We start from the raw sequence: 56,324 nt of genomic DNA, 5'->3' as shown, positions 1-56,324 counted from the left end.
CAGGTCGTTAACTGGTCCTATATCCTTTTATTTACACTGATTGGCAGCTACTATATGTCAAAAGCGATCGACAGCATGAAGATCCATGCGCGGGTATTCTTCGAAATGTTTCTCGTATTTTTCCTTTTTTCGGTGCTGATATTCCTGTTGGTTCCCGGTTCAGGTATGCCAATGGTATACTTCGTGGCCATACCGCTTTCGTACTTATTCAGTCACTATTTCATTAAATGTGAAAGGAACTGGATTAACGAACTGTTCCTGGATGTGTTCCTGCTGCTGTTTATCTGGCAGAGAATAATGTAGTTTGAAATCGTTTGAAATCGTTTGAAATCGTTTGAAATCGTTGACTCATTTTAAACTTCTTTTTCAAACTCTTCTTCAAACTCTTTCAAACCTCTTTTTCAAACAGCGAAGCGATCAAACAGCGAAGCGATCAAACGGATTTAAAGCTTTTTCACGTACGACATAATCCCCACGCCCTTCCCGGCTTTGCCTTCCTTGAAGGAAATAAACACATGGTAAACGCCGGTTTTCTGGCATTTAAAATCGAAGGAAGGGTAATCCTTCCCTGTTGCTGAAATAAAAGTGGATCCCAGCAGGGTATTCAGATCAAAAAGCTGAAGAACGGCATCTCCTTCAGAATCAGGTGCTGTGCAAATTGAAAAACGATATACAATGCTTTTATTGAGCAGAAGGGCAAAACGGGCAGTCTGGGGTGCTCCGCCGGGTGCGCTGGCATCTAAATTCACGACAAAATCCTTCAGATACATGACATCACCGGCATTGCCTGCGCATTGGGCTGTAAGCTGCGAGATATCCTGTGATTTCAGAAAAGCACAGCCCAGGAATGTAAATGCGACCAATAGCGTGACAAACTTCTTCATATCTATAAACTTATAAGCTGGTTACGAACTTGTTCAGTAGTATTAATGATGTTGGTCAGAAGTTCAGGTGAAATTTCAACAATGCTCTCATCACCACCTACAATCGTAAGCATTCCGTCAACTTCAACCATTTTAGGTTCACCCTTCTTGGTATAGATGGTAACCGAATTAAACAGGTTCTTAAGCTGGCCAAGCTGTTCAACTAATTGAGCATATTGCTTGTCTTTCGTGTATTTATCAAGAATGAGCAGAAGCTGATCGAGAGTAAGTTTCTGTTCACCGATTCTTTCTGACAGCGCTTTGTTAGGCGTTGCCTTATAAACCTGCGTTCCCAGGTAAAGACCTTCGATCCATACACCGGTAACCATAAGGGCGCTCAGGTTGGTACGGTTATTTGAATGGAGGTATTTATCCATCTGGTTAAAACTATGAACGGATATATACATCAGCGAATCAAGGTTCTTACTGTTGGTTGCCAGCCTTTTCAATGTACTGAAATCAAAGAACTGTCCTACCTTAATGGCATCGGAAAGAGTTTTGATAGCCGACAGATAGTCGACAACAGCCGATGTTTTGTTGTACATGTTCAGATAACCGAGGTCAGCCGCATAAATGCCAAGGTTGAGCGACTGCTGAAAGGAGGTTGTGAGATCCCCAACCCTTTCGGTAGTGGATATGTATTTATTCGAATAGGGCACTCCCAGGTCCTTTATCATAGCCGCCATTTCAACAGGTGAGGATATGTTCTGAACGATATCCTGCATAACTTCTTCGGATATCTCAACTCCGGCGTTTAATACCGAATCAGGGATTTCACCGGAAACGTTATCACTTTTGCCACCCGATTTACATGATCCGGCCAGGAAGGCCAGGATTATCAATATAGACGTGACTGATTTGGGCATAGCACTAAAATGTTTATTTAATAAAATCGGTTAATAGACGTATATTTTCTTTGTTGATCAGAAAATCAACTTTTCTTCTTGAAACGTTCACTGAAATTAATAAGTTTCAATAACCACTCATAATATAATGCAACATATAGAATAATTGTCAACAACCAAATGAAAACCATGTTATACCAGTAGGTGTCATAGGTTTTTCCCAAAAATGGTTTTTCAGGCGAGTAAAAGTGAGTCCGTAAGGTAAATATGTCTTTTACATAGGGCTCCTGGTAGATAGGATCGTAATGCTGAACAAGGCGGTGATCGTATTCAAGAATTTTATTTTTTTCAAATACTTTACGCACGATATCTGACACCCCTTCATTATTGTAATCATCCCTTAGTTTATCCCAGGCGTCGGGGTCTTTATCAAGGAAGAAATTGAAATAGTTATCCTTTTGCTTGCTGACGCGTTCAAACCGTTTGCCATAATAGGTATCAAGCGCATTGAAATAGGCGGATAACTCTTCCGATGTCTGCGCATCGAATTTGCCGGGTACAAGGCTTTCCGGGTGTGCGAATGGTTTTACATCAGTGTTTGTCAGCGCTTCCCTTGTCACCTCATTGGCAATCACCAGCAGATCACCGGCCGACATGGAAATCGTACGGGTATTATTCAGTTCGTTATTGATTCGCTCAAGCCGTTCGGTTAATTCAGGAAGCCAGTATACCTTTTTGAAATCACTGTGACTTTCTTCTTTTTCTATATTGTACAGCTTATCTTTCATGAACCTGTTGTCCTTGAACTGATGCACCATCAGGGCTTCATACGACCATTTGGTTACCATGAATTCAGCCAACACGGGCGTTTTATCCACCCGGCTTAAGTTGCGGTTCAGTTTGTCAAAACTAAACATGGCTCCGCTCAGTATCATCATGGGAATCATCACAAGCGGGATGAGGATGTAAATGGTTACGGCTGAATTAAAGGAGGCTGAAATATTCAATCCAAGGATATTCGCAAATGCGGCGGTCGAGAAAAGCGAAAACCAATATACAAAAGACATATCACGGATACCCAGGATGGAATTCGCTACAAATACAAAGAGTAAGGCCTGGATTGCCGAAATGGTAAAAAGTATGATTACTTTTGAAATGAGGTAACTCGACCGGCTAAGGTTCAGGAATCGCTCACGCTTCAGGATTTTACGATCGCGGAATATTTCTTCGGCACTTACTGTTAGTCCAAGGAAAAGGGCTACAATCAAAGCCATGAAAATATAAATCGGAATATTTTCATTCACTCTGAATATATAATGCTTTGAATTAGGATCTTCAATATACCGGATAATATAGGACAGAATGAATCCCAGGACAGGTGCTTCAAGCAGGCTCAGTGCCACATATTGTGTATTGCTGATCTTTGAAAAGAAATCCCTTGTGGTGTAGATCTTCAATTGCCTGAACCATCCGGGGATTCTTAAATTCACAGGAGGTGAATCCTCACCGGCTTTAAGTTCGCTGTAAGGGATCAGATCTTTATAATGATCATGCCATTGTTCGGGTGTTACCTTCCGGTTATCGGTATAATTACCGAATTCGTCCACCACCCGTGCTTCAATGATGTTGAAGATCAGTTCGGGATTCACATTTCCGCACGACTGGCATTCACCCACATCGCTGTTGATCTGTGCATCAAGGCGTTTGAAATACATCACACCTTCAACCGGGTTACCGTAGTAAATCAGGTAACCGCCTGTATCCAGGATGATCATCTTGTCAAACATCTTATAAATTTCAGAAGAAGGCTGATGGATAACGACAAAGATCAACTTTCCCTTTAGTGCCAGTTCCCTCAGCAGGTCCATTACGTTTTCCGAATCACGCGATGAGAGTCCCGATGTGGGTTCATCCACAAACAGGATTGCCGGCTCACGGATCAATTCAAGGGCAATGTTCAGTCGTTTCCGCTGGCCGCCACTGATTGTCTTTTTAAGCGGAGATCCTACCTTAAGGTCTTTGCGGTCAAACAGGCCCAGGTTTTGCAGCGTTTTGTTTACAAGGGCATCAATTTCCTCATCGGTTTTGTCTTTGAAACAAAGTTTGGCATTGTAATACAAATTTTCATAAACTGTGAGTTCCTCAATCAGGAGGTCATCCTGTGGAACCAGTCCGATAACGCCTTCGAGCTTGCTGCGTTCTGTATGAAGGTTAATGTTATTGATCAGCACTTCTCCTTTTGAAGGGGCTTCCACTCCGCATAACACGTTAAGGAGGGTTGTTTTTCCGGCCCCGCTGGCACCCATAATGCCAATGAGACGTCCATGAGTTTCAGAGAAGTTAATATCTTTTATACCAATGTTTCCATTGGTAAACCTGTATTCTATGTCACGGGCAATATACGATATCTGGCTGGCAACAGTGTCGGCCATAAAATGTGCCACCACATCACTGTAATAAACCGGTGCGCTTTTGGGTAATTTGACTGTGCTGCCGTTGGCAAAGAGGTAAATCCTGTCGGTGCGGATGGGTAATCCGTTCAGGAACAGATCTTCATCGCCGTCATATTTCAAAAAATAAAGATCAACGCTATTGATTTTAAGAACAAAGATGTCACCATGGAGATTCTTTGTTTTTAAAATCTTGGCGGAATTAGGAGGGTTTTCATTCCGGTCGTTAATGACCAGCATGTTGGGATTATCGAGCTGGTGGATTTCGTTGCTGATTACAAAGGATTCAATGGAGGTAAATTCTTCCTTATCCACTTTAAATACTTCAGCAACCGTATTAATGATCTGCATTCGCTGATCAGTGAATTTCCGGTCGGCGTTAACAATTTCGAATAACCTGACAAGAACAACAACTTTTTGTTTCTGGGTAAGGGTTTTATTAATTTTCTTGCATAAGCCCAGTATTCTTACCGAGTCTTTAACAGAGGTAAGTTTACGGGTTGTCTTTTCTTCCTTTTCTTCCTTTTCTTCTTCCTCACCTTCTGACTTTTCAAGGCCGCTATATTGCCTGAAAAGTAAAAAGTACTCTTTTACCTTTTCATCATTTAGCTGCTGTTGCAGGAATGTACGGACATACTCCATCTGGGTAGTCTCAACACCTTCATCCTGTTTTGCAATAATTGCAAACAGTTGCATCAGCGCTTTGAGAATCTCTTCACTCATTCAGATAGGCTTTGAAAAATGAAAATGCGAGGGGTCAGCCTTTATTAATAGGGAACCTGTTCGAAGGGTACGTCAACAATATCGGAATATTCTTCACCGGCTTCAGCCATATCCTCATCGTCTTCGGGGTAGTGCCATTTAATAAGGACTTCCTGGCCTTTTTCGTGCATTTCCTCGAGCTTCATAAGAATATCGAGCAATAATTTGGAGGATGCCGTATTGAAATAGGTTAATTTGAAATTGAAAACAGTTTTGCTGTTCGGGTTTTCAGCATATTCATTGAGCCAGTTGAGAACAGGCTCGTAGAAAGCGCTTACATCTTCGGGTAATGAGCGGCCGCTGATCTCAAAGATTTCATTATCGGCGTCCAGCATTATTTTAGGAGTGTCTTCAGTACCTTGAATTTTGATCGTTTCCATATGTTTAATAAATTTTTTTAGATTTCAGATCTTGAAATAGTGGAAGTCAGCAGGAAAAATGAGGTGTCATCGGAAATGGGCAGGAAATGGTATTCCAGTTCCTTATTTGTTTTTCTTTTGATATCGATAAATCCAAGACCGGCACCACCTTTTTCCGAAAGGCGTCCTTCTTTCATCTGCTTTTTATATAATTCCTTGAGCTCCTCTTTATCCATCCGGTTAATATTTTCAAGCAGTTCGGTAAGATACTCGATTTTGTCATTTTCAACAGCGTTGCCGGTTGTGACTGAGTATTCATTTTCACCTTTGCTTACAAGGAAAATTCCTCTTCCTGAGAACAGGTAATCATTGGAAGTAAAATCATCAGCATGTTTACTGATATTCTGAAGGCATTCTACCATTACATGGAAAACCTTGCGCTGAACTGAATTCGGCTCATCTTCCTTTGACATGTTGGATTCGGTGAGAGATGTAAATGCCTTGGTGATCTGGTGTGTAATTTCACCTTCATACACTAAGGTGATCTCATGGGCTTTCATCGATTTGTAAAACTCATAAACAAACTCCAGAAAACCTTTCACATCTTTTTTGTTGTCCATTGTTGTTTGGTTTAATATACAATATTACTAAAATTCAATTCCAATCAGTAAAACATCATCTATTTGTTTTCCATCCCCCCTCCAGCGTTCAAAGTCCTCCGAAAACAGCCCGCTGTATTTTTCAATCGGCAAATATTTGTTTTCAAGGATCAGGTCACGGATTCTTTTCGGCGAATACTTCTTTTCTTCTGGTCCGCCAAGCTGGTCGGGAAGTCCGTCGGAGAAGAAAAAGAACTTATCGCCGCGTTTGAATTTAATCGAGTAGTTGGTGAATTTCTCTTCTTCTTTTTTCCTGTGAGGGATACCTCCGATTGCTTTCCTGTCGCCTTTGTATTCAAGCAGTTCTCCGTCCCTGAGTTGGTAAAGCGGCCTGTGAGCACCGGCAAACTGCAGTTCTTTATCCTTATGATTTATTTTGCAGAATGCAATATCCATTCCATCGCGGGCTTCCGCTTCTTCAGTATCCTGTTTGAGGGTTTTACGGACTCCGAAATGGAGTAAATCGCAGACATCTGCTGCTGTCATGCTCCTGTCATGGTCAACAATATTATTCAGCAGGAAGTAGCCGACAAACGACAGCAGGGCACCCGGCACACCGTGGCCCGTGCAATCCACGACGGCTATGTATATCTCATCACCTCTCTGGAAGAACCATGGGAAGTCGCCGCTGACCACATCCCTGGGTTTATAGTAAATGAATGATTTCGGAAGGTATTCACGAACCGAGCGGATATCAGGAAGAATAGAACTCTGGATACGCTGGGCGTAATTAATTGAATCCTCGATCTTATGGTTTTTATCCTGGATCTCAAGTTCAATCTGTTTAGCTTCTGTAATATCATGGCCCACGAAAAGGATAGTCTCCAGCTCATTTTCATTAAACTCGGGAATAGCTGCAAAGCTCATGATCCTGTCGGTTTTTACCCCTTCAATTGTGGCAGGAACTGTAATTTCAGCTGAAGTTTTGTTGGGATAGGCCTTGATATTCTCAATGGTTTCACGGAAATACTGATGTAATACTTCCGAAAGATGAAGTTCACCGAGCGTTTTGTTGATCAGGTCTTTCGGGTCAATATTCATGAAGTTCGAAACAACCGGGTTGGCATAGAAGAACTGACCGGTAAGGTTTAATCGGATGATCAGGTCAAGCGAATTTTCAGAAAGGGCCTGCATTTTGCTCTTCAGCCTTTCTTCCCGCTCTGCCCGCTTTCTTTCGGTTATATCGGTTGAATTCAGAATGATTCCTTCAATGGCAGAATCAGTCAAAAGATTACGGCCTGTGGCTTCAAGGAATATCTTCTGGCCGTTCTTTTTCATATAAGTATACTGTATGGTCACCGGTTCATCGGGATTGGCCAGCAGCTGCTTGAACATATTACGCATGCTGGTTTCGCCTTTACGGGTAAGCCTGTCAATATCTTTGCCGTGCATCATTTCTTCAGGAGTGAAGCCAAGAATTTTGATAACTGACGGACTTTCATATTTCATTACCATGTTTTCATCATAAATGGCAATGATCTCGGATGCATTTTCAAGAAGGGAATACTGTCGTTTCTGGGCATTTTCAACTTCGAGGATCTTGGCTTCAAGGTGCTCATTTGACCGTTTAAGCTCTTCCTGTGTAGCCCTCATTTCTTCAGCATTCTGGCGGAGTTCCTCCTCGTTTTCCTGCAGCTCAAGAGTCATCTGTTGCGATTCGACAAGCAGTTTTGCGGTTCTTTCACTGATCTTAAGGTTGAACAGCGTGCGTGCAATAATTTCGCCGAGTTCCTTAAGCAACCGGATTGTAATTTCAGGGATCTGCTTTTCAAGTGAAGCAAATTCAATAACACCCTGGAGCTTTTCTTCGGTGATCAGTGGAACAAGCAGAAGGCTTCTTGGCTTCTGGTCGCCCAATATGCCCGATGTAACTGATACATAATCATCGGGTATCTCGGTGCGATAAATATAATCCATTTCATAAGCACACTGTCCAATTAAACCGTATCCCAGCTTATATTCAGATGTGCTGTACTTTTTGCGGTTGTAGGCATAAGTGGCGGCAGTGTTCAATGATTTCCTGTCGTCATCAAACAGGTATATTGCGCCCTGTATGAGGTTTGTGTATTTCACAAGCGCCTGTATAACCTGACTCGACAACTCATCAATATTATTATACTGCCTGAGAATGTGAGATATGGTCTCCTTTCCTTCGGCTATCCATGTTTGCTCTGATTCTTTTCTTGAATTCTGCACCAGGTTGTCGCGCATGAGCAGAAGCGATTCTGCCAGGATATCGTGATCCGTTTCGATTGAAAGATTCGATTTGTAGTTTCCCTCGCCTATTTTTTTGGCGAATTCGGCCATCGCATTCATTCTTACATCACGTTCCCTGATTTTATCCTGGAATTCGTTAAAGGTTTTAATTCTGAGCCTGTCAATCAGGTAGGCTCCGAGAACAAAAACAACAGGGGCAAAATCAATAAGATATAAAACCGGGTTTTGTTTATGTATTTGCCCGATGCCGGGGAATGAAACATTAACCCTGTCGCGTATGAACTCAATAGTCCAGGCGATTACCGGGAAAGCGAATCCTATCAGCAGGGCAGTGATAAAGGATTCAGACTTTACAATATCAGCCAGTATATTATGTCTGTTTTCTTCCTTCATGCTGTCAGGCGGTAATGAATTTGTTCAGTTTAGGGCCCACTTCAGTTAAAATATTTTCCAGAATGGTTGTGGTAGTAGCATCCGGTTTGGTGAAAGCCGCCAGTTCAAGCACGCCTATGCTTTCATTTTCATTTACAATGGGCGCCAGGATAAGAAATCCCGGTTGTGAGTTTCCCAGTCCGGAAGCGACAGTAAAATAGTTTTCCGGGATATCGTAAAGTACCGTTATGCTTTTATTCTGTGCTGCCTGACCGGGCAAGGTCTCGCCTTCAGCGAAAGGTTCGGGTTGTCTTTCGGTAAGCGCGTAGTTTCCTGCCGGCTTGAATACTTTTTCCTTTTTGTCCCTGATATACACAACACCCTGCACAAATCCCATTTCCCTTGAAAGCGAACTGAGTAATTTATTGCAAAGAGAGTTTTCATTTCTCGTTCCGTTAACACCGGACAGTACGGCATCTACTTTAAGTCTCAGATCCGTTTCCTGCACGTGCTTTTCATCTTCTTCTTTCCTTTTTCGTTCGATTTCCTGCAGCACTTCAGTCCGGCCCTGTTCATGAGCCTGTTTTACGGCGTTTTCATAGGCTGCCGCATCGGCACTTTTAAAGGCCATGAAGAAAAGGAAGGCACCTGCAAAAAGCACGAAAATCATAAACACAACAACCCAACCTTCATGCTTCGCTTCAGTTGTAAGGAGCGAATTCCAGAGGGCAGCCATTGAAAGCAGCCACGTTACACCCAGCACAACTGCTGTTGCAATGCTCAGAGACCTGTATTTGCTAAGGTTTGTCATTGGCTTATCTTAGCTTTTTTAGATAACTAATGATTTGATCTGTGGTATATACGAAATCCACTTTCGTAAGTTGCAGGGCTGATTGTGTCATTGTTTTAACTTCACATTCCTCAGGATCCTGAACAATGGCAACGCCTCCGTTATCATGAACTCTTTTAAGTCCGGCAGCACCGTCTTTATTGGCTCCTGAAAGAATGATGCCAATGAGTTTTTCACGATAGGCATTTGCTGCTGTCATAAACGAAAGGTCGATTGAAGGGCGGCTGTGATTCACAGTCTCTTCGGTTGACAGGGCAATCCGGTTGGCGAGTTCAACATACATATGATAGTTGGCCGGTGCCAGGTAAGCTTTTCCCGGCTTCATGGTTTCCTTGTCGTAAGGTTCTTCAACAGGAATATTCGATTTGAGAGAAAGGGCTTCAACAAAACCTGAACGTACATGTTTCAACCGGTGAAGGCAAAGCAGTACAGGCAATGGAAAATCCTTGGGTATTGAATTCAGGATCCGGGTTATCACCTGGAAGCTGCCTGCTGAACCGCCTATTATAACTGCCTTGTAGTTTGTCATAATTTTTTCCTGTACACACTTTCCGATTCATTCACCATCTCAAAATCTCTTGTGGCGCTCATTCCTGTAATTTTTTCTCTTATGCCCAGCACAAGGTGGCCCGATACAGACATTGCCCTGTACAAAACCTGGAGGACGAAATCCTGCCGGTTTGGGTTGCAGTATATCAGGTTATTCCTGAAAAGCACAAGCTTTACATTCGAAGGGGCATTATCAAAATTCAGATTTACTTTTCTGAATTCGATATTTGAAATGAGTGCGGAATTCCTGATGATATAATCTCTCTCGATCCTGTAATAGGCCGACAGGTCCTTTGATCCGTTGAAGCGTTTGTAATTTTCCTGTGATACTTCCACTTTTTTGAGATCATAATGACCGTCCTTAATAATGGAAAGGCTTTTTTCACTGAATGAGGTGGCAATGATCTGCACCTTGTCGTTATAACCCGATTCGGATAACAATACAGCCAATGAAAACAGCTCGGCGCCTGACACGCAAACGGGAATCCATATTTTAAGCTTACCAGGTGTTTTATCAATATGATTGGGGAAAAAGTCTTCCCTAAGCCATCTCCACAACGACGGATCCCTGAAAATTTCAGTGGAAGGGACAGACAATTCATGGAGAAAAATATCGAAAAAGCTCTTGTCGTCCTGTATTTTCCTGATAAATCCTTCAATCGAACCAATAAGGAATAGCTTCATTATCCTCTCCAGCCGCTGCTTGTAAGAAGTCAATGCATGGTTCGAAAAATCATAATCGTACAACGATTTTATGACCTTATTGATTTCACGTATATCAACTATTCCCAATTCGGTCATCGGAAATGAAATTTATATATTTTACAGTTACATTATTGCGATTCGTTACAGGCACAAAATGCTCGAGGATACCAAATGAATTTTTACCAATATGGATGGTTTCGGTAATTTTGTACAGGCCGTTTTTCTGCAATTCTTTCCAGAAACCGTTTTCAGTTGAAACAGTTCCTCCGAAAATATCCTGGTGAGTGCGCCCGATGATCTGATCCGGTTCTTTCCCAAGGAAAAGACATAACTTCTGGTTTGCACTGCTTATTTTACCATCAAGCCCGTATTCTGCCACCATCAGTGAATTGCCGATGGCTTCTGCAATGCCCCTTAATTCTTCCTCGCGCCGGGCCGACTCTTCCTGGGTGGCTTTAAGCTCTTCCATGTTCTGACGCATTTCTTCTTCCTGCTCTGCCATTTCAAGAGCCTGTTGCTGAGAGCGGGTCAGAAGTTCCGAAGTACGCTGGTTATTTCGCGTATTTACAAGCGTAGAACCAAGAGAAAGGGCGACTTCTTTTGCAAAGTCGATTTCATATTGTTTGAACAGGTTCAATGAAGCAATTTCGATCACTCCCAGGATTTCATTTTCATGCAAAACCGGTACAAGCAGAAGATTATTCGGCGGTGTGTCACCCAGTCCTGAAGTAATTGTAATATATCCTGCAGGGATCTCGGTAAAGTTCATGTATTGTTTTTCCTTCGCACAGGTGCCGATAAGTCCTTCACCGAGCTTTACTGTTTGCTGCAGGTATTTCTTACGGTTATAGGCAAATGCTGAGATCATTGTCAGCACCGGGTTTCCGCGTTCCGAATCGTCATAGATAAAAAATCCGCCCTGCAGGGCATTGAGGTATTTTACGATTTCACGGATAAACGCATCGCCAAGTGAGTTGATATCATTGTTTTTAGAGCGCAGCAAATCGGCAAACTTTGCCAGACCTTCATTCATATACCGTCTGACAAGGTTATCCTGCTCATTCTTTTCCTGTTTTCGTTTTGTTTCAGCTATCTTTTGCTGAAGACCGGTAAGTTCGCGGCCCAGCAGGTCATTTTCACCTGCCAGTTTAAGTTCTTCATCTAGCCTGTCTTCGTTGAGCGCACGGGTGAAATTGAATTTATCCGCCAGGTGGCTGACATGCTTTTTAAGACCTTCCTTTATAATCAGCATATCAGCAAGGTTTCCCACTGCAAAATCCTGGTCGGGAAATTCTCCTGCAGATATTTTCTGAGTAAAGAACGCAATTTTTTTCAACGGGTCTACAAGAGAAAATACATTGAGGAACAGGTAGATGAACAGCGAAACAATCAGGAGGGTCATCACATACCTTGAGATGGTCCAGATCAGCCTGACTTTTTGAACGTGAGTTGCAGCAACCGATTGCAAACCGGTGAAAGCAGAAGGGAGCCTGTTGAGTGACCTTTCAAGATCAGGAATAATGCCTGTTCCTGCATTATGTCCCATTCTTTTTTCAATGGATATCAGGTTGCCTGTGTAGTTAATGTAAGTGTCCAGATCGCCTGAAATGGCCTGAACCTTGTCTCCTTCTGTTGTTTTTATTTCCTGGGCAGCAAGTAGAATATCTTCGAGGGATTTGATGTTGCGGTCGAGCAGGTAATCGCTTTCAAGCACTTTGATACGTTCGGTTTTTGTCTGAATTTTCTGATCGGCTGAAGTATTGAAAGCCGAACTCAACTGTAACCACTTATTAACGAGCCCCGTTCCTTTATTTCCCCGTTCCTTTACAATCAGCATCATATTGGCAAGGTCGGCTTCATAGGTTTTAACCGCGGATGAAAATTCATTCAGCTGCCCTGAGGCTTTTCTTACAATGTGCTTGCTATGGCTTAAAGTCCGGATATTTGTATTTATTGAATTAATGACCTGCCTGACTTCTTTTTCCGTTCCACTTTCATCAATGGTGAAGAGGTTGTCCTCACGGTCGGTACTTAAAATATACCGGGCATGCAAGGCTGTGAGGCGGGTAACCTGTTTGTCAATTTCCTCCAACCGGTTAATCTGATCATTTGCTTTATTTACGGGCATACGGAACAACCAGTTCACAAGCAATATAAGGGCTGCAAACAAAACAAACCAAAAGCTCAGAAAAACTTTGTTTTTTAGTGATGAATCCGAATCTTTTTTACTCATTTTTTCAGTTTTTGAAAAAATAAACTTTTGGTATTCAAGTTAATAAAAATAATTTACCCCTGTCGTTCAATTTTTAAAATACGCATGGCCTTTTTTCTGAAATTTCGATGCCGGGTTACCCAGTATGGTTTCATGCATTCCCATGATCAGGCATCCTGAATCATAAAGGCTTTGATGAAAAAGATCAAAAACCCGGCATTGCAGGTTATAGTTGAAATAGATGATCACATTCCGGCAAAGGATGAGATCAAACTTCACATACAGCGTGTTATTTTCGGTTACAAGGTCATGCTTTTTAAATACAGGCTTTTCCCTTAAAAAAGGAAGAAGCCGTATAGTGTCGTTTGATTTGTCAAGATCAAGGTACTTGCTATAGGGCACATCGTTATATTCTTCGTAGTTATAAGGGTTTTCCTTGATCACCTTGTCAAAGTTATCCAGGTACGACAGGTTGAAGCGGTATTTGTATTCGCCGCCCCTGGCTATGTCCATAACATCGGTATTGATGTCGGTGGCATATACCCTGGCTTTATCCAGCATATCCATTTCATTCAGAAGGATAAGCATGGAATATACTTCCTGTCCGGTGGAGCAGCCTGCATGCCAGATATTGATGACCGAATTGTTTTTAAACCGGGGAAGTATATTGAACCGGATAGCCTGCCACACCTGTGGGTCCCTGAAAAGTTCGGTTGTGTTAACGGTAACTTCCTTAACAACCTCTTCAACGAAGACAGGATCCGATTTAATTTTTGAAACCAGCATGGTAATGTTCATGGAATGGTCGGTAAGTACTTTCAGAATTCTCCTCTTAAGTGATTTCTCGGAGTACTGACTGAAGTCATACTTCGAAGAAGTCTTTAAAGCAAAGAGAAAGAGCTGATAATCCTGATCCGAAACCATCATACGTTAGACACAAAAATTCGTCTGATTCTCAAATATCTTACAATGCAGTTATGCCTAACAGTCTACCATAAATTGTATCGGCGGGTTTCATTTTTACCTAAAAATATTCTACATTAGATGAAAATATCAGCATCTATGGAGCTTAAGGCAGCAATTGAAGCACGCACCAGCATCAGAATTTACAAAGATGAACCGGTTAACATGGCCGATGTGAAAGAAATGGTCCGTTTAGCCGGGTTGGCGCCAAGTGTAAACAATTTTCAACCGTGGCGATACATCGCGATTACGAACCGTGATTTGCTGAACCGGATGGCCGATGTGGTTGCTGCTAAAATCGAAGAAGTGCCCATGACCAAGTCACTGGCAGCAGCCAATGTGAAGAAACAGGTCACCTGGTTTTCAACCTTTTTCAAGGATGCCCCGGTGCTGCTTGTCCTGGTTACAAGACCTTACGAGACCGTGCTTGAAAGTGCGGTTGAGATGTCACACGACGAAATTAACGTAATCCGGAATTATCCTGACATTCAGAGTGCCGGTGCAAGCATTCAGAATATCCTGCTGGCAGCAGTGGATATGGGATATGGCGCATGCTGGATGAGCGGTTCCATGTTTGCCCGCACCGAAATTGAAGAAATGCTTAAAATAAAGGCGCCTGAGAAAGCTTTGGCTTTTGTGGCACTTGGCAAACCCAAATCAGAACACAAGCCAAAGGAAAAACCCAATCTGGCGGAGTCAATGGAGATTAATGAATAGCCCCGGCCTTCAGGCCGGGGGATCAGATTCCCCCCACATTTCTGGTCCGGTGTTTCTTTAATACCCGATCACTATCGTGTTTATAGTACCTATAGTCCCTGAAAGAACACCGAACACGAACGCCCAATACCCCTCTCTTTCTAATGTCCTGCTGGTGCTGGCAGATTGCTTCGTCGCAAGCTCCTCGCAATGACGTACTTCGTAGGTACGGTTATTCCAAATACACAACCCTATCCTTCGGGTACTTTACTTCAAATGAAACACGGAGTTTCTTTTCAACTGAAGGCTCGATCTTCTGTCTCCAGGTGATCAGGCCGGTTTCTTTGTTGAGGGCACCACCGGAATAATCAAGCCCGCTGATTTCAATATCCTTGTTCATTGAAACCGGCAACTGATCTTCGATCTTCAAATCCACTGACTGCTTTTTATTATTCCTGATGGTGATTTCCCAGGCACGGGTTTCTTTTTTATTGCTGCCTATGACCTTTTCAGAAGTAAAATCTTTCATCTTCACACGGGTTACCACTATGCTTTTATCCCTGCCAAGCGACAGGTCAAGGGTATCTTTCGTGTTCCGTACATCAAGCTGTGATTTGCCCACATAGGTGTCTTCGAAGAAAAGATTCATTTCACCCGACAGCAGGTTGTAATCCTCCCATCCGGTAATTCGTGCAAGTAAGAATGCATCCCTGTCGAGTTTGGGTGCACAGTAATATTCGTAGGTCGCAGGCAGCGTCAGATCCTGGATGTTGATGGTGTATTGCTTGTTATCTGACGGGACATCGTATGGGATTTTGATTGCAAATTCGAGATTGGTTTGATTTTCATTTACAGAAACATAACCGGCTGCCAAAGTGGCTTCGCTTTTCTTTACTTCCATAGGGGCTGCTGCTACCTCTGCGTCCATACTGGTATGTAAGGTAACAGTGTTATATTGCCTAGAATAGATGACAGGCTGCATAAAATCAAGAAACCACGGCTGCAGATCCGGTTTTACACCGCTCTGCCTGGGGTCGGCTGTCGATAATTTGAGCAATACCTTGTTCCAGTCTTCCCCGGTATTCTGGTATACTTTGGCGTTATAAAAAAGGTGAACCGGATTTTGTATATCCTTTGCCCTTACATCATAGGCAGGGACCCATCCCGCCTCATAAACAGTGTAACTGATCTGAAGGTTACCGGTTACCGGTTTATCGGCTGAAACGTTTACAAGCACATCTGAAGTGGGTTCAGAAAGTTTAACATTGAGAACATCAAGCTGATTTTTAATTCTTTCTTTCTTTTCTGTCGTTTCTATAGCCTGGCGTGATAGTTTGATTTCTTCCTTTTTAATCTCGGAAAGTCTCGTACGGTAATAGTCAACTGCCAGTTTCAGGTCATTCAGCACTAATCCTTTGTCTTTGCTTCCGATCACCTGGTTGGCATACAGCATGTTTTCCTCGCTGTTCAGGATGTCCTTATAGCTGCTGATCCAGGCAAGCTGATCTTCATATATTTTAAGCGAATCTTCAAGCATTTTATGCATAGATGATTTTCGCTGTCGGCTCAGGTAATTGGTTTCATGCACAATAGACAGAATTACGAAATTTCCCTCGCCTTTTACCTGGATGCTTTGATCATCGAGGTTGGCAGGCAGATCTGAAAACCGGAATGCGGTGTTTCCTTTCGGTACAGTCACATCAGCCACCCGTGAAATACGGGCACCGTTAAGATATACGGTTACTCCGCTGAGAATAGATTTGATATCAACAGGATCTGCGGCAAAAGAGCTCATATACAAGGTGAAGAAAATGAGAAGGGTGAAACGTGATTTCATGGTGGTAAGATTTTATGAAACAAGAGTATGACTTTAACCGAATCGAAATTAATACAATTATTCATGCAAAAATCCGACCAGTTTTTATTCATGGAATTTAATATAATCCATAGCTTTGTGACAAACCTAATTTCTTTTAACAACATGAAAAAAACCATCTGGATTTCCCTGCTGGGATTTCTCTTTATCACGGGCATGATGGCCCAGGAATGTCCGCTCTATTACCCCGATGCGCTTAACAGCCAGCTTGAATATAAGCAATACGACAAGAAAGGCAAATTAACCGGATCGAGTAAACAGAAGGTCACCGATTTCAAAAAAACAGCTAACGGATATGAAGTAAAGGTGGCTGCAGAAAGTTTTGACGACAAAGGCAAAAGCCTCGGTAATATCAACCTGACAGCCCGTTGTGAAAACGGTATTTTCTTCGTTGACATGAAAAACCTTCTTGGCGCTCAAACACTTGAAGCCTATAAGGATATGGAAATGAAGATTGAAGGCGGAAACCTCGAAATGCCCGGTAACATGAAAGCCGGTGACATTCTTAAAAACGGTGATATGAAAATCGCCTTTTCAAGCGGCGGGATGACGATGATGAATATGACACTGGCCATAACCAACCGTAAGGTGGAAACGATTGAAAATGTAACTACACCGGCCGGAACATTTGAATGTTATAAAATTACCTATGACGCCGCCACCAAAATGATGATCAATGTAAAGACAAAGGCTGCAGAATGGTATTCAAAAGGTGTTGGCCTTGTAAAAAGCGAAACCTACAGCACCGATGGAAAATTGATGGGATCCATGGTACTGGAAGGATTGAAGAAGTAATGGGTCAATGTGCTTATGTGTCAATGTGCTAATGTACCAATGAGTTAATTATAATTGCCAAATCGAAACGTCAACAAATTTAAATCGAATTGTACAATAAATTAAACGCACTTTAAATATAATAATCGATTAAAATGTATCTTTGTAGCGCAAACTTCTGACATTGATTGGACCTCCTTAACAAAAAAAATCCCAAGTACACCTTGGGATTTTTCATTTGATATTCTTACCTCATTAATACGATTACTTCAGAACGTTAATAAAGTTACGTTTTATAATAGCAGTCCCTGTTGGACTTGGATGAACGCCATCACCACTATTCACAAAAGCATCCAGATAACCGTCATGATTCAGATCTAAATCGGTTGTATTATCAGTCATTACGACATCGATACCCGTAATGGCGTTGGCGCCTTCACCTCTTATTGCAGCGTTCAAAGTCTGCCATCTGGTATAATCTACAGTTTGTCGACAAGGAGTCATAGTAGCCGCTATAATCTTACAACTGGCTTTAACGTCTGTATTTATCTGAGTTATTAAGGCTTGATAGTTTGATAAATAATTTTCACCAATGGCCACGTCATTCACACCTACTTCGACTAATACATAGTCAAAACTCTGCTTTGTAACAGGGCTCAATGCGTTCCAGGCTGATAACTGTTGAGTAGCTGTATGTCCTGAAAAGGCTAAATTAGTCATATCGTACTGTTCACCATCACTTACAAACTTGTTGTAAACAGGGACCATGATTGAGTTACCCACGAAGCAAATATTTGTTCCGCTCGTATATCTCACAGCAATACCCTTGCTATCTCCAGAATTACAACCAGTATACATCTCGAAAGTGGCAGTATTATTAGGTATTGTGTACCATCCGGATGGATTCTCATAACCTTTATCTGTTCCATTATTCACACCGGTTCGACCGAAACTATTTAATAATGTTTTTGTACTGCCAGTACCTGAATAGACCTTACAATATGATTCACAATCAGTACCCCAATCTGGAAAGCCGAATTCTTCTTCATCAAATTTGTATTTTATTTGCTGCCCTACTGGCCTTGTAACTGTTTTTGTTACGATACCTTTTTTAAAAACCGGAAAATAAATATCTTTTTGCCCCATATCGTATATAATTCCGGCAGAACTAGTAAATGATTCGTCTTTTAATAAATTTTCCGGCACTATTTCGGAACTTGTAAGCAATGTGGCAGGCATTGATCCACCAATGCCTATTGGACTTCTTACCGATGCCCTCTCAACCACTATATTATCCGTCATTATATAGTAATTTCCTTTAGCAGCATAATAAGATCCAGAACCTCCAAAGAAATAGTCAAATATAAACCACTCCAGTTTACCGAAATCTTTTCCTTGCACAGCAGACCTGGAACGCAAATCCGGCATTAAGGAAACTATTTCGCCATCTAAAGCCGTTTCTAAAAATCCATTGGTATACCCAGGATCATTCACTCTTATATAGGTTGTGATCCTATGCCATTCTCCTTTAGGAATCATTACAAAACCGCATGGGCCACAAAGAAAATAATTTTTTAACTGATCTCTTTGGTACGGGCCGGGCTTCGCTTCCAATCCACCCGAACCCCAAACATACAGATATGCTTTACCTCCCATACCATGTATGCTAGTAGTATCGTAGGTATCCGTTTCGTCGATATTTAAAAAATCGCTCCCAGCTGCACCAAAAAACATTTTTCCGGAATGGCCTCCACCTATACCATCGCCGTTAAACGCTGGATCAATATAATAATCAAATGAAATTTTAAGAGCCTCGTAACTACCTCCTAAGGATATATATGTTTCAAAATTCCTAGTTTCACCCGTATGAATCGTTGATTTAAATACGTTTCCATGTGTTCCACCAACATTCACTATTTCTTGATTTGCCTCAACATTATTATAATACACAAGAGGCCACTTAGCCATGAGTGCATCCACAGACGAGAAGTCGGATGTTGACCAGGCGCTAAAGTCCGTCGAAAGTAAAACGTCCGTAGGCTCCTCAGGATCTGGATCTGGATTTGGATTAGATATGGTATCTAAAACGACATAATAATCCTCATAGTAAATAACCCCAGCCCGATTGGGAATAACTGGAGCTGTTGCCTCTCCTAATTGGAATGAACTGGCACGATTATCGTACAAGCTGTCCACTTGTGAAGAACTAAGCACATAATTATAATATTGAAAGTTATCTATATATCCAGTCATCCAAAACGCACTATGACCATCGCTTCCTGACCCGATTGATAATATTTTATTGTTTGTCCAGGTCGTACCCACGGCTGAATCAGAAAGCGTTAGTTTAACGTTATTCAAGTAAACTCTTATATATCCCGTTGAAGTCGAAATAATCACGATATGGTACCAGGTGTCACTAATTAAAATTGAGTTTGACGAATAAAAGTCATTTGGTGTTACTCCATCTGAGAATCTTCCATATAATCTAGAATTATCTTCATCCCAACGGATATCAAAACCACTTGATCCTGTATTTTCCCTGTTACTAAAAAGAATATGACTTCCAGTATATTCGTAATGCCTTCTAATATTTGCGGAGATCGAAAATGTCCTGTTTGTGATTGTATAGGCTGAATTGCTTTCCCAGTTAGAATATTCAGGTACGGAGTAAGAGTAATTTCCCTGTACTCTATATGTCGATGAATAGGTAGCTGATCCTTGTATGCCGCCTGCAAAATTATTGCCTGATGAATCCGCACCATTACCATCGAAAAGTAGTTTAAAAACGGGTTTCTGAGCCTCTACGCTTAGCGATAAGGCAATTGAAAAAACAAAGGTGATATACTTCATGGCTTCTCCCAAGTTAACAGAACACTAAATCCGGTTGCCACAATTCCTGATCCCCATACCCATTTTGCACAAACTCGATCACCTGTAGCGACATCGTCATTTGCTGTATTGATTGTCGCGTTAGTGGTAAAATTTCCTCCGGTACTTGTCATTATCGCCTCAGTAGTCCCTCGATATCTTGATATATTGACAACAGGAATAGCAGTTCCCTGCGCAGCGCCATAAATAACCTCGACCCTAATTAAATTCCATCCATTATAGTCGGCGCCGATCGGAGCATAAATTGAAGTTAGAGTAGTAGCATCTTGAGTGGTAGTACAAATGATTGCAAATTGTTTTCGCTGTTTTAAAATAACAAGCTTTCCATCTGCATCCACTGATACGATCTGGCCAGCATGACCGGCCAGTTTTGTTGCTGTTATGTCTCCTTTAATTCCACCTTTAACAGCAATTGGCACTTCTGCAACTAACGAATCACGCCAAATTCGAAACAAAGACTTGCCAGCATCAATAAATTCAGTATGCGATCCGGTTGTGCGAGCTATTGTGCTTGTAAATAAATAGTTCGAAGCAGTACCATTATAACCAGGAGCTAATCTAGTACGTTCTAAATTCGATGTAGTAATTCCCAAAATACTACTCGATATATTCATTTGAGCCACACCTGAACTTATCTCTAATGTAGAGGTACCTGGCTGCCATTTTAGATTTTCTGTTCCTCCAATATGATTTGCGGATGTCGCATATGGTATCTGATTAATAGCCAAGGTGAAGTTAGGAGCAGCGGTTTGAATCGCCCTATTAATTAGTTTTCTTATTCCTGCAATTGATAAAGCGGTGGAACTTGCATCTGAATGATTGGGTATTGTGTCATCAGTGAATGCCCTCATATAATCTTGGTAAGGAAAATATGGATCACCATTTTTCCCAAACCATAATGTTTGTAAGCCAGAAAGTGTAGTTCCAATTGTATAGTTTTGTGAAAATCTAATGTATGAACTATCCGCTCCATTAGGTGATAATTCTATAGCGGATGATGAGTATCTCTTAATGTATCCACTACCAACAAATTTCATGCTATTAATCAGATATATATCCTGTAGGGTATCTGATACATTAATAGTATATCCTTCAGCAACAGGCATTAATGATTGCCAGGCATTCGAATAATATATCCATAAAGTATCATTGAAATTTTCTAATTGTCCAGGATGTCCAATAATAGGTAGGGATGGTTGTGGTTTAGGATATAAATAACCATCAATTTCTACATCTCTGTTAATCCTGTGTGGTGTCTGACATGATGCGTTATATATAGCACATACAAACATAAAAGAAATTACCAGATGTCTCATTTAATTTTGAATTAATGTTTTTCTTATATCAGTTATGTAAAGTAATCCGTCAATCTGATTAGCCAAATTGTCAGACCAGGTAAGCCTAAGATCATTACCGGTTATTTCTTTACCAAATATGAATCCGGTGACGTCTAAATCTGAATCCTGGATGAGAATTGAATTAGCACGATTGTCAACCCTGATCACCCCCATTTCATAGAGGTCACCTCTTACAATTACGTATTCAATTCTTATCGTATAGCATAAAGTAATATCACCAATGACTAAATATCCGGAAACTGCATTTTGAAGCTCAATTGGTGCTATTACTGATTCTACGTTCGCTTTGTTATTAAGAGCATCCTGAAGTCCCGATATCTTCTCAATGGAAAGCACATCTTCATCACGATGAAATAATGAATCAATCAATTCTGCAAATTGTGCCTGAGATGGCTTATCACCTGTCTCAAACCATGTTTTAAGTACATTTCTTGCTGTCATAATACATAATCAATTACGATATATCCACGATTGTAGGAAGTAGAATTATATGAGTCATTTACCGCAAATCGTCCAGGTGAAGCGTCTCTAGTTAGAGCGATTCTTGCATTACCTCCATTTGAAGAAACTGAATAATTGCCAGCTTCTAAAAGATCTCTCATAACATATTGTCCTTCATCTCCGCGAATTAGGACTTTGATTGATCTTATTTTATCCCATTCCAGTGTATTATCGTCAACATTTATATTGGCTGTTGTTTGCATATTCCAGTCGCCGATATTGATAACTTTTCGGCGCATGCTGCCTGATCCGGTAATGGTATCAAGTGAAAGAGTAGGATTTTCAATCACCTCTGGTGCTCTCCGAAAAGCAGACCATAACAATTGATTATTCAGTGTCCCCCAGACAAGTTTCTTAACTGTAGTGGTATAAGTCGCATCACCAACAGTAATAACAGAATCTGTTGTTTCAACCCTAACCCAATTTTGCATCGGACCACCATCAAATTTCAATATCGTTCCACCAACGACCACATATCCTGCATTTACGGATCCCCCAACTGTCTCACATCCGGAAATGATATAATTTCCCGTTAAAATACCAGCAATCTTTTCAATATCCTTTATAGCATTCTGGAGGAATGTAAAAACAGACGTAGTCAATGGAAAATCATTTTTGTTAAAATCTATTGTATTCATGCATAAAGAATTTTATACCGTTTGCTTATCAATTTGTAATTATTCAGAATAGACATCATTCTATATTCTTGGGCCTGAGTCAGACTAAAAGGCACCTTAACCGTAAAATCCTGGCCTCCTGAAAAAGAGCTGCTATCATGAATTAAAGGGGTCACACTATCATGACCGCTCCTCACTTTGTGAATCATTAACGGCTTGTTAGCTTCATCCGTGTGAATCAGCAAGACAGTCTTCTCAGGATTATCTAATATGATGATTCTCCTTTCTGTATTATCAAATGTGTCATTCAAAACTTTTTGCAGGTAACATACCTGGGGAGTGATAGCGGTTCTGTACTCTACATCCGACCGGTATAGTATAAATGCATTATAAATGATTACAATGGGTGAAACAAGCGATTTAAGCCAGTTTAGCGTAAACTCACTTCTGAGCTTCGGAGGAAGCAGCCACCTGATCAGCTTATTATAATCAATGCTATAAATTGAAGCCATATGGGATCCAGTTAATTGTTAAATCATTGTCATAAATTTTAAGCCAACCTGCTTCCGGATTGTACTTTGCAGAAATGATTTCCCATTCATAAGCACCCCAACAAGCTTCTGTGCTTAATATCTGAGGTATTTTAATACCATTCACAGCCTGTATGGCATCGGTAAGGCCTGCATTGGTAAATTCGCCATTGAATGGCAAGCTCTCAATGTAGGAATTGATCGCTTTTTGCAATGGTGTATTATCTGTCCCATCCAAACGTTTACCTTCGTTATCCAGTACCATTGGATCAAAATAAGCATCAATAACCAGGCGTAGATGATCAGGATCCTGAGAGATAAACCGGATCTTCACACCGGCATCCTTTACAGATTGCATGTAAATGTAAAAGGCAAGCTTCTCTCCGCTTCCTCCGGATGAACCCGTCATGGGTCCTGAAACTCCTGTATTTGGCCATTCTCCGGATAACTTATCCAATGTATTATCTAATGCCTTGGCAACCTTTAATTTTAAATATCCATCAACACTTTCAACAGCTGAGGCATATTGTATGATTTTGGCCGTTTCATCGTCTACCAGGTATCGATCTGTATCCTGGATAAGTGAATGACCATATTGAAAAGCCAGCGCCTTATTACAGTACCATGAAGGCCAATGTGGCGTCAGGTTATTTATTATGCCTTCAACTTCAGTTTTATGCGTATCAAAAAGCATTTCAAGGGTCCAAATGGCACTGGCAATAATGAAGGTAAAAAGCCTCCATACGCTTACTTTTGACGTTGAATTGATTTTGACTGAAAGTGTGCTGTCAGCCTGGACCAGGTCAATGATTTGATTTTGAATTTGAGTGATTGTTCTTGCCATATTATAATACAATAAAATCCATTCCTACACTCCAGTACCCTATCCCATCCAGTATCGGCTCTTCGCCTTCTTCATTTACTACATACCCGAAAGCAGTCGCAGGCACCACATTATCAAGCCTGATTTTCCTTAATTCACTGATATTAATATCCAAATCATCAACTTGAATTACCTCACCGGCTGCCAGGTCATCGGTAAGTGAAATGCCGTTCTTAAAGGCTATTTGGAACAACCCTGCCAGTTCCCCGGTTTCCTGTATGGCAATGTCGGCCAAAGTCTGGCCTTTTAATATTTTAACTTCTTTCAGCATCAATACGCAATTCACTGTCGTTATAGGTAATCATCAACACATTCAATCCGTCAGCCTTAAACTGTCTTTTAATCTCCATGATCATAGCCTGCGGATTCTCCTCATTCACATAATTGATAATACCACAACCGGCTAAAGGATTTTCTTTCCACTCTCCCTTAACAGAAGCCAATAATAACCGTTGCTGCTGTTGCAATTCGTCCTTGCAAACAAAGTCACCGTTTTCAGTTTCGGGTATATAATCGTTATCCAGTACAAAATCCATCAATGCACAATTTTATCGTCTTCAATATCTGAAGCAGTTGTTTGGGTTAGTTGCTGTGCCATCCATGTAGCCGAGGCTACTTTAAGTGCCGCACCTCCGTCCTGGGTGACCGGTGTCCAGGTACTAAATACCTGTTTCAGGCTGTTGATATCCTGCTCGATTTTATTTAGCCTGGATACAAGGTCGCTCACAATAACCAATCCTCCGTTTTGCCCTTTATTTAGGGTAATTTTGGTTACTGAAGTAAAGGCAAGCACCTGGTAGTAATCCCCGGTTTCATCCAATCTGCCGGCAAGGATCCAGGATCCGACTTCCGGAAGCAGGATAAATCCTTTTTCACTTCCTTCAGCCGCGTTTAAACGGGCTTTAAATTCCAATTCATCAATCTCTATAGTACAGGTAGAGTCACTTTCATGAACAGCTTTCACCACTGCAGGAACCAAAACCGGTAAAGTCCTGGACAGATCCCGGAGTTTCTCAAGTATTTCAGCCTTCTTCTTTGCGCTCATGATGCCTGTAGTTTAATACCAATTCCCACTTCGCGCCTGGCTCCCTGTGTGCCCCACGTGGTCATTACAGAATCAATATAGTAGTTGCCTGAGCGCACCGGAAAACGCTCATCATTCAGTATGGCAGTCATTCCCGGAACCGCTTTCGGAATTAAGAAGGTCAATAACTTGCCTTCGTAACCGTCAAATTTGAGTTTGTTCAGCTGCTGGGTGGCTAACCTGGTTAAATCTGTCTTTGAGGTAATGTTATAAAAGAACAGCGTGCGCAGCTCCCCGTCCTGGTCACCGACTTCCACTTCTGTCCGGGTGTTGTTACCGCTTACACCAATAGCCTTAATTTTCAATAAAACATCCTCCTTATTGCGGTACTTCAGATCGTCGGCATTAATCACATTTACATTGGATCCGTTCAGAAAATACTTAACGGTACCGGTGCTTTTTGTGTAGGCCAATCCGGCATATAACCGATTACTCTCATCCAGGTAAACCGTCAATCCGAAATCGTCTTTGAGTTTCTGAAGAGCAAAAGCTCCTGAAGCATTTTTAATACTATAAGGAGACATAGTTATAGCGGGAACTTCAGATGACAAAGTGATATCAGTACCGGAAACAATTTCCTTCAAAATATCTTGTAGAGTAGTAGAAGCCCACACTTTATTAATATTCTTTTTCCTAAGCGGGTAAATGTTCTCACATTCAATCTCCAGCGGAATCTTATGATTGATCACCTTTACATAACCAGTGTATTCAATTCCTGAATATATGCCATTATAGGAAAGTTCAATACTGACCGGCATACCCACGGTGATCAGACGGGCCGTTTCCACTGTGGTTTTTTCACCTTTGCTTACCAAAACTGCAGAAATCGGCAAAACAATAACTGCAGTGGATGAAACAAGATCAATGCTCTTTTCAATCTTCACTTCGGTACACCTGTTGAAGGTGTAACCGCCTATAGATATATTGCAGCCAAGTATGAACATACTAATACACGAGCAAAAAGTCTTCATCACTTAATAATGTGAAAGAATAGGGCTGTGAATAGGGTCTTCCGGTAATGGCCGGCAAACTCTTGGTTTCCAATACCACATTCTTTATTTCATAAAATGCAGTGAGCATCGATACAATTTCAATACTGCCTTTGTAATTCCAGATGGTTTTTAAAATCTCAACCTGTTTAGTAGGGTAACCTTTCCGAGTCGGATCCAGGCATAGTCCTTGTATGGTTATAGCAATATCATCTTCACCAATCAGCTCTTTTACCGTTCCCCGTTTAGTATTACCGGCCAGGGACGTCTTAATGATATTGTTTTTAAAATCCAGCGTCATACTCGGCTCAAGTGGAAGCTGCAAGAGTTTCCCTTCGATCCGGAAACCAACCGGCAGGTAATATTTCACACCAAAAGCAGGTCCCTGTATATTTAATTCCCCACTATCAGGCCAGGATACTGATGATTTATTCAGGGGATTTACTTCTACCTGGGTAGATCCGGATCCCTTCCGGGGGATCCCAGGGAATGGTACACCAACTCCACCAAAACTGGCCGGAAATAAGTTCTCTAATTTGAATAATGCCGGCGTCATTGGGTTGATATTTTAGCGGATGAATTAAGAACCCTTAAGAACATATCTACAAACTGACCTTCAATATCAGTAAGGCTTTCCTTTAGGTTCGCTGCATGGACCTCTATTTTTTCATTCAGTTTCTGCAGGTTTATGGTAATATTTGTTGGTTTGGATCCACCGGAGATGATATTATTTGAAGTTTCGCTTACCGTATTGAAATTCATTCCTCTCGATCCGGCATTTGCGGTATTCTTATCATACTTTTCAAGTTCCGCATTTACCTTATCCAGGGCAAGCTTCAAGGTCATTAACTTCTCATCCGGACCAGTGATTCCTAATTGATCCAGTTTTCTTTGTGTGCTCACTACCTGGTCCTGGAGCATAGTCTGAAATGAACCGAGCGCATTGATTCCGCTTTCAGCAATCATTTTGTCAAACTTGTCCATCCAGGCATATGCTCCGCCTTCCAGATTGACACCTACATCAATTCCATTCGAACTGATAATTCCGTACTTGGCAAGCATTTCATCAACGCTTCTTCGCCTGGCAATTTCATCCGTATTGGTCAGCTGGTCATTGTATGACCGCTGAGCTTCGCTTGCTTCATTAGCTGCAGTCCTGGCTCTTCCCAACCAAGAGACAAGCATAGCCAATCCTGTTACAGCTAATCCAATGGCATTAGCCTTCATGGCTTTACTCAGTCCAATCCATTGTATCTTTGCCAACCTGGCTATATTGGTTAAGGCGAAAGTCTCTGCAGTAGCAAATTTTAATTGGAAGCGCATGGCGAACAAGCCATAACTTGCAGCTTTGTAAGCAGGCACCAGGTATTTCATCCATATATTAACTCCCATGGTAGCTGCCTTGAATATCAGCATGGCCTTGGCTCCTTGGTATGCAATTTTTACCCATTTTGCAACGGTGGCCGCATTGATATTAACTCGTTCGGTCCACTCAAGAAATTTACCTGATATACTTTCAATGGTCTTTAAATTACCGATTAATGCATCTTGCATTTTTGAAGAAAGATTACCAAAACCGGTCTGCAACTGACCCGTGATGTTACTCCAAACACCAAAGGCCTCTTTAGTCATCCGGTTCATCATGCCATGGAACCTTCCGCCTTCTTCCGTCGCTGACCGAAATGCGTCTTCAATCATTTTTGAAGATATAGCACCATTTTCCATCTGTTTGCGCAAAACAGCCATTGAAATACCAGTTTTTCTGCTTATTTCTTGTAAGGGATTGAAACCGGCATTAACCATCTGCAGAAGTTCTTGTCCCATCATTTTACCTGCAGCCTGGCTCTGAGCATAAGCTAAGGCAAGGGCCTCAAATCGTTCTGCATTTCCTGAAGCAATATCACCTATTGTTTGAATGCCCGGCATAATCTTATCTTCAGCCACACCAAAACTGAGCATGGTAACAGCTGCTTTATTCACCTGACTGTTCAGGTAAGGAGTGATATTGGCATATCGCTTCAGCTGAGCATATAAATCATCTCCCTTCTGGGCCGATGAGGCAAGTGTTTCAAATTGAATTTGAGTTTGTTTCAGTTCGGTTCCCCAACGGGCCAGGGTGCGAATTCCCTGCATACCTAAATAGCCACCTATGGCATTACGGAGTGTATTACCATAATTGGCTGTTGAGCGGTTTAACTTATCCTGGGCATTGGTGATTTTGTTATACTCCGAAACAGACAATGACGCTACCTTTCGCATGGTAGCGCTCATTTTATCATTGAGATAAATTATGTATTCGTATTGCTGCGCGGTGCCCATTGTGTCTGATTAAAATTGCTCAATGCTTCCTCCTGGCGGATCCTTTCCAGCATCTTTACCTGCAGCGCCCATTCCTGGTCAGATAATTTTTCGGGTTGGTCGGTTTTGAAATAGTACTTCAGCAGGAAATTGCTGTAACCTATTTCGTCAGTCTGGGCTATTTCACCGGCAACCCTTAGAGCTCCTTTACCTCAAACTTCGCTTTTTCAATAACGGCATCAAGCTGTTCTGATACTCCGAGGAAAAGCTGATCATTGGTCTTTATTTCCTCATCGCCATCAAGCCAGGTGTTGAGCAGGATCGTTTCGTTAAACTTATGAGCATCAAAGTGCGAAGATCCATCAGCATTCTTCAAAATAGCTGCCATATTCGCCATACTCAGATCATTGCGGTTAACCCTTCTTAACAGGCAGCTTTTTGAAGGATCGTCAGCGCATTGAAATAAAAACACTTTACCATGCTGCTTTTTCAGTTCGTCTATTTTTTGTTGTGTAAATTCCATACCCTATATAATTAAACCTGTGCGACTTTGCCTAAAAATACAATCGGAAGACTTACTTCCATGAATTTATCCCCCTGCTTCATTCCTTTGGCTTCCTCGGTGAATTCACAACCTACCAGCGTGTCGGTAGTAGGCCTTTCTCCGACGTTAGCATAGGAAACCTGGACATCAAATCCGGGGATATCAGTCAGATCTGCATAACCTGCGGTTTTTGCAGCCTTGGTAATGGCTTCAAGCTCACTCTGCAAAAGGGTTATATTGCCTGAATACTCTTTATTTCCTGTTTGAATGGCAAGAGGTTCCTCTCCGGCGCCATATACCGCTTCCTTGTCTTTTTTTACGGTGTATTCAACACCGCGCAAACCGGTAACAAGCCTGCCAAACAGAAATACTTTCACAGCATTCCAGGCATATTGTTTTGTACTGAAGGTTGGTGCAGTCATTATGCTATAGAGTTAGTCAGTCCCAAATTGATCGTTATTTTGCTGCTGTGACCTACAGGTTGGATATCAAGGCTACCTGACACCTCACTGGTAGCAATCACATCCTGCTGATCATCGAAGAAAGCCTTACGGCCCGAAATTTCACCATTTGCAGTCATCTGACGGTCGATAGCTTCTTCAACAGCTGCCTGCATGTGTTTTACATAGCCGGCCTGAAGCTTGCCTTCAGCATCCACGTATACTTCCTCGTTCAGTTCGTTCAGGTAAACACCATATGCCACAACAAAGGCTTTGTCAATGGTTCTGCAGTTTACAATCGTTCCGTAATCATCGGTATTGGCAGTTGCCATAGGCATGCCCATAAAGTAATAACCGGCTTTTCCGATGAGAATTCCGAGAACAATATAACCTGCATCGTGCAGGGCTTTCACCTTTACCATGTCATCTTCCACATTGGTAGGGGTTCCTGCAGCACCGTCAAGACGGGCGTCGGTTATGGGCATAGGACCGTCTTTCACGCGTCCCGGATGCCGCTGAACCGGAGTAGAAGCAAGCCTTCCAAGAAGAAGTCCTATTTCATCACCACGATACGAAACCACTACACCTACGCCATTATCGGTAAGACTGGTAAGTGCTGAAATCACGTCTGCAGTCCTGAAGCTGTAAGGCAGAAATACGCGTAACGGGCTTTTCTGAGCTACAGAATATTCATACATATCTTGAGCCTTACCAATGGTGGCTGCCATAGCTGCCAGCAGCATCGTGCCTACAACGCCAATAAACCTGATTTCACCGTTTCCGGCTTCCATGAGTTGTTTGGCATACGGCAAGTCATCAACCGGATCCACGGCTTCAGAAATAACCGTCGTGCTGGCCACCGGCATGATGTATATCTTATATCCATCTGCCAGGGCAAAATAGTATTCCAGGGCTTTTACCAGCTTTAATTCTGCAGGCAGATCCACAAACCTCGAATAACTCTTCACGTCACCAAAGGCATGGCCAGTTGGTGAGCTGGCCATCAGAACAATCAAACCCGGAACACCGTTCCCCAGGTCATCCACTCTTCCGAGCCGGCCATTCTGTAATATGATGCTTACTTCAGGAAAGTTCATTATTCAGGTTGTTTTACAGTAAGGCTCATTTTGTATTCTTCCAGGGCAACCAGCAGGTTGTCCTTTGAATTGCTTACCGGGGTAAGTTCAAGAACTTTTACCAGGTCTTTTACTAACTGGTAGTCCATATTATCGTCAAGTTCACTTTCCTTCAGGAAAGCAACTGCCTCTTCTTTGGTCCAACCCGTCGATTCATCGGTCGGAATGTTTGCAACTTCTGCAGGAGATTCAACCCATTTCTGCTTAGTCTTGCGGGCATGGTCCTCGCATGGACTCTTCTCAAGGAAGCAGTTTCCATCTTCGGTAAAATAAAGCGTCCGTCCCGGATACAGCGCCCTGTATTCGTCAACCCGTTGTGCAAAATCCTTTTTACTGAGCTTGTTCATTGTTCCTGTTTTTTCGTTTGAATAACCTGAATCGTTTTTTCTTTTCCTCTGCTTCCCTGGGAGTGATGATCGATGTAATTTCATTATCCTTGCCTTTGGCCTTCACTTTATCAAAGTGATACTCGTTTACCGGTTTTGTGCCGTATTTTGCTCCCAGGAACAAACCGGCAGCAAAACCGACAAAGAGTAGCGCTAATCCCTGCCAGGCGTTCATTATTCCTTCTTTTTAAAGGATATAAGCTCTTTGAACTTATCCCTGACGTCTTTCGCTTTGGCTCTGATAATAGCTATTTCCTCTTTGGATACGTTATTATCCGCAAGGGCTTTATCAATTTCAACTCCCGCACTTATGACGGCGGTACCCACAGATACAAGCTGACCCAATTTCAATTTGAATTTCGCCATGAAACCGCCCAAAATAACCGTAAGTACGGATAGCACAATATTCAGGATGGTCGAAAAGTCAAGCTTGCTGCCAGTATCCTTAACCGGTTCGGTGTCCTGGACAAAAACAGCTCCTGCTGCAGCCACATTCTCTTCATAGGTAGCGTTTACCATCAGATCTGCCTGCTCAGCGTTACCCTGATCGGCGTAAAGTGCTGTGGAGGCTTTCTGTTTTCCCTGTAAATCATCAGTTTTTGAACATGCCGTGAAGGCGATTGCTGCCACAAGCAGCGCTGTTAAAAGAAATCCAATTTTTTTCATGCTTTTTTTACAAGTTTTTTGATCTGTTTAACAATGAGTTCAATAAGTAACTTTCCAATATACCCGGCTGCTCCTCCTATAAATCCTACTATGACTGCCTCAATGACGTTCGATGTAGTCATATATGTAAAAATTGTGCTGAGTGACCCTAAACCTACACTCGGTAATGCTCCTTTCATTCTCATGGTTTTAAAAAAATCCGGACAGACATCGCTGCCCGGATTTCAGCATGGACAAAAAACAGATCCGGGTATGGTATTTTAAAGACCGATTTTCAGGTATTGATTTCCTAAGCGCGCTCGTGCTCCTGAAGCAGCTGCCTTTAGGGTACACTTCAGAAATCTCCAGTTCACCGTAGTGGTAGACGAATTGAATACGACCGTAGTATCCGCCGTAGCCTGCTTCCAGGCAATGGGATTTCCGATCGCAAAATAATCAACTCCGTTTATGGATCCGTAAAGGATGAACTGGCAGGCTTTTGCAGTTGATGTGCGGGTAGCCTTAGCGGTCAGAATATACGTATATGCCAGAGGCTTATCCACCAGGAATATCTTTCCTTTTTCGGTGTTGGTATTCACAGTGTCTGTAGCCTGTATGGTAGTGCAGGATCGGTATGTGTCATCCGTTGAGAATTTCACATCCTGAGCTCTAACGGGTGCAATTGCCATCATGATGGAAAAGGCCAGGAACCCGATAATCAATTTCAATGCTTTCATAGCTGTTAAAGGGTATTTAATGGATGATTAAACCTTGGTTGAAATGAATGCACCGAAGCCGGTGGAATACTTGGGCAGGCAGATATGATACAACCTGAAACCTACCTCGCTTTGGCGGTATTTCGGATTGTCTTTAGCCTGTTGCATATACATGCTTACCGAACCGCGAGCCTGAACAGCCCTGGGTGCCCAGAAGCAAACCGATACAGCCAGGTCATTGGCAGCATTGGGTGCAGCTCCAAAAGCTTTTTTCTGGCTGGTAGCGCTGTCAAATACCGGGAAATAACCACTTTCAGTGATGTTAAAACCGAACAGGTTGATGATCTTTCCCAGTTCACGGTTATACCACTGATTGGCAAACTTTTCATCTTCCTGGAGCAGATCTTCAATGTGCCAGGGACACAAAACCAGTTCCCTGCCTTTTTTCGGCACCTTGAGAAGATCCATTTTCCGCTTCATAATGGTAAGGTCCTTCCTGGTTAACCTCTTGCGGGCATTGTCTTCACCGTTTGAAGATCCGGACGTCATAACAACCGGGGTTGTGGCTGACTCGGCAGAAATACACAGCGAATGCAATGATTTTTCAAGAACCTTTTCCTCCAGGGCTTCGCGATGCTGGTTGAGCACACTTCCGGGTTTGTCATAAGGAAGTCCGTACAGCTCATCATCCGTGATGATGGTATTTTCAGTGTCGAACTTATCCAGGTGGATTACTACGTCCTCATCAGTCCGCTGAGCGGCGTTGATGGGATAGGTAGTATTGTTGATCAATACTGCAGGGTCAACTCCTATTTTTGCCAGGTGGATGGCGTCGTTATCCACATACTGATTGGCGCCGGGAACCCTTGAAAGGAATTCACCTTCATGCCGGAAATGGTTGATCAGTTCACCAGTCCACAAATCTCTCAATAAAACTGCCATTGTATCGGGTTTTAAATGATGTTACAATTCAAATTACTCAGCCATATCCGGCTCATAGCCATACTCAGCCTTGAACAGGTTTTTGTACTTTTCAGGCTCGTTCTTCCTGCAAAGCTCAATAGCCTGCATTCCCTGCTCTTTCAAATCCGAAAAGGTTTTAATTTCCTTCTCACCGGATCCGGAAGGACCTTCCTTACCCAGGATAATCTGCTTGGATGTCTTTATGGCCGGAAGTCTTTCTAAAACAGCTTTTAGTGCATCTATACCGCTGTCTTTACCGAGCTTTACATAAAAGTCTTTCTCGTCGGCAGTGATCTTGCGATCCACGGCAGCATCCACTAATGAAATGATCGTTTTCTCAGTTGCCTGAGCCACTTCGTTCACCAGGGTTTCATACTTCAGTTTGTACTCTTCGGCTTTGGCAGCAAGCTGCAGCCTTTCATTGAGCGCTTTTGTAACGCTGTCTAAAGCTGCATCCGGCTGTTTGCCAAGTAATACAGCTACCTGAGCTAAAAATTCCATGTTTTTGGTTTGAGTTTTTGGTTCCTTTTTCAAGAGAGGAATGAAATCATGCTGATTACCTGCAGTAAGTTCAATGAGTTCCTTGTTTGCGTTATACAGCTTCAGGGCCATCGGATTGCTGCCTATATCCACAATGGATATTTCAACAAGGTTCCACTCAGCAAGTGTGGCGCATTTTTGACCCTCAAGCAGCATTTTCGGATCTTCAGTCCAGGTAATAGGATCGATACCGGCTGACGCCATCCGAACAATTCCGCTTTCCACCTTCTGAGCTATTTTCTGGGCGAATGGGTCCTTTTCGTCAAACTCAACGTCTACAAGTCCCTGTCCGTCCTTTATTCTCACATTCGATCCGAGACCGATCGGAAAAACGTCGTTATCGGCGTTTTTATCGTTGTACTTATTGGGCCTGCGATGCATCCAAAGTATGAGAGGGTTCGCATTGAACTGTTCAAAACGGCCCCCGCTTGTCATTACTCTGAAACCATAGCTGTTCAGCACTTTCTCATCGGTGAATATGAAGGTGTGTTTCATCAAATTAATTCCTCATGATTCTGCTTGTATTTCTGGTTGCATGATAAAGTTGAAGTAAAAGTCATATATAAATTAAATCACTGCAAGTATATGTATTACAATACTACTGAATGATATTACTGTAACACTAAATTTTCAGATAGCTGCAATAATGTTTCACATTTGTGTATATAGTAGGTATCATGAAAGGAAAAGGCAAGACCAAGCAGGAACTTGAAGCGGCCCGTGAAATAGCCTTCATGCTTTACATGAGTTCAGTTACCAGCAAAGAGATTGCCGATCGCGTTGGTGTTTCTGAACAATCCGTGAGCAAGTGGGTAAATGACGGGTTATGGAAAGAGAAGAGAGCCGCAAAGACCATTACCCGGCAGGAACTCATCAATAAAACCCTGAATCAAATCAATGATCTACTATCGGATAAAGATGCAATGACTCAGGATTCCGGAGTGGCTGACAAGCTTTCCAAGCTGGTGGCCATTATTGAAAAGCTTGATAAAAAGAACAGCCCTGTGCAGGTGATGGATGTGTTTATCGATTTCGTTCAGTGGCTCCAAAAGCAGAGCATCACAGATAAGCTGGTTACGGTGGATCTGATCAAGCAGATTAACCGGTACCAGGACTCCTACATAACTACACTCATGAGCGGTAAATGAGTAATTTATCCGATGCATACAAAAAATGGAAGGAACACTGCCGGGTCGTTCAATCATCTACAACGGTTGTCATACGGCATGAAACCGAAGACGAGCGAAACAAGTACATTGCCAGGCTAAAGAAGGATTATGCCTTCTTTATTTCCGAGATATTTCCACATTATGCTTCAGCACCAACAGCCGATTTTCAGATCAGGGAAGCCAATAAAGTAAAAGCGGATCGCAATTTCTTCGGCGTTTGGGAATGGCCACGCGAACATGCAAAAAGTGTTCATGCAGATGTTTCGGTGCCTATATGGCTTTGGATAAACGGTGAATTACAGGGCATGGTACTGGTAGGCAAGAATGAAACCGACGCCTGCAACCTGCTTTCGGATATACAGGCCGAATTTGAGTTCAATCAACGACTAATCGAGTACTTTGGTGAACAAAAGAAACTGGGATCCTGGGAAGAAGGTGAATTTGAAATTGCTGACGGGATCCTGTTCAAAGCATATGGCCGTGGACAATCACCCAGGGGACTCCGGAACCGGGAGAAAAGACCCAATTATTGCGTAGTGGATGATATTGATGATGACGAAATAGTACTCAATATCTCCAGGGTAGAACAGGTAGTGGACTGGCTACTCGGATCACTTTACGGCGCCATGGATATACGGGCAAGCCGTTTCCTGATGGTAGGCAACCGCATTCATCCCAAATCCATCCTGGCTCATGTAGTGGGTGATACCGAACTGGATAAACCCAAACGCAAAGGGCTGCATCATTCAAAGATTTGCGCCACTGTGGATGGATCCTTTAACGGAGAACCTTCATGGCCTGAGAAGTTCACTAAAGAGCAGCTGCAGGTCCGTTTTTCTCGTATGGGTTATTTTCTGGCCAACCGCGAGTACTTTCATAATCCCATTATAAAAGGCAAGGTTTTCAAAGCAGAATGGATCCACTGGGGAAGAGTGCCGGACCTCCGGAACATGGATAACATCGTGGCCTATTTTGATCCATCGTACAAGCCTAAAACAACCAACGACTATAAGGCCATTAAGGTGTGGGGAAAACTCGGATTGAAGCTTTATAAGATCGATGCATTTTGCAAACAGGGTACCGTTACTGAAGCTGTAAAATGGCTGTATGATTTTCATGAGTCATTGCCCTCTGACGTGATCTGTGATTACTACATGGAAGACGTATTTCTGCAGGATATGTTTTTCGAGGATTTTGAAGCAGAAGCCAGGGAAAGAGGGTACTATCTTCCCATCCGGGGTGATCAGAGACAAAAGCCCGATAAGTATTCCAGGATACAGGCTATTGCGCCGTTATGGGAAAGAGGCCTGGTAACTTATAATATCAAACAGAAGGCCAATGCACATATGGTAACTGCAGTGGAACAAACCCTGGGTTTTCAAAAAGGTGCCAATATCCATGACGATGGTCCCGATGCCGATGAAGGCGCTATCTGGATCCTGATGAATAAGGGAAGACAAGCAGCCTTTCCCGGAGTGATCGGCGAACGCAAACATAAAAAAGGATGGTGATATGAAATTCATTTTTGAAAGCGACATTAAAAAGCAATGCACAGACGCTGATTTAGAAGTTCTCAGCCAAAGTGACAGCAGCACCCTCAACGGCGCTGAAGCAAGTACCATTTCTTTTTTTCGCGGGTACTTGAAACGGTATGATGTAGATACAATTTTTGCAGATCTGGAAGGAAATGTACCCAATCCGGATACCCGTAATGCCTCCCTGGTGATGTTCGTTATTGACTACATGCTGTATTTGCTCTATTCTGCTCAGCCCGACCGGTTAATACCCGACATTAGGGTCCGGAGAAAAGACGAAGCCGTTACCTGGCTCGAAGGCGTTTCCAGGGGACTTATCGCACCCGATTTACCCACGGTGGACAGCACCGACGAACGCGATTTGAATAACCCATTCAAATGGGGAAGTAACACAAAAGTTTCATCAAGCTGGTAAACCATTATGCAAGCATTAAACCGCATTAAACAGGCCTTTAACATTGCCACCGATTGGAGGTTCTCTGATCATCATATCACCCTTGGTAAAACTCAGATTAAAAGGGATGAAGCAATATCCGTTATCTCAAAGCTGAAACTTCTCACCGAACAGCTTACCCAAAAGGATATTAAGTCATGGCGCCAGGCCAATCAAACAGCCATATTTTTGGAGAATCCGAAACGCTGGCCACTTTACGGCATTTATGACGATGCCATGCATGATTTGCATTTGAAAGGCGCTGTGCGTAACCGTAAGATGGCCGTAGTGGGGAAACCATTTATAATCAAGGATGCTTCCGGAAATAAGAATGATGATCTTACTGAGCTGCTAAAATCAAAATGGTTCAAGCAGTTTTTAAACCTGGCAATTGATTCGGTATTTTACGGTCACTCGCTAATTGAGCTCACGGGTGTGGATCGAACCGACAAGCTGAAGTTCACTAACGTGGAGCTGGTACCGCGTTATCATGTGTGCCCTGAATATGGTGTCGTTCTGCCTTATTTTACCGATTGGCCCGATAAAGGTATTCCTTACCGCGAAGAACTGGCAGACACCTGCATCGAAGTATGCAAATCAAAAAAGGATCTTGGTGAATTAAACAGCCCATCAAAGGAGGCCATCAGCAAAAAATACGTTCTGCAGTTTTGGGACCAGTTTGCTGAAATGTTCGGTATGCCCATCCGTGTGGGTAAAACTACCAGCCGCGATCCGAAAGATCATGAAAAGGTTCAGGACATGTTGGAGAAAATGGGTGCGGCTGCCTGGGGACTCTTCCCTGAGGGAACATCCATTGAGGTGATCGGCAGCCAGCAGGGTGATGCCTTTAAAGTGTATGATCAAAGGATTATCAGGGCCAACAGTGAAATAAGCAAAGCAATATTGGGTCAAACTATGACCATGGATAACGGAAGCTCCAGGGCCCAGGCATTGGTTCATGAAGATGTGGCTGATGACATAGCTGAAGATGACCGCGACTTCATTCGTGACGTAGTAAATGATGACCTTTTCCCTTTTCTTATCAAGCACGGATGGCCGCTTAAAGGTTTTAAATTCGACTGGGATGATGCCCATGAGTATAGCCCGGAGGAGATGAAAGATATTGAAGAAATGCTTCTGAAGTATTATGACGTGGAACCAGAGTATTTTATTGATAAGTACGGAGTGAAGATCATGGGCAAAAAGGAAATCAAACCTACTGATCAGCAGGATCCACTAAACAAAAACACTCAAAAAAAAAAGTTAAGCCCGCAGCAGACGGAAGATTTCTACGATTAGATCTGCATGGATTGTTTTCTGCAGAATTGTGCAAACTTTACCAGGCGAATCCATCCATTAACCTGGCGGATGTTCCAGGACACATTGATGAGCTGATTCAGAAAGCACTCAAAAGCATCTATTCCGGATCCGGAGGATATATTGATCCGGATCTGTGGAAGATTACCGTGGATGAGCTTAATAAAGCAGTGGATGAAGAATACGACGCCGGCAGAGGCTCTAAATACTTCCGAAATAAGCTTAAATACCAGAACAGCGTTTTTTCGGCATACAAGAGCGCTCATCAGAAAACTACGCTGAGGCATTTACGTGAAGCTACCAAATCCGAATCATTTGCTGAATTCAAAAAAAGAGCACTTTCCATCACCGGAGATTATAATGTAAATTGGTTGCGCGAAGAATATCGAACCGGTAAGGCCCGGATGCGAAGTGCAAAAAACTACCAGGATGCTCTGGCTGATCAGGATCTGTATCCGAATATTGAATACATGCCATCACGTGCCGTTGAACCCAGAGAGGAACATAAACACTATTATGGCACCATTCTGCCTATGGATCATCCCTGGTGGAATGTTCATATGCCTCCGTCAGTTTGGGGTTGTCAATGCTGGTGGCGAACTTGCGATACGGATCCGACGCCAGTACCTTCCTCGAGGCCTGCTGATGTTTCACCAGGGTTGGATATAAACCCGGGTAAAACCGGAAGGATCTTCAGCAACTCACATCCCTACATCGTGGAAATGGATCATGCCTGGAATGAGATCCTTCGTGAAAATATAGCGGCTATTCATAAACGGAGTTCAGAAGAATTAACCCTCTGGGAGCCGGTTAAAGCCACCAATGGTTGTGTGTATTCATTTGACAAGCTTGGCCAGGAGTATAACCGTCATTATGTGGTAGGCAGGTTGTTAGCTGCTGAAGGAAATGAGGTCCAGGTGTTCAATCACTTGAATATTGATGCTAAAGTGAATGGCATCTGGAATGAATTTAAAGCACCCAGGTCATTTACGGCAAATGCATTTGATAAGTTATTCCAAAAGGCAAATAGGCAATATAAGAAAAGAGGACTCAGGGGTGATATCACCTTCCATATTGAATCCGGAGCCAATCCTGACATCATTAAAGCAATCAGGCGCGGATTAAAAGATAGGATTTCACGCCTGGGTAAAGACTGCCGGATTGACTTTGTTCATTTTACCTGGTATGACACTTACGAAGGTAAGGTAAGCATACAGGAGATTCTAAACGATAAACTACCTCCATTGTAAAATACAACAGCCGGCAGTATTTAGCTGTCGGCTGAGGTGGGGTTCTTGAGGTGTTAACCGTCGCGAACCGGTACAAATATAGTGATACTTAATTGAATATGGCACGAAATTTTAAACTTTTTGCCGGTGATATCCGGAGAAAGCAAAAAGAAATAGCGGAGTACATAGCCAATGACGCCCCCAGGCATGTGGGTAAAATTGCCGTCGATCACTTCAAATTAGGGTTTGATAATGAAGGATTCACCGACGCTACCCTGAAGCGATGGAAAGAAGTAAAACGCCGTCAGCCACCGGTTCGAAAAGGAGTGGCCGGTAAGCGCAAGATCCTGCAGGGTGACACCGGTGACCTGTTTAGCTCCATTGAATTCAGACCTGAGCGGCGCCGAACAGTAATTTTCAGCGATAAGGTATATGCCCAGGTACATAATGAAGGACTGATGGCTGGTAGAAAGGGCCACCAATTTCAAATGCCAAAACGCCAGTTTATGGGTCCGAGCATGGTGCTGGATGAAAACATTCAAAAGCGATTTAACCGGGATATTAAAAGGATCATGAATAAGATATGAAATGCCATTTAATTGACATTAAATGCAAACTAATTTGCATAAAACACAAATAAATTTTTATGGAAGCAATACTCAATCATTTTAAAACAAAGCTTGAAAGCATTACCACAAATACAGGAACCGAACAGGATCCTGTACTGATACGGGACATTAAAACGGCTGAACTGGATGAAGGCCAGCTCGACGATAAAGTAACCCTGCAGCTGCCTGGCGCCTTTTTTGACATCACCGATATGAGCTACAGTACAGCTGGTGAAAACTTAGGCATGGCCGATACTGAAGTTACCGTTCGCCTGGCGGTTCGTAAGAAAGATGCTACCCGGTATGCGCTCTTGAATAAAATTACGAAAGCGTTGGTAGGAACATCAGGCACCAACTTTGGCGGGATCCTGAAGGAAACGCAACGGAAGGTTAGTTATGATGATATCTTTGAATACCGGATCACTTTTGGTTTGATGTATTTCGATGAATCTGCCATTCCGCAATACCAGTCTTTAACCGGTGACGATCGTCCTGATGCAAATATAGCCTATACCATTAGAAAGCCAGGGAAATAAAGAACCCCTGTCTTATATACACCGCTCTCACACGCTGTATAATTAAAGGTGCCATAACACCACGACAGAGGCCTATGCCTTTGGTGTTATGGCACCTTTTATTTGTGAGAGACAACAAAAATACAAACATAATTCCAAAACACATGAGTGAGATTCTGAATTTAAAAACCCCTGTCACCTATTATGGTGGAAAACAATTAATGGTAAGGCATATCCTGCCCATTATACCGGAGCACAACTTGTACTGCGAACCTTTTTCCGGCGGAGCAGCAATATTCTTTGCAAAGCAACCAAGTGAAGTTGAAGTATTAAATGACACAAATCGGGAATTGATTAACTTCTATAGGGTCATTCAAAATGATTTTACAAGCCTGGAAAAGGAAATACAAATAACGCTTCACAGCAGGGATCTGCATCGTAAGGCCTCAGTGATATATAATAATCCGGACATGTTCTCGGAACTTAAAAGAGCTTGGGCATTATGGGTATTATCCAGCCAGGGGTTTGCCGGGCAGCTTGATAGCAATTGGGGATTTGACAGATCGAGAAATAGCATGCCTAAGAGACTAAATAATAAAAAGCAAAGTTTTACAATAGATCTTGCTATCCGATTGCAGCAAGTTCAGCTTGAGTGCGCTGATGCGTTGTATATCATTAATAGCCGAGACTCGGACAAATCGTTCTTTTATGTGGATCCGCCATACTTTAATAGCGACATGGGTCATTATGATGGCTATAGTATTGATGACTTTGAAGCTTTACTGAAACTGTTATCCCGGATCCAGGGGAAATTCCTTTTAAGCTCGTATCCTTCAGTAATTCTCGATGAATACACCAAAAAGAATGAATGGCATACTAAAGCCTTTGAAGCCAATGTATCGGTAAATTCTAAGGCAGGAAAGCAGAAAAAGAAAATGGAAGTACTCACAGCTAATTATGATTTAAATAGTATAAAAAACCCGGTCAATAGTTGACCGGGTTTTACTTCCAACTCCCCAATGTGGGCTACTTGCCCATAATTATTCTAATCCAATGTACTTATAGGTGAATTTGTTCTCTTTCCAATATACAACGTATTCACCCAGTTGTAATTTTTGATTATATTTTCTTTTAACTGAAAATCCCGCTTTCAGATTTGACGTACCACTATTTGTTAATAAAGCAAGGGTATAATCCGCACAATTAAAATACTTTTTATTAATAAAAATTACACCCTTATTTGAAAGAACTTGAAATGCTTTGGATACCGCATCTAGCCTACGATCAATAATTACGAATACTTTATTCTTGGAATAATCTGAACTATCAATTGAATATAATACCTTAACAATTGAGTCATTATCGATAAGCACTTTGGCTTCAGTATAAATGCTCCTAAACATGTCTTTATGAAACATGTCGTTGTACGCTTCCAGGTCATTTATTTGGCACTGAATCCCTGTTGAAATTGTGCTTATGTCTTGAGCCTTAATTGCAAAGCTAAGGACAATGCAAACAGTGAAAATCATTACTTTTTTCATAATATTATTTTTAAGGGTTTATTTAATTAAATATACTTATAATAATTCATTCAGCTTGTTTCTCATCCAGGTAATAAAGTCCTGATTCTGGCAGTCGATGCTCCAATATCTGTGAATTCGTTCAAAAACTTCTTCATCACTGCATTCAAGAATCCATTTACCCTTTGAGCGGTAAAAGGATACTTCCCATTCCAAATCATTGCAGTGTTTCCCGGTTTCCTGTAAGTACGTTAATTCTACTTTATCCATACCAAATAAAAACAGGGCATTTCAGCCCTGTTCATAATTTTACACCAGCGTTCCCGGAACGGCTTCAATGCTAACACTCAGTGTTCTTTGTGAAACATCATTGCTTGATATTCCCCAACCACTGGCCGAAATCTTAATGGGCGACTGATGATTGGTACTGAAATTCTGTTTAACAAGTCCTACCAGGTGAGGAAGAGCATCAACATATTCCTCTTTTGAAGGTCCGCTCATTTTGTCTTTTTCATCTTCCAGTGCTTTGGCAACGTTCTCAGGTTTGCCAATGAATAAAATACTCCACGACATAATAGTAAGGGTTTTACAATGCCCGCCCAGGGCGTTTATTTTTGTTTTTTGGCCATTAACCTGTCAATCTCTGCGGCAATTAAAGCGCCTGCAGTAATGAGCCGGTCGAGATGTGATTTACCGATCATATGTTCAACAATATCCTCATCCCAATCCTTTGGAAAATTCCTAGGGCTTGCAGCTCCGGTTATAAGTTCATCTGCAGCTATGAGTAATTGCCTATTTGAATTGAATTCCAAATCCATTTCAATACTAAATTCATGTTTATTGATTTGCTCATACCTTTCATCCGCTATAAGCACAGCACCTGATATTACTTTCTCAACCAGATTGCTGTTAATCTCACCATATGGCGTTTCTATCATATCATCTGATCCAACAGTAATAAATCCTGTGATATAGGCTCTCAGTTGTTTGATAATAATTTCATCCAATAGTCGAAGTATTCTTCCAATCTTATCTTTCATAGCTTTAAATTTTATGTTTTAGTAAATAAACTGCTTGCTTTGTGTAAAAGGATCCAAGGATACCACGGATCCCGTTCAGGCTTATATCATGCCAGAAATGCACTTCGTCGAATATTTCAAAACCGGCACGGGCTATAAGCTTCTTAAACCGGTATTCATCCATTTCATGAAAGTGGCATTTTGCTGAAGTAATCCAGGAAGGTTTAATGGGCGTTCCCAGAATAAGGGTTCCGGATAAGGATAACACTTCCTTAATATCAAGCAGGGTGCGTAAAGGATTAAATTGATGTTCGATGACGTTGTTATAATGTACATAGTTATAAATAGGAAATAGACAATTTAATCCCATGTCCAGATCACCCCAGGTATTCTCTATAGTGGCCTTTTCAAAATAACCTTGGAGTACATCGGTAAAAAGGTTGTGTTCACCAATATCAAGTACACGACCATAAAGGCCACCGTGCTTTTTTATTAGCTTAATAGTTTCCACGCGATTGCGAATAGCCTTTTTGGAGGTCTTTTCATTTTCAATAACGGCATCAATAGGCGCTGCAAAGTCTTTATCCATTCGAATGCTATTTCTTGTGCAATACTTGCATTCTAGCATTTGATGCATTCCGCTGGTGTCAATATGCACACAGTCGCTATGAGTATTCGGACAAATCATAATTAATGCTTATTATTTAAACAAATCAATCTGTATCGCTCAGGGCAGTGATGACACATGCCGTCACAGTCCATGCTGGTAAGGGCAATGTATGCCCTGATTCGGTTAAGACGCGTTTTAATTCCCTTTAAAGGGTATTTTAAGTTGATATAATTTCTTAGGGCCCTAAACAAATCAACCAGGTTGCTTATAAAATAGATAATAGCTCCGGTAAGAAAGAAGATCAGGCAAACTCCAAGAGCTATGTAGTCAAGATAGGTATTAATATCCATTGCATTATCGTTTTTTGCGTTTGCGGTCAAAACGGGTATACCAGGGCTTATTATCGGAAATGTCTTTCAGCACTGGAGCTTCTTCAAGTATGACTTTCTTAATCGGGAATTCCCTGGAAGGTATTCTTGAAAAATCATGCAAATCAACTGGAGGAGTTTTCACAATGATGATATCATGTACATTGGTTGCTCTAATTATTCGAATTGCTTCATCACTGGGATCAACATCAATCATCACCACAATAGGTCCATTGCCTATTCGATGCTTTTTCACCAGGTGATCAACTTTATCCTGGATCAGTCTTACTTCTTCTTCGTTTTCCATAACTGTTCTCCCCAGTATAAGTGCAAATGAAATAAGCCTCCTGAAATAGAGAAATCCAGATCTCCAGAGTGGTCATAATCTGTAATGGTTAACTCAAGGTCCTTGCATCTTCTGAACTGCATATTAACTTTTTCAATAGCTACAAAGAATTCATGCCTAAAATCCTTTACCCGGTCTTCAGGCACCACCCGTCTGTTAAATTGCTGAGCTACTTTCAAAGCTGCTTCTTCAGCTTTGTTATGACTTACATAAGTCATTCCGAGGTGTGAAATGTACGTTTTCATACTGCAGCTTCCTTTTGAGGTTTGGAACAACGGGGTAAAAAGCATTGAGTAAGCTTTCCGGTTGAACGGTCAATATGCCGCTGAATCCCGTAAATGTCATGTGCAAAATCAGCTTCCGGAGCATCCAGTAGTTTCTGAAGATCCAGCTCCACATCATTGCGGTGAACGGCTGTTATATCCATCATCAGATTTACTCCGTCTTTAATTTCTAAAGTGTCCTCTGCGCGGTCGGATATTCTGACGATTAACTCAGAATCCTTTCGTGATACATCCCATTTAATACTGTCCATGCTGTTATATTTAAAATTAGGCTGTGTATAGATCCCAAAATGTGGCCAGGAATTCAATCCGTGCGTCTTCCGGCTGCAGGTACTCCTTTATGAACTCAGTAGATCCTTTATAAAAGGTTTCAAACTCCTGTTCCTGGGCAAGCATATCCCATCTTTTTACCAGGGGTGATTTAAAGGCAACCGGCTCAATCTGATACTTAATGGCCACGGCCTTCATAATGCGGTCTTCAACGGTATTAAAGAAAGGTAAAAAGATCTTGATCGGCTTAATTAAGTCCCCAATGTACGCCTCGGCGGCATCATGAAGTAATAATACCAGGGCAAGCTTGTCATCTTGCCGGGCGGTGCATTTTAAGTAATTGTGAAGAGTTAACAGACAATGCTGAGCCACGCTGAAGAAATGCGGAGTTTGTCCGTTAAAGTGACTTTGATAGGCCAATCCTGAGGCAATATCATCTATGGATATCATCCCCGGATCCGGAGTGAGCAAGTTAAACTTAATACCCGTTCGGGTATTAGAACAACCGTCAAGTTGACCTAAAGGGTGTACGTTGTTTTCGGTAAGTGTTTCCATTAGTTGTTTTTAAAGAATTTGATTAGTCCAGAAATACCGGTAATAATACCGGATATAGTGCCAAGAACCAGGAAAGCGATCATAAATGCGGTGAGCTTAATTTGCGCATCAGCATTTGCATAATGCTCCTTTGCTCCGTTTGTGATGCAATTGGTAATAACCAATACCAGAAATAGAGAAAAGAAAACGTAGGTGAGGGTTTTTAGGATTTTCATGGGTTTGATTTTAATTACTTATTCCATCCCAACCAGCTATCCGTGCCAACATCCACCACATTGCTTTTGCCAACCTTGCACGGCCTACTGATCCGATATGTCCGGCATCCATTGAACCTAGATTGGTAGGAGTGATCTCCGGAAATGTATGACCATCCCATGTTACAGTATATGGCGTTGAACTACCATTGTCGTAGCAAAGGATGTCAGCAAAATCAAATAGTATTCTCGTTTCGTCCTGCAACACATAATTCCTTATGTGTTCATATTTAAGGTATCCCTGATACATAGCTTCACTTCCCTGGCTGGCTCCCCGATCGACTGGACCAGTGGTAAAAAATACTTTAGTAGGAATGTTATGTGTTGCGCAGTAATTAATATATTGTTGAGTTGCATCAAGATAATCATCCATATTTATAGAGTTACCGGATGCAGAGTTGTCAGCATCATCTATTCCCCAGGCGTGGTCACCAGAAGGTCCTTGTTCGCTCCAGCCATACCAATGATTTCCTGTAGTTGCATCTGTGCCACTGCTTGCATTACCGGCTGTAGCATCCCAGCACCATCCGAAACCTACAGCACTCAATTTTAAATTCTGATCGTGAGCATATTGTAAACTAGCTTTTGTCCTCTCGATGGCTGTTGAATTATCCCACCAGTCCTCTTCTCCATAAGATTCTGTCCATCCGGTTGCATTAGAATAGTCACCGTACATGCGACCAGATAGTCTAAGATAACCTGGTGTAGGACCTGCTGGTGGATTTGAATTATATGTTATATAGGTTGAATTGGTTTGTGATAACTCAAATAAAGCGGTTCTTAAACCAAGGGCGTGTGATTCACCGGCATAACACATCCACATAGTTTTTACAGAATCAATCCAGTTTTGAGGTATATTATCAAAAGCGGCCACTGCATTATGGTCAGCAATTATCTGTCCACCTGCTGGTGGATCTGGTGGCGTTGTGGTATCGTCTGGTATTGTTGTGTCAGTGCCTCCGTATACCATAAAATTACCTGCTCCATCAGACATTAGATTATCGTCTGTATACTTAACAAGATGTCTTGACGTATCAATTACAGGAGCTTCCTCTAGACCATACTCATTAAAACCAAGGTCGGGAGCTGAACCAGCATAAGGTAAACCGACATTAGTTCCAGCATCGATCAGATCACTACTTTCTACCAGTTTTAAAAATGTGATATCCGGTAAAGAATGATCAGACTTTCTTGAAGCCATGAGCTGAGCTACTCCTTGAGCGGAATCTACCAATGCAAAATCAGCATCCGTGACAGTTACGGTATCGGTCGATGAATACCCATTGAAACTATTAATTCCATCCCATGTATTGTGGCTTTCCGGAATATCCATGTAAGGCATTAAAACAGGTCCCGATATATTCTGGTATGCAATATTGTTCTGATATAAGTTTAAAACAGTAGGATGTAGCGCATTGGAGCTATTTGCAAAACCATAGTCGTTTTTGTAGCTGGTATTATTATAAATCCTTCCATTAGTTCGCCAGTAATCGACATATTCAAGCATAAAGAATCCATCTTCCAAATTAAATGCGGCTAGGTTGTTTCGGACAATTCTTGTTACTTCAGTCCCATTATCCTGCCACATTCCCCCCGTCTTAAAACCATTACCTCCACGTTCCGAGAATACAACAGGATCAACCTGGCCATTAAGGAAAGACCAACAATTTTCGATAACTACCTTACCGTCACTGGATGGGTCGAATCCATCATCCGAGCAGTTCCATGCTCTACACCCCTGAAACAGATAGTATATGCATGTTCCATGATTCGTGGTATCGTTGTAAGTCTTAAATCCATCTGCTAGGTTACCGCCTGATGTATGGTTTGAATTGTATGGTAGGCTATCAAGGCAGTTGTAGGCATCGCAATTGACAAAATAGGTAGAATCGTAGGTGTAACTATACCTCTGATTCCTGGCATCCTTGTACCCGTATCCTGAAATATTATACACGGACATATTTTCAAAGGATAGATTGGCGCAAGCGTCTGCTCCTATTCCTCCGCACTCCACATAATTACGGGTTTGGTAAACATTACGTACCGTTAGCCCCCGGAATTTTATATGCTCAGCGTTATATATACTGATTCCCGTATTCCAATTGCTAACGGGTACAACATTACGACAATCAAGTATCGGTGTTTCACCCGGATAATTAAAATAACAGATTGGATTTGTGTATGTGCCAGAATGTCCATGACTTGTTGTAGGGTCAATCAATGTGATCTGACTGGCGTAAGGAGCTGGTAAGGTAGCATCTGGGTACCAAATACCGCCACGAAAATACACTGTATCCCCAGCCTGTGCACTATTAAAAGCCTTCTGCCACGTAGCCCAAGGATGGGTAATATCGCCGTTATCATTATCATTGCCCGTCGTGGATACATAGTAAGTTTCGGCATTAATTGATAATGAAACAACCATTAACAGGTAGGATAATACTCTTTTCATAGGTTATAGAGTTGATAAGACTACATTATCCATTGAACCTTCTTCAGAATAGAAAATACGGAAACGTATACCCTTATCATAGTTAAGTGAAGCGGGAGTTGTAAAATCAATTGTATTAGCTCCGGATGTACAGGATACTGTATTTGTTGTCAGCTGGGTACTATTTCCAGCATCCCAAAGCTGGATGTCTATATTTCCATTGGGAGCTGCAAGATCGAATGTTAGTCTATAATTTGTATTAGCCGTCAATGCCGTTTGCATATCTGCTTCAAGCTGGGAAAACCATGTATTTGCCCGTGGTATATTCACCACTCCATTTGATATAGTAACCCCTGCATTCAGTGTCCAACCAGTTGCGCTGGCAAAGGTTCCATTATTGATCATGTTCTGTGCGGCCTGAGCAACATTGTTTGTTATTGATCTATTTGACTGACTAGCCAACTTGTTACCCGAAATGTCCTGTATAGCGTTTGCACCGGGAGTATAACTGAATGTATACACTGATGCATATTCGGCAGCTGGAGTAATTGTTACCAATATTACACTATCAACTACATCTACTGAAGATACGGTTACAGGCGTACCATCATCATTTACAGTAAAACTCGCTGTCGTAGAAATGGAATCCTGATTCAAGTCGTTTTTATCAAGAGTAATCCTTACAATAGTCGGACTAGCATTCAAAATTTGTGCGCTTGAAAAATGAGGCGGTGTTAAATCTGATCCACCATGAGAACTGACCCATGTCTGTAATGCTGTTATTTCTTCTGCTTGTGCTATAACTGTATTTTGCAGCAACTCTAATTGATATGGAGTTACATACGTATCTCCTGAATCTTTCCTGGCAATAGCGACTGTTGCAGACTGTATTTTGGCATTTAAAGCGGCCTCGATAAGTGCATTTACTTCTGATTCACTCAGACCGGTTCCTGTGCCTCCTGTTCCAGAAAAAGTTATAACATAAGGAGATCCATTTGTACCGTTGCCTGTAATAGTAACATTACTACCATGGCTAATAAGTCCTGTTATATTTGATAATTTAGCATTCCAATTAGTTATATCGGAACCACTAATACCATTAGCTGCATGAGAGGTACTCATTGCATCTGTTATTCCAAAACCCGATAACGTAGTAGGCTTTGAAGATATATCGGCAAATGAAGGAACCCAATTTACTAACCGGTATAGTCCGGCATGATCTCCCCAACTATAAGCAGAGTTAAAATGACTCCAATCTGTAGTACTTAATGCGCCTCTATTTGTAGCAGAAGCAGTTGGGATATTTATTGTAATTGTCCCGGTTGTGGTTACTGGAGATCCGGATATATTTATATTTGACCCAGATGTACCAGTCTGAATACCAACCGATGTAACAGTGCCGGCACCAGCCTCAATAACAATATCTTCAATTTTATCATCTATTTCGCCTTTTGAATAAGTATCTTCCGATTGTTTACCATTGTCTTCAGCTACCTGGCAATTACAAACCGTTGTAATGGCCATTAAAACGATAATTAATAGTGCTTTCATTACTTCTTATAGATTAAATAAATTTTACCATGATTACAGGCCTTACGGTATTCAAATGTTAAATAGTAGGGTCTCCATTGCGGAACCATAATTCCGAAAGCACAATTAGTCCTACCGGATACTGTATGGCTGAAAAAGAGCTGACCTGAATCATAAGGATCGGTAGCCAGTTTATTTAATACAATCGGATTGCTTAATCCTGATAGCGTGGATGGATAGGTCACTACCGTATCAGTAAGGCCATATCCAACTTTTATCAGTGAAGTATCACAATCAAGCGAGGTAAAGACCACTTGCATAAATCCCATGTCCTCGCTTTTAAGTGGTATACACTTAGTGGCAGAACCCGTAACGGTTGCAGCATCAAATAAGAGGATCTTTCCGGCATTTTGCGCTGAACTTGCCAGGGATATCACCAGGCAGCAAAACAAAATCAAAATTGGCTTCATGTGTTTCAAGATATTGGTTAATAATAGATCTCACTCATCTTCCCATCTCCGGTTCCTGAGGTACCTTACCGGGTATATCATAGCTGTATTCTTGAGCTTACAGCGGTACTTGTATTTTGTAATACCGGCCAAGGCGGCAAGTTTATCCTCTCTGGACATCTTACTCCAAAAGTGTTCCGCCTGCTGTTTGTCAACATTGTATTCGTATTTATTCCAGAATGCTTCAAAGCTCAGGTCGGTTATTTCTTTTATTACCCCTGAGGATCCTTTAAGTGATTCCAGGTATTCCATCCGAAAAGGAAAATGAGTGCTCAAATGATTCATCTGAGTGTCATTAAGGATGGCATTATTTTCAAATTGTTCCAGGATCCCGTTCACATACCCGAATCGCATGGAACCTTCAAATGTGCCTGAAGTGAATATGAATTCCTCCATATTAATAGTATAAATCCTGTTCGGTTAAAAAAGTAAGTCCAATGTTTTTAGCCACCTCCATTTCAAGCCTGGCTTGTTCACATTTGCAGGCATCCGGTAGCACGTAAATGTATTTGCAGGAAAGCATGTGATAAAAGCATCTTTTGTTCGTTTCAAAGTTGTTTTCCATGTACTTATCATAAGCAAGCGGATTGAATATCTTTTGAAACTTGCTTCTTTTAAGTTCTTTCATTATGGAATTAAACTTCTCAAGAGCTTCTTCATACTCAATTCCGGTTACTTTTCCGCATAGATAAACACCATCTTTAATAGCTCCGCCACGACTTGTTACTAAATCCAGAACGCGATTATAAATAGGACCATATAAATTCTTATGGTCTCTATCCGTTGCGATCAGGTTATCGAATGTGTCAACCCCATGTAAAACTGCGCTATGGGTCACGTTTAACGCTTCAGCTATATTTTTAAGCCTGTAACCTTTTACCCACAAGGCAGATGCCATCAGCTGCCGGGCCACTACAATTTCATGCTTTCGGCATTTGCTCATCATATCATCATAGGTTATCATGGTGGCAGAGCACAAGTAATCAAATGCCTTTTTAAAACGCTTATTTGGTTCCATTTTCAACTGTTTTCGGATAAAGACAAACGGAACCTTTTCTCACATCGATCAGCTCTCCCGATCCACCACAAAAGCCACACTTTTCAACTCCAAATCCCAGATCTCTACATCCCGTCCCCTCGCAAAATCCACAGCGCACGGTGCGGCTTATTTCAAATGTTCGTGTGAGAATCGGTTCCATTTGTATATTGTTTAAACTCTGTTTAACCAGCCTCTAAAATTGTATTCCTGATCAGGATCCTTTTCACAGATCTGCAGGTAACAGGCAAATTGTAAACCATTAAGTACTTTTATGAGTACTGCCGAATTGGGGTACCTGTTCACCAGGGAAAGAGTAGCGGTTCCAATGTGTCCATCTACCTTGATATCATTGTAGTCTTTCTGATTTCGGTTCAGCAGATTAACTGCTTTCTGCAGGTATACTGCTGCAGTGTTCTTACCCATGTTCACTGCAGTGTCATAAACTTCATTGGCTATCTCCTGGGAGGTAATTTCACTTAACCGGTTAGCATCCCAAAATTCAGCTTCAAAAAAGTCATATACCAGCTCCTCGAGGACAAAGTCATTAATGTATTCTCCCTGCTGCAGGTCATGATTGGCTTTATAGGAATCAATAACCTTCCAACCCTTCCATTCAGGAAACCATTTGCGGCTTATTCCTCTATAGGTTTCACCGCCTTTGTCATGCGAGCTGTTTGAGTACCCGCCCTCTTGTCCGCATGTAAGTTTATATGCTGTTTCAAACTTGGCCATTTAGGTATTCTATAATGATATCATTGATTCCTTCACGTCTGCGAATGATCCCTTCTGTACGAAGAGCATTGAGAGCATCCCTGGTATTTTTACCAAATTGCTTTTTGAGCTGGACAAAACCGAAAAAAGGCCATTTTGATGCATCAAATTGCTGTTTTAAGTAATTCAGTATAGCTTGCTTGCATTCTGTCATTTCAGCTTGGTTCAGCACATAGCCTTTTCAGCTCAGCCTTAGCATTAGTGGATAAATACCTGTAATAAGTAGTTCTATGGATAAAAAAGGTTGGGTATATGATATTCCAGTATATCCATTCCTGTGTCACCCCCTTGTTAGTATGTTCAAGGGTGATCTCCTGGATCCGGAGTATTTTCTTAAGCCGATTCATTTGGGAGTAACCCCTCATTTCTTCTTTATATTAGCTGGCTTTGCGGTAACTATAAAGAATAATTTTACCCCCCCCCTCCTGGATTTCCGCACTGGACACGGGAAACGAAACACCCTTCACGTCTGTGTACCCGGTCGAATTAAGCAGTTCGTTTACGGTAAGGGAATTGTTCAAACATAATGAGGTATTATCATCCTTCGCCCAGGCCTCAAATCCTTCTTTACTTTTACCGATGTACCAGTCTTTTGCATTTTCATCATTCTGGAAAAAACTGACCTTGTCTCCTGGTTTAAGGTTCATCAGCTTTTTAACACCCGAATTAAGGGTTATCAATCCTGCTCCCCGGTTTAATCGGATGAAGGGTGCCCTTGGAGTTACACCCATTGAATTTTCCTTGTTAAATTCTTTCAGTTTCATGTCAAATGCTGCTTAGGTTTAGATCAATCAGTTTATAATCGCCGCTTTCAGTGCGTTCGAATATCCTGTAGTAGGTTCTTGAACTGGGTCTCCTGATGGCACTCTCAATGTCGTTCATGGCACTTTGGTACATCTCATGCTTAATCTTCGAACGATACTTCAGGAGACTCATTATCTTCTTGGCATCCAGCTGGCCTTTTGATGTTTTAAAGGCATCAATAACCAGTTCTTTAATGAATTCGATCTTACCGTCCATATTCTCTGTGAGAAACTGGTCAAGTTTTTCTCTTGCACCGGTTATGGTAAGTTCATCGAAGGTGATCCGCTCGCTGATGTTGATTTCTACCTTTATGCTCCGGTCGAAATTGTACCAGGTGAAGTTTCCTTTGCGTTCGGATTTAATTTCACGTTCAGCCATAAAGGCATTATACACCTCATCACTGATGGCCTGAAATTCAGCTTTAAGAGCTATTAGCTTGGCCTGAACTTCCTTTGCTTTGGCAAGTAGCTTGGTTGCCTGACGTTCCATCAACCGTTCTACCTTATTGGTGCGGTTGTAGGGAATTTTATTTCCGGCTTCGTCAATCCAGAATTCTGCAGTTGATTTTTGGTTCATGATTTGCGTTTATGATTAGCGGCTAAAAAGATTTCAATGAATGTTAAAAGTCCCTGGGATCCTGTTTCAATTTCAAGAGGCACACCGTTTTCAAATATGGTAAGCGTCTCCCTGGTACCATCCCAAATAACCTTTGACGAAACATCCTGGTCATCGAGGCCGAGTGTCATGCATATTTCGGCGGATGGCGGATATTTCAATAGGCTGCATAACTTTTTTTGTTCCATGCTTTAAAGTATTATAGAATTCAAGTTTCATTTCGAGATTATTTATTTCCATTAATAGGGCGGCGCATTCCTCGAAATCAATACTCTTTTCAAAAAATGCGTTCTTTAGCTTAATGCAATGCTGGATCTCTGAGATCATTTTTTCAACACTGATGATATCTTTCCTTTTCATATTAGTTGCTCATTGCTTTCAGAAGTTCTTCCTGTCGTTTTGCAATGATGTTATCTCTAACATTGTGCAGTTTCCGGTGTAATACCTGGAGTTCTTTCAGGTCCAGTTCATAGAGATGTTTACCGCATATGCGTTTATTCAGCATGAAAGCATTCACAGCATTCCAGTCGTTCGTATTGATGCCGCATTCATTCATTTTCCGAAGGCATTTATGTCTCCATTCCCGGATCGCTTTATCCGTATCATCCTTCTTTTGAGCGAGTAATTTCTCAACCCTGGAGATGAGACCATCCAGTTCGGGTTCCGTCAGATCCAGGGTGCTCGAAACACCATACCCGGACAGGATATGTTCTTTTGCATCCATCATTTGGCCTGCAGCCAGTAAGGCATTAAACCTTCTTCGTTTTTGCTTCAGTTCCATGTATGAGAGATTTGAGTATGTCTGATGCTTCTACCTGCTCTTTAATAGCATTGAAACGCTGTTCTGCTATTTGGCCGCAAAGGCCTCCCATCATTCGGCCATCCTTAAAAAAGGTCAGTCGGCGTTTTTCCGGAATGTATATCACTGTTAATTTTACCATGTCCTGTTTTTTAGTTTATTGATATTATGTTTTCACCCCAGTACTGCTCGGCACCTTCCGGCCAAATAGTGAAAACTTCTCCACCGCCATACCTCGAAGTGACAAAGGCTTTATATCCCTCGCAGCGGATCTTCACGTCGGCATCGTAGCGGATGCTTTTAGCAGTCCTGGAAGAGGGTTCTTTTCCATCCGCATGACTCACGAAAATCAATAGCTTGCTTCTAAACGTGTCCTTGAAAGTGCAATAATCACGGTAATTCATCCCGGAATATTGAACGCTGTCCGTTACCACAATCTGTGGGCTCTTCTTGCGCTTCAACCTTTCATAAAGTTCCTGGGTGGATTCATTTAGTAAAATGATGCTTGACCTTTTAACAGTATCCATTCCGGTTTCAATGAAAGCCTTCTGGATAGTCGGTCCGCATCCTTCTTCTCTGCTATTGTAAGCAATACGCCCAAATTGACTCAAATACTTGCATAGCTGCAGGGTAAAACGAGTCTTACCGCTTCCGCTTTGCCCCCAGATGAGCCATGAGCCAGCCAGCTCCGGTTTTCCGAAGCTTGCTTCCCATATTCCGTCAAAGGGTAGTAAATTGAATTTCTTTGTGAGTAGTTGAGTCATGCTGACAGCTCTCCCCATTTATGCTGATAGTTTCGAAAGTTCGTTATAGATTCGGCGTAAGCTGCCGTCTGTTTTCATGATGATTTTTTGCACATCGGCAGTATCCGTGGGTGCGTTGGCCTTAATAATGAGAGCTGCCTGCAGGCGTGCAAACTTTCTCAATTCGTCGGATCCGTCAGGAGTAATCTTCTGGTACCTGGATCCGTAACGACTGAAAAGCTCCGTATAACCCACTTTTTTGAATTCAATGGATCTGCGCATCTTTTCCTTCAGCCCGTCAGCTCCCATCATACACCAACCACAGCAGCGTTCTGTAGCATTCCATAAGGCCTTCAATTCCAGAAATGCTTCATAGTTCAGATCACCGGCTTCATCAAGAATAACCATAGGATTCTGGATGCTCCGGAGATAGAATACCAGGTCTGCATATACATCACTGTACCTGCCATTGTACCCACATCCGTACAGCTTAGCAATATGCCTTACAAGCTTCTGTTTAGATTTAACCTGCGAGCAGTCAACATAAACAGCATTCAGGTTGGTGGCGGCATAAATGCGGGCGCAATAGGTTTTGCCTATGTCAGCAATATCACACAAAAGAAGGCTTCCACTTTCCTGCTGTGCCATGGTCAACTGATGCATGATAAATTCGTAAACCGGGGTCTTAGCGGTTTTCCATTCACGTTCCTGCCTCAGCTGAACATTATAAGTCCTTGCCAGGCTGATCCAGTTGGCGTCACTCAATATTTTGTCAACCTCCCCGTTTTTTATCCTGCTCCACTGTGCGGCATTTATACCTATGGAAATAGCAAACTTGGCGTCGCTACCTCCGAAGTTTGACCTGGCATCTTTGAGGGCGTCCAGGATCCTTAGTTTAAATTCATTTGTAACCATAATTAATTGTAGTTTAATTGATATTTAGAAATCGTAGTGCGCTTTGTCCTGGTATTCCCTGGGATCATACTCCTCGATCAACTTCTCAATATCATCTTCCTGGTTAGAAATACTCTTGTGTTCTACAGTTTCAACCTGTATGGATTCAATTTCGTCAATTGTCTCTGCTGGCATGATGGCAATTTTGTTCAGCTTATTCTTGCGATCCTTGATGGTTTTATCAAAGTGGCTTACATATTTGGCCTGTTTAGTATATTCCTCGCGGTCCTCATCAGACTGTTCGCAAGTTGCCTCATTGTAAGCCACTATCTTGGTTGCCGTACAGATATATTCGTCGTGCTGAAATAGGTATACATGGTCAATAACGCCTTCTGAATCTGCCAGCCAATAGGCTTCAACTTC

Annotated in this window: 71 protein-coding genes (1 of these 71 running past the window's edge); 11 read left to right on the top strand and 60 right to left on the bottom strand. The window is 42.0% G+C overall.

Annotated features, from left to right (window positions below):
- Window positions 1-303 carry the end of a DUF6427 family protein gene (locus tag VK179_10110; protein ID HLO59086.1) on the top strand. Its footprint begins 669 nt before the window's first position, so the window shows 303 of its 972 coding nt (coding positions 670-972); the start codon falls outside the window, past its left edge; it ends in the stop codon at window positions 301-303.
- Between the two features lie 140 nt (window positions 304-443).
- Here VK179_10110 and VK179_10105 read toward each other — a convergent pair whose 3' ends face one another.
- From VK179_10105 to VK179_10055, 11 genes are all read right to left on the bottom strand, one after another.
- Window positions 444-884 carry a hypothetical protein gene (locus tag VK179_10105; GenBank protein HLO59085.1) on the bottom strand — a complete coding sequence of 147 codons (441 nt, stop codon included), beginning with the start codon at window positions 882-884 and terminating at the stop codon, window positions 444-446.
- Window positions 885-886: 2 nt separating this feature from the next.
- Window positions 887-1,789, bottom strand: a complete 903-nt coding sequence (locus tag VK179_10100; protein ID HLO59084.1) for a hypothetical protein — start codon at window positions 1,787-1,789, stop codon at window positions 887-889.
- 65 nt (window positions 1,790-1,854) lie between these two features.
- Complete coding sequence (locus VK179_10095; protein HLO59083.1) at window positions 1,855-4,941, bottom strand: ATP-binding cassette domain-containing protein; 3,087 nt, start codon at window positions 4,939-4,941, stop codon at window positions 1,855-1,857.
- Window positions 4,942-4,985: 44 nt separating this feature from the next.
- The gene (locus VK179_10090) at window positions 4,986-5,360 is read right to left on the bottom strand and encodes a DUF1987 domain-containing protein (GenBank protein ID HLO59082.1); all 375 of its coding nucleotides are present in this window, start codon (window positions 5,358-5,360) and stop codon (window positions 4,986-4,988) included.
- A gap of 17 nt (window positions 5,361-5,377) precedes the next feature.
- Window positions 5,378-5,959, bottom strand: a complete 582-nt coding sequence (locus tag VK179_10085; GenBank protein ID HLO59081.1) for a SiaB family protein kinase — start codon at window positions 5,957-5,959, stop codon at window positions 5,378-5,380.
- Window positions 5,960-5,986: 27 nt separating this feature from the next.
- Window positions 5,987-8,608 carry a PAS domain S-box protein gene (locus VK179_10080; protein ID HLO59080.1) on the bottom strand — a complete coding sequence of 874 codons (2,622 nt, stop codon included), beginning with the start codon at window positions 8,606-8,608 and terminating at the stop codon, window positions 5,987-5,989.
- Between the two features lie 4 nt (window positions 8,609-8,612).
- Window positions 8,613-9,398: a GAF domain-containing protein gene (locus VK179_10075; GenBank protein ID HLO59079.1), complete on the bottom strand. Its 786-nt coding sequence runs from the start codon at window positions 9,396-9,398 to the stop codon at window positions 8,613-8,615.
- Between the two features lie 4 nt (window positions 9,399-9,402).
- A complete protein-coding gene (locus VK179_10070) occupies window positions 9,403-9,966 on the bottom strand; it encodes a chemotaxis protein CheB (protein ID HLO59078.1) in 564 nt (187 codons plus the stop codon).
- A complete protein-coding gene (locus tag VK179_10065; GenBank protein ID HLO59077.1) occupies window positions 9,963-10,787 on the bottom strand; it encodes a CheR family methyltransferase in 825 nt (274 codons plus the stop codon). Before VK179_10065 ends, VK179_10070 begins: the two co-directional genes overlap by 4 nt.
- The gene (locus tag VK179_10060) at window positions 10,765-12,924 is read right to left on the bottom strand and encodes a GAF domain-containing protein (protein ID HLO59076.1); all 2,160 of its coding nucleotides are present in this window, start codon (window positions 12,922-12,924) and stop codon (window positions 10,765-10,767) included. Before VK179_10060 ends, VK179_10065 begins: the two co-directional genes overlap by 23 nt.
- Before the next feature lie 66 nt (window positions 12,925-12,990).
- Complete coding sequence (locus VK179_10055; GenBank protein ID HLO59075.1) at window positions 12,991-13,830, bottom strand: CheR family methyltransferase; 840 nt, start codon at window positions 13,828-13,830, stop codon at window positions 12,991-12,993.
- A 117-nt stretch (window positions 13,831-13,947) separates the two neighbouring features.
- On the opposite strand from VK179_10055, the gene VK179_10050 reads away from it, so the two are divergent.
- Complete coding sequence (locus VK179_10050; protein HLO59074.1) at window positions 13,948-14,583, top strand: nitroreductase family protein; 636 nt, start codon at window positions 13,948-13,950, stop codon at window positions 14,581-14,583.
- A 211-nt stretch (window positions 14,584-14,794) separates the two neighbouring features.
- Here the strand turns inward: VK179_10050 and VK179_10045 are convergent, their stop codons facing one another.
- Window positions 14,795-16,399 (bottom strand): DUF4139 domain-containing protein, encoded by a 1,605-nt coding sequence (locus VK179_10045; protein ID HLO59073.1) that lies wholly within the window; start codon window positions 16,397-16,399, stop codon window positions 14,795-14,797.
- Window positions 16,400-16,543: 144 nt separating this feature from the next.
- On the opposite strand from VK179_10045, the gene VK179_10040 reads away from it, so the two are divergent.
- A complete protein-coding gene (locus VK179_10040) occupies window positions 16,544-17,233 on the top strand; it encodes a hypothetical protein (protein HLO59072.1) in 690 nt (229 codons plus the stop codon).
- A 243-nt stretch (window positions 17,234-17,476) separates the two neighbouring features.
- Here VK179_10040 and VK179_10035 read toward each other — a convergent pair whose 3' ends face one another.
- From VK179_10035 to VK179_09930, 22 genes are all read right to left on the bottom strand, one after another.
- Window positions 17,477-20,065: a LamG-like jellyroll fold domain-containing protein gene (locus VK179_10035; GenBank protein ID HLO59071.1), complete on the bottom strand. Its 2,589-nt coding sequence runs from the start codon at window positions 20,063-20,065 to the stop codon at window positions 17,477-17,479.
- On the bottom strand, window positions 20,062-21,420 hold the full coding sequence (locus tag VK179_10030; protein HLO59070.1) for a hypothetical protein: 1,359 nt from the start codon (window positions 21,418-21,420) through the stop codon (window positions 20,062-20,064). Before VK179_10030 ends, VK179_10035 begins: the two co-directional genes overlap by 4 nt.
- Window positions 21,421-21,903, bottom strand: coding sequence for a hypothetical protein (locus VK179_10025; protein ID HLO59069.1), 483 nt, complete (start codon window positions 21,901-21,903; stop codon window positions 21,421-21,423).
- Window positions 21,900-22,601 carry a hypothetical protein gene (locus tag VK179_10020; protein ID HLO59068.1) on the bottom strand — a complete coding sequence of 234 codons (702 nt, stop codon included), beginning with the start codon at window positions 22,599-22,601 and terminating at the stop codon, window positions 21,900-21,902. The genes VK179_10025 and VK179_10020 overlap by 4 nt, the downstream gene beginning before the upstream one ends.
- A complete protein-coding gene (locus tag VK179_10015; GenBank protein ID HLO59067.1) occupies window positions 22,598-23,092 on the bottom strand; it encodes a hypothetical protein in 495 nt (164 codons plus the stop codon). The genes VK179_10020 and VK179_10015 overlap by 4 nt, the downstream gene beginning before the upstream one ends.
- A complete protein-coding gene (locus VK179_10010; protein ID HLO59066.1) occupies window positions 23,076-23,954 on the bottom strand; it encodes a hypothetical protein in 879 nt (292 codons plus the stop codon). The genes VK179_10015 and VK179_10010 overlap by 17 nt, the downstream gene beginning before the upstream one ends.
- A gap of 1 nt (window position 23,955) precedes the next feature.
- Window positions 23,956-24,264: a hypothetical protein gene (locus VK179_10005; GenBank protein HLO59065.1), complete on the bottom strand. Its 309-nt coding sequence runs from the start codon at window positions 24,262-24,264 to the stop codon at window positions 23,956-23,958.
- The gene (locus tag VK179_10000; GenBank protein HLO59064.1) at window positions 24,248-24,529 is read right to left on the bottom strand and encodes a hypothetical protein; all 282 of its coding nucleotides are present in this window, start codon (window positions 24,527-24,529) and stop codon (window positions 24,248-24,250) included. The genes VK179_10005 and VK179_10000 overlap by 17 nt, the downstream gene beginning before the upstream one ends.
- Window positions 24,529-25,038 carry a hypothetical protein gene (locus VK179_09995; GenBank protein HLO59063.1) on the bottom strand — a complete coding sequence of 170 codons (510 nt, stop codon included), beginning with the start codon at window positions 25,036-25,038 and terminating at the stop codon, window positions 24,529-24,531. Before VK179_09995 ends, VK179_10000 begins: the two co-directional genes overlap by 1 nt.
- Window positions 25,035-26,048 (bottom strand): hypothetical protein, encoded by a 1,014-nt coding sequence (locus VK179_09990; protein HLO59062.1) that lies wholly within the window; start codon window positions 26,046-26,048, stop codon window positions 25,035-25,037. Before VK179_09990 ends, VK179_09995 begins: the two co-directional genes overlap by 4 nt.
- The gene (locus tag VK179_09985) at window positions 26,023-26,622 is read right to left on the bottom strand and encodes a DUF6046 domain-containing protein (GenBank protein ID HLO59061.1); all 600 of its coding nucleotides are present in this window, start codon (window positions 26,620-26,622) and stop codon (window positions 26,023-26,025) included. The genes VK179_09990 and VK179_09985 overlap by 26 nt, the downstream gene beginning before the upstream one ends.
- Entirely contained in the window at window positions 26,619-28,385 is a 1,767-nt protein-coding gene (locus tag VK179_09980) for a tape measure protein (protein HLO59060.1), read from the bottom strand. The genes VK179_09985 and VK179_09980 overlap by 4 nt, the downstream gene beginning before the upstream one ends.
- 175 nt (window positions 28,386-28,560) lie before the next feature.
- The gene (locus tag VK179_09975; GenBank protein ID HLO59059.1) at window positions 28,561-28,887 is read right to left on the bottom strand and encodes a hypothetical protein; all 327 of its coding nucleotides are present in this window, start codon (window positions 28,885-28,887) and stop codon (window positions 28,561-28,563) included.
- An 11-nt stretch (window positions 28,888-28,898) separates the two neighbouring features.
- Window positions 28,899-29,330 carry a hypothetical protein gene (locus tag VK179_09970; protein ID HLO59058.1) on the bottom strand — a complete coding sequence of 144 codons (432 nt, stop codon included), beginning with the start codon at window positions 29,328-29,330 and terminating at the stop codon, window positions 28,899-28,901.
- Window positions 29,330-30,445 (bottom strand): DUF2586 family protein, encoded by a 1,116-nt coding sequence (locus VK179_09965; protein ID HLO59057.1) that lies wholly within the window; start codon window positions 30,443-30,445, stop codon window positions 29,330-29,332. The genes VK179_09970 and VK179_09965 overlap by 1 nt, the downstream gene beginning before the upstream one ends.
- Window positions 30,445-30,831 (bottom strand): hypothetical protein, encoded by a 387-nt coding sequence (locus VK179_09960; protein ID HLO59056.1) that lies wholly within the window; start codon window positions 30,829-30,831, stop codon window positions 30,445-30,447. Before VK179_09960 ends, VK179_09965 begins: the two co-directional genes overlap by 1 nt.
- Complete coding sequence (locus VK179_09955) at window positions 30,815-31,045, bottom strand: hypothetical protein (protein ID HLO59055.1); 231 nt, start codon at window positions 31,043-31,045, stop codon at window positions 30,815-30,817. The genes VK179_09960 and VK179_09955 overlap by 17 nt, the downstream gene beginning before the upstream one ends.
- Complete coding sequence (locus tag VK179_09950) at window positions 31,045-31,536, bottom strand: hypothetical protein (GenBank protein HLO59054.1); 492 nt, start codon at window positions 31,534-31,536, stop codon at window positions 31,045-31,047. The genes VK179_09955 and VK179_09950 overlap by 1 nt, the downstream gene beginning before the upstream one ends.
- Complete coding sequence (locus tag VK179_09945) at window positions 31,533-31,658, bottom strand: hypothetical protein (GenBank protein HLO59053.1); 126 nt, start codon at window positions 31,656-31,658, stop codon at window positions 31,533-31,535. The genes VK179_09950 and VK179_09945 overlap by 4 nt, the downstream gene beginning before the upstream one ends.
- 138 nt (window positions 31,659-31,796) lie before the next feature.
- Window positions 31,797-32,252 (bottom strand): hypothetical protein, encoded by a 456-nt coding sequence (locus VK179_09940; protein HLO59052.1) that lies wholly within the window; start codon window positions 32,250-32,252, stop codon window positions 31,797-31,799.
- A 27-nt stretch (window positions 32,253-32,279) separates the two neighbouring features.
- The gene (locus VK179_09935) at window positions 32,280-33,173 is read right to left on the bottom strand and encodes a hypothetical protein (GenBank protein ID HLO59051.1); all 894 of its coding nucleotides are present in this window, start codon (window positions 33,171-33,173) and stop codon (window positions 32,280-32,282) included.
- Window positions 33,174-33,206: 33 nt separating this feature from the next.
- Entirely contained in the window at window positions 33,207-34,229 is a 1,023-nt protein-coding gene (locus VK179_09930; protein HLO59050.1) for a hypothetical protein, read from the bottom strand.
- A 182-nt stretch (window positions 34,230-34,411) separates the two neighbouring features.
- Here VK179_09930 and VK179_09925 point away from each other — a divergent pair, with 182 nt between their 5' ends.
- The 8 genes from VK179_09925 to VK179_09890 all read left to right on the top strand — a co-directional run bounded on the left by VK179_09925 (window position 34,412) and on the right by VK179_09890 (window position 41,535).
- Window positions 34,412-34,882 carry a hypothetical protein gene (locus VK179_09925; protein ID HLO59049.1) on the top strand — a complete coding sequence of 157 codons (471 nt, stop codon included), beginning with the start codon at window positions 34,412-34,414 and terminating at the stop codon, window positions 34,880-34,882.
- Complete coding sequence (locus tag VK179_09920) at window positions 34,879-36,414, top strand: hypothetical protein (protein HLO59048.1); 1,536 nt, start codon at window positions 34,879-34,881, stop codon at window positions 36,412-36,414. Before VK179_09925 ends, VK179_09920 begins: the two co-directional genes overlap by 4 nt.
- 1 nt (window position 36,415) lies before the next feature.
- On the top strand, window positions 36,416-36,853 hold the full coding sequence (locus VK179_09915) for a hypothetical protein (GenBank protein ID HLO59047.1): 438 nt from the start codon (window positions 36,416-36,418) through the stop codon (window positions 36,851-36,853).
- Window positions 36,854-36,859: 6 nt separating this feature from the next.
- Window positions 36,860-38,170: a DUF935 family protein gene (locus tag VK179_09910; GenBank protein ID HLO59046.1), complete on the top strand. Its 1,311-nt coding sequence runs from the start codon at window positions 36,860-36,862 to the stop codon at window positions 38,168-38,170.
- 11 nt (window positions 38,171-38,181) lie between these two features.
- The gene (locus VK179_09905) at window positions 38,182-39,438 is read left to right on the top strand and encodes a hypothetical protein (protein HLO59045.1); all 1,257 of its coding nucleotides are present in this window, start codon (window positions 38,182-38,184) and stop codon (window positions 39,436-39,438) included.
- 98 nt (window positions 39,439-39,536) lie between these two features.
- Complete coding sequence (locus tag VK179_09900; protein HLO59044.1) at window positions 39,537-40,004, top strand: phage virion morphogenesis protein; 468 nt, start codon at window positions 39,537-39,539, stop codon at window positions 40,002-40,004.
- 59 nt (window positions 40,005-40,063) lie between these two features.
- Window positions 40,064-40,561, top strand: coding sequence for a hypothetical protein (locus tag VK179_09895; protein ID HLO59043.1), 498 nt, complete (start codon window positions 40,064-40,066; stop codon window positions 40,559-40,561).
- Between the two features lie 143 nt (window positions 40,562-40,704).
- Window positions 40,705-41,535: a DNA adenine methylase gene (locus VK179_09890; protein ID HLO59042.1), complete on the top strand. Its 831-nt coding sequence runs from the start codon at window positions 40,705-40,707 to the stop codon at window positions 41,533-41,535.
- A gap of 45 nt (window positions 41,536-41,580) precedes the next feature.
- Here VK179_09890 and VK179_09885 read toward each other — a convergent pair whose 3' ends face one another.
- The 26 genes from VK179_09885 to VK179_09760 all read right to left on the bottom strand — a co-directional run.
- On the bottom strand, window positions 41,581-42,081 hold the full coding sequence (locus tag VK179_09885) for a hypothetical protein (GenBank protein HLO59041.1): 501 nt from the start codon (window positions 42,079-42,081) through the stop codon (window positions 41,581-41,583).
- Window positions 42,082-42,117: 36 nt separating this feature from the next.
- On the bottom strand, window positions 42,118-42,330 hold the full coding sequence (locus tag VK179_09880; protein ID HLO59040.1) for a hypothetical protein: 213 nt from the start codon (window positions 42,328-42,330) through the stop codon (window positions 42,118-42,120).
- A 39-nt stretch (window positions 42,331-42,369) separates the two neighbouring features.
- Window positions 42,370-42,633 (bottom strand): hypothetical protein, encoded by a 264-nt coding sequence (locus VK179_09875; protein ID HLO59039.1) that lies wholly within the window; start codon window positions 42,631-42,633, stop codon window positions 42,370-42,372.
- Between the two features lie 35 nt (window positions 42,634-42,668).
- Window positions 42,669-43,100: a hypothetical protein gene (locus VK179_09870; protein ID HLO59038.1), complete on the bottom strand. Its 432-nt coding sequence runs from the start codon at window positions 43,098-43,100 to the stop codon at window positions 42,669-42,671.
- Between the two features lie 4 nt (window positions 43,101-43,104).
- On the bottom strand, window positions 43,105-43,668 hold the full coding sequence (locus VK179_09865; protein ID HLO59037.1) for a hypothetical protein: 564 nt from the start codon (window positions 43,666-43,668) through the stop codon (window positions 43,105-43,107).
- 101 nt (window positions 43,669-43,769) lie between these two features.
- The gene (locus tag VK179_09860) at window positions 43,770-44,039 is read right to left on the bottom strand and encodes a hypothetical protein (protein ID HLO59036.1); all 270 of its coding nucleotides are present in this window, start codon (window positions 44,037-44,039) and stop codon (window positions 43,770-43,772) included.
- Window positions 44,040-44,043: 4 nt separating this feature from the next.
- On the bottom strand, window positions 44,044-44,364 hold the full coding sequence (locus VK179_09855) for a hypothetical protein (protein ID HLO59035.1): 321 nt from the start codon (window positions 44,362-44,364) through the stop codon (window positions 44,044-44,046).
- Window positions 44,343-44,648 (bottom strand): hypothetical protein, encoded by a 306-nt coding sequence (locus VK179_09850; GenBank protein ID HLO59034.1) that lies wholly within the window; start codon window positions 44,646-44,648, stop codon window positions 44,343-44,345. The genes VK179_09855 and VK179_09850 overlap by 22 nt, the downstream gene beginning before the upstream one ends.
- A complete protein-coding gene (locus VK179_09845; GenBank protein ID HLO59033.1) occupies window positions 44,645-44,938 on the bottom strand; it encodes a hypothetical protein in 294 nt (97 codons plus the stop codon). The genes VK179_09850 and VK179_09845 overlap by 4 nt, the downstream gene beginning before the upstream one ends.
- Window positions 44,939-44,954: 16 nt before the next feature.
- Entirely contained in the window at window positions 44,955-45,512 is a 558-nt protein-coding gene (locus VK179_09840) for a hypothetical protein (protein HLO59032.1), read from the bottom strand.
- The gene (locus tag VK179_09835; protein ID HLO59031.1) at window positions 45,512-45,727 is read right to left on the bottom strand and encodes a hypothetical protein; all 216 of its coding nucleotides are present in this window, start codon (window positions 45,725-45,727) and stop codon (window positions 45,512-45,514) included. The genes VK179_09840 and VK179_09835 overlap by 1 nt, the downstream gene beginning before the upstream one ends.
- A 10-nt stretch (window positions 45,728-45,737) precedes the next feature.
- A complete protein-coding gene (locus VK179_09830; GenBank protein HLO59030.1) occupies window positions 45,738-48,218 on the bottom strand; it encodes a hypothetical protein in 2,481 nt (826 codons plus the stop codon).
- Between the two features lie 3 nt (window positions 48,219-48,221).
- The gene (locus VK179_09825) at window positions 48,222-49,748 is read right to left on the bottom strand and encodes a hypothetical protein (protein ID HLO59029.1); all 1,527 of its coding nucleotides are present in this window, start codon (window positions 49,746-49,748) and stop codon (window positions 48,222-48,224) included.
- Window positions 49,748-50,197: a hypothetical protein gene (locus tag VK179_09820; GenBank protein HLO59028.1), complete on the bottom strand. Its 450-nt coding sequence runs from the start codon at window positions 50,195-50,197 to the stop codon at window positions 49,748-49,750. The genes VK179_09825 and VK179_09820 overlap by 1 nt, the downstream gene beginning before the upstream one ends.
- Window positions 50,198-50,227: 30 nt before the next feature.
- Window positions 50,228-50,632, bottom strand: a complete 405-nt coding sequence (locus VK179_09815) for a hypothetical protein (GenBank protein ID HLO59027.1) — start codon at window positions 50,630-50,632, stop codon at window positions 50,228-50,230.
- A gap of 1 nt (window position 50,633) precedes the next feature.
- Window positions 50,634-51,254: a helix-turn-helix domain-containing protein gene (locus VK179_09810; GenBank protein HLO59026.1), complete on the bottom strand. Its 621-nt coding sequence runs from the start codon at window positions 51,252-51,254 to the stop codon at window positions 50,634-50,636.
- A 192-nt stretch (window positions 51,255-51,446) separates the two neighbouring features.
- The gene (locus VK179_09805; protein HLO59025.1) at window positions 51,447-52,007 is read right to left on the bottom strand and encodes a glycosyl hydrolase 108 family protein; all 561 of its coding nucleotides are present in this window, start codon (window positions 52,005-52,007) and stop codon (window positions 51,447-51,449) included.
- Window positions 51,994-52,200, bottom strand: a complete 207-nt coding sequence (locus VK179_09800; GenBank protein ID HLO59024.1) for a hypothetical protein — start codon at window positions 52,198-52,200, stop codon at window positions 51,994-51,996. Before VK179_09800 ends, VK179_09805 begins: the two co-directional genes overlap by 14 nt.
- A 223-nt stretch (window positions 52,201-52,423) precedes the next feature.
- Complete coding sequence (locus tag VK179_09795; GenBank protein ID HLO59023.1) at window positions 52,424-52,810, bottom strand: hypothetical protein; 387 nt, start codon at window positions 52,808-52,810, stop codon at window positions 52,424-52,426.
- A 1-nt stretch (window position 52,811) separates the two neighbouring features.
- The gene (locus VK179_09790) at window positions 52,812-53,426 is read right to left on the bottom strand and encodes a DUF3164 family protein (GenBank protein HLO59022.1); all 615 of its coding nucleotides are present in this window, start codon (window positions 53,424-53,426) and stop codon (window positions 52,812-52,814) included.
- Window positions 53,423-53,653 (bottom strand): hypothetical protein, encoded by a 231-nt coding sequence (locus tag VK179_09785; GenBank protein HLO59021.1) that lies wholly within the window; start codon window positions 53,651-53,653, stop codon window positions 53,423-53,425. The genes VK179_09790 and VK179_09785 overlap by 4 nt, the downstream gene beginning before the upstream one ends.
- 173 nt (window positions 53,654-53,826) lie before the next feature.
- A complete protein-coding gene (locus tag VK179_09780; GenBank protein HLO59020.1) occupies window positions 53,827-54,246 on the bottom strand; it encodes a hypothetical protein in 420 nt (139 codons plus the stop codon).
- Window positions 54,215-54,406, bottom strand: a complete 192-nt coding sequence (locus tag VK179_09775; GenBank protein ID HLO59019.1) for a hypothetical protein — start codon at window positions 54,404-54,406, stop codon at window positions 54,215-54,217. The genes VK179_09780 and VK179_09775 overlap by 32 nt, the downstream gene beginning before the upstream one ends.
- Window positions 54,407-54,416: 10 nt before the next feature.
- Window positions 54,417-55,028 carry a hypothetical protein gene (locus tag VK179_09770; protein HLO59018.1) on the bottom strand — a complete coding sequence of 204 codons (612 nt, stop codon included), beginning with the start codon at window positions 55,026-55,028 and terminating at the stop codon, window positions 54,417-54,419.
- Between the two features lie 18 nt (window positions 55,029-55,046).
- Entirely contained in the window at window positions 55,047-55,922 is an 876-nt protein-coding gene (locus VK179_09765) for an AAA family ATPase (GenBank protein ID HLO59017.1), read from the bottom strand.
- A 24-nt stretch (window positions 55,923-55,946) separates the two neighbouring features.
- The coding region (locus tag VK179_09760; protein ID HLO59016.1) for a hypothetical protein at window positions 55,947-56,324 on the bottom strand (378 nt) is incomplete at its 5' end.

The sequence above is a fragment of the Bacteroidales bacterium genome, from assembly GCA_035299085.1.
In the GTDB taxonomy this organism is placed as follows: Bacteria; Bacteroidota; Bacteroidia; order Bacteroidales; family UBA10428; genus UBA5072.
The sequence above is the reverse complement of the archived record's forward strand: the minus strand, read 5'-3'. Positions and strand labels throughout refer to the sequence as shown.

Coding starts and splice junctions, on each gene's coding strand:
- VK179_10105 (HLO59085.1), bottom strand. CDS start 884: ATGAAGAAGTTTGTCACGCTATTGGTCGCATTTACATTCCTGGGCTGT.
- VK179_10100 (HLO59084.1), bottom strand. CDS start 1,789: ATGCCCAAATCAGTCACGTCTATATTGATAATCCTGGCCTTCCTGGCC.
- VK179_10095 (HLO59083.1), bottom strand. CDS start 4,941: ATGAGTGAAGAGATTCTCAAAGCGCTGATGCAACTGTTTGCAATTATT.
- VK179_10090 (HLO59082.1), bottom strand. CDS start 5,360: ATGGAAACGATCAAAATTCAAGGTACTGAAGACACTCCTAAAATAATG.
- VK179_10085 (HLO59081.1), bottom strand. CDS start 5,959: ATGGACAACAAAAAAGATGTGAAAGGTTTTCTGGAGTTTGTTTATGAG.
- VK179_10080 (HLO59080.1), bottom strand. CDS start 8,608: ATGAAGGAAGAAAACAGACATAATATACTGGCTGATATTGTAAAGTCT.
- VK179_10075 (HLO59079.1), bottom strand. CDS start 9,398: ATGACAAACCTTAGCAAATACAGGTCTCTGAGCATTGCAACAGCAGTT.
- VK179_10070 (HLO59078.1), bottom strand. CDS start 9,966: ATGACAAACTACAAGGCAGTTATAATAGGCGGTTCAGCAGGCAGCTTC.
- VK179_10065 (HLO59077.1), bottom strand. CDS start 10,787: ATGACCGAATTGGGAATAGTTGATATACGTGAAATCAATAAGGTCATA.
- VK179_10060 (HLO59076.1), bottom strand. CDS start 12,924: ATGAGTAAAAAAGATTCGGATTCATCACTAAAAAACAAAGTTTTTCTG.
- VK179_10055 (HLO59075.1), bottom strand. CDS start 13,830: ATGATGGTTTCGGATCAGGATTATCAGCTCTTTCTCTTTGCTTTAAAG.
- VK179_10050 (HLO59074.1), top strand. CDS start 13,948: ATGAAAATATCAGCATCTATGGAGCTTAAGGCAGCAATTGAAGCACGC.
- VK179_10045 (HLO59073.1), bottom strand. CDS start 16,399: ATGAAATCACGTTTCACCCTTCTCATTTTCTTCACCTTGTATATGAGC.
- VK179_10040 (HLO59072.1), top strand. CDS start 16,544: ATGAAAAAAACCATCTGGATTTCCCTGCTGGGATTTCTCTTTATCACG.
- VK179_10035 (HLO59071.1), bottom strand. CDS start 20,065: ATGAAGTATATCACCTTTGTTTTTTCAATTGCCTTATCGCTAAGCGTA.
- VK179_10030 (HLO59070.1), bottom strand. CDS start 21,420: ATGAGACATCTGGTAATTTCTTTTATGTTTGTATGTGCTATATATAAC.
- VK179_10025 (HLO59069.1), bottom strand. CDS start 21,903: ATGACAGCAAGAAATGTACTTAAAACATGGTTTGAGACAGGTGATAAG.
- VK179_10020 (HLO59068.1), bottom strand. CDS start 22,601: ATGAATACAATAGATTTTAACAAAAATGATTTTCCATTGACTACGTCT.
- VK179_10015 (HLO59067.1), bottom strand. CDS start 23,092: ATGGCTTCAATTTATAGCATTGATTATAATAAGCTGATCAGGTGGCTG.
- VK179_10010 (HLO59066.1), bottom strand. CDS start 23,954: ATGGCAAGAACAATCACTCAAATTCAAAATCAAATCATTGACCTGGTC.
- VK179_10005 (HLO59065.1), bottom strand. CDS start 24,264: ATGCTGAAAGAAGTTAAAATATTAAAAGGCCAGACTTTGGCCGACATT.
- VK179_10000 (HLO59064.1), bottom strand. CDS start 24,529: ATGGATTTTGTACTGGATAACGATTATATACCCGAAACTGAAAACGGT.
- VK179_09995 (HLO59063.1), bottom strand. CDS start 25,038: ATGAGCGCAAAGAAGAAGGCTGAAATACTTGAGAAACTCCGGGATCTG.
- VK179_09990 (HLO59062.1), bottom strand. CDS start 26,048: ATGAAGACTTTTTGCTCGTGTATTAGTATGTTCATACTTGGCTGCAAT.
- VK179_09985 (HLO59061.1), bottom strand. CDS start 26,622: ATGACGCCGGCATTATTCAAATTAGAGAACTTATTTCCGGCCAGTTTT.
- VK179_09980 (HLO59060.1), bottom strand. CDS start 28,385: ATGGGCACCGCGCAGCAATACGAATACATAATTTATCTCAATGATAAA.
- VK179_09975 (HLO59059.1), bottom strand. CDS start 28,887: ATGGAATTTACACAACAAAAAATAGACGAACTGAAAAAGCAGCATGGT.
- VK179_09970 (HLO59058.1), bottom strand. CDS start 29,330: ATGACTGCACCAACCTTCAGTACAAAACAATATGCCTGGAATGCTGTG.
- VK179_09965 (HLO59057.1), bottom strand. CDS start 30,445: ATGAACTTTCCTGAAGTAAGCATCATATTACAGAATGGCCGGCTCGGA.
- VK179_09960 (HLO59056.1), bottom strand. CDS start 30,831: ATGAACAAGCTCAGTAAAAAGGATTTTGCACAACGGGTTGACGAATAC.
- VK179_09955 (HLO59055.1), bottom strand. CDS start 31,045: ATGAACGCCTGGCAGGGATTAGCGCTACTCTTTGTCGGTTTTGCTGCC.
- VK179_09950 (HLO59054.1), bottom strand. CDS start 31,536: ATGAAAAAAATTGGATTTCTTTTAACAGCGCTGCTTGTGGCAGCAATC.
- VK179_09945 (HLO59053.1), bottom strand. CDS start 31,658: ATGACTACATCGAACGTCATTGAGGCAGTCATAGTAGGATTTATAGGA.
- VK179_09940 (HLO59052.1), bottom strand. CDS start 32,252: ATGAAAGCATTGAAATTGATTATCGGGTTCCTGGCCTTTTCCATCATG.
- VK179_09935 (HLO59051.1), bottom strand. CDS start 33,173: ATGGCAGTTTTATTGAGAGATTTGTGGACTGGTGAACTGATCAACCAT.
- VK179_09930 (HLO59050.1), bottom strand. CDS start 34,229: ATGAAACACACCTTCATATTCACCGATGAGAAAGTGCTGAACAGCTAT.
- VK179_09925 (HLO59049.1), top strand. CDS start 34,412: ATGAAAGGAAAAGGCAAGACCAAGCAGGAACTTGAAGCGGCCCGTGAA.
- VK179_09920 (HLO59048.1), top strand. CDS start 34,879: ATGAGTAATTTATCCGATGCATACAAAAAATGGAAGGAACACTGCCGG.
- VK179_09915 (HLO59047.1), top strand. CDS start 36,416: ATGAAATTCATTTTTGAAAGCGACATTAAAAAGCAATGCACAGACGCT.
- VK179_09910 (HLO59046.1), top strand. CDS start 36,860: ATGCAAGCATTAAACCGCATTAAACAGGCCTTTAACATTGCCACCGAT.
- VK179_09900 (HLO59044.1), top strand. CDS start 39,537: ATGGCACGAAATTTTAAACTTTTTGCCGGTGATATCCGGAGAAAGCAA.
- VK179_09895 (HLO59043.1), top strand. CDS start 40,064: ATGGAAGCAATACTCAATCATTTTAAAACAAAGCTTGAAAGCATTACC.
- VK179_09890 (HLO59042.1), top strand. CDS start 40,705: ATGAGTGAGATTCTGAATTTAAAAACCCCTGTCACCTATTATGGTGGA.
- VK179_09885 (HLO59041.1), bottom strand. CDS start 42,081: ATGAAAAAAGTAATGATTTTCACTGTTTGCATTGTCCTTAGCTTTGCA.
- VK179_09880 (HLO59040.1), bottom strand. CDS start 42,330: ATGGATAAAGTAGAATTAACGTACTTACAGGAAACCGGGAAACACTGC.
- VK179_09875 (HLO59039.1), bottom strand. CDS start 42,633: ATGTCGTGGAGTATTTTATTCATTGGCAAACCTGAGAACGTTGCCAAA.
- VK179_09870 (HLO59038.1), bottom strand. CDS start 43,100: ATGAAAGATAAGATTGGAAGAATACTTCGACTATTGGATGAAATTATT.
- VK179_09865 (HLO59037.1), bottom strand. CDS start 43,668: ATGGATAAAGACTTTGCAGCGCCTATTGATGCCGTTATTGAAAATGAA.
- VK179_09860 (HLO59036.1), bottom strand. CDS start 44,039: ATGGATATTAATACCTATCTTGACTACATAGCTCTTGGAGTTTGCCTG.
- VK179_09855 (HLO59035.1), bottom strand. CDS start 44,364: ATGGAAAACGAAGAAGAAGTAAGACTGATCCAGGATAAAGTTGATCAC.
- VK179_09850 (HLO59034.1), bottom strand. CDS start 44,648: ATGAAAACGTACATTTCACACCTCGGAATGACTTATGTAAGTCATAAC.
- VK179_09845 (HLO59033.1), bottom strand. CDS start 44,938: ATGGACAGTATTAAATGGGATGTATCACGAAAGGATTCTGAGTTAATC.
- VK179_09840 (HLO59032.1), bottom strand. CDS start 45,512: ATGGAAACACTTACCGAAAACAACGTACACCCTTTAGGTCAACTTGAC.
- VK179_09835 (HLO59031.1), bottom strand. CDS start 45,727: ATGAAAATCCTAAAAACCCTCACCTACGTTTTCTTTTCTCTATTTCTG.
- VK179_09830 (HLO59030.1), bottom strand. CDS start 48,218: ATGAAAAGAGTATTATCCTACCTGTTAATGGTTGTTTCATTATCAATT.
- VK179_09825 (HLO59029.1), bottom strand. CDS start 49,748: ATGAAAGCACTATTAATTATCGTTTTAATGGCCATTACAACGGTTTGT.
- VK179_09820 (HLO59028.1), bottom strand. CDS start 50,197: ATGAAGCCAATTTTGATTTTGTTTTGCTGCCTGGTGATATCCCTGGCA.
- VK179_09815 (HLO59027.1), bottom strand. CDS start 50,632: ATGGAGGAATTCATATTCACTTCAGGCACATTTGAAGGTTCCATGCGA.
- VK179_09810 (HLO59026.1), bottom strand. CDS start 51,254: ATGGAACCAAATAAGCGTTTTAAAAAGGCATTTGATTACTTGTGCTCT.
- VK179_09805 (HLO59025.1), bottom strand. CDS start 52,007: ATGGCCAAGTTTGAAACAGCATATAAACTTACATGCGGACAAGAGGGC.
- VK179_09800 (HLO59024.1), bottom strand. CDS start 52,200: ATGACAGAATGCAAGCAAGCTATACTGAATTACTTAAAACAGCAATTT.
- VK179_09795 (HLO59023.1), bottom strand. CDS start 52,810: ATGAAACTGAAAGAATTTAACAAGGAAAATTCAATGGGTGTAACTCCA.
- VK179_09790 (HLO59022.1), bottom strand. CDS start 53,426: ATGAACCAAAAATCAACTGCAGAATTCTGGATTGACGAAGCCGGAAAT.
- VK179_09785 (HLO59021.1), bottom strand. CDS start 53,653: ATGGAACAAAAAAAGTTATGCAGCCTATTGAAATATCCGCCATCCGCC.
- VK179_09780 (HLO59020.1), bottom strand. CDS start 54,246: ATGGAACTGAAGCAAAAACGAAGAAGGTTTAATGCCTTACTGGCTGCA.
- VK179_09775 (HLO59019.1), bottom strand. CDS start 54,406: ATGGTAAAATTAACAGTGATATACATTCCGGAAAAACGCCGACTGACC.
- VK179_09770 (HLO59018.1), bottom strand. CDS start 55,028: ATGACTCAACTACTCACAAAGAAATTCAATTTACTACCCTTTGACGGA.
- VK179_09765 (HLO59017.1), bottom strand. CDS start 55,922: ATGGTTACAAATGAATTTAAACTAAGGATCCTGGACGCCCTCAAAGAT.